This window comes from Rhodopseudomonas sp. BR0M22 (assembly GCF_010907035.1).
GTDB lineage: Bacteria > Pseudomonadota > Alphaproteobacteria > Rhizobiales > Xanthobacteraceae > Rhodopseudomonas.
The window spans coordinates 1-57671 of record NZ_QUMK01000026.1 but is presented as its reverse complement, the minus strand read 5'-3'; the positions used below and the strand labels follow the sequence as shown (position 1 = coordinate 57671).

The window sequence follows — 57671 nt, the reverse complement described above, 5'->3', positions numbered from 1 at the left end:
CCGACCAGGTGAACGCCTTGTTGATCACGAGATCCCCCTGACCGAGCGCGAACACGTTCTCCTCTGCGACCCGGCAGTCCTTGAAGACGATCGAGTTGTTCTGGCTGAGACGGTGTCCGAGCTTCGAGATCGGCTGCTCGTAGTGCACGCCGGCGGTTCCGCGTGGCACGATGATCGCGCTCAGTCCCTCGGTCCCGCCGGATTTCGGCGCCGTGCGCACGATGCAGACGTTGACGTCAGCGCCCTTCAGGTCCCAGCCGCCTGCGTTGCAGGGCCAGAATTTCCGGCCATTGAGGATGTACTCGCCGTTCTTCTTGTCGTGGGTGGCGGTCAGCGCAATGCCGGCGGGGTAGGGCGCCGCACCGTCGAAGTTCGCGGTGCCGCCCGGGCTGCCGGACGGTTCGCTCACTGTCCAGGCGGCGAGATATTCGGCGCGTGGGTCGCTGGTGGCGGGGATCAGCCATTTGCGCTTCTGCGCTTCGGAGCCGAACCAGACCAGCGGCATCAGCGCCAGCCCGTTCACCAGCAGAATCGTCGCGAAGCCAGGATCGATGGCGGTCAGTTCTTCGACGACGATCTGCAGATCGACATTGCTGATGCCGCCGCCGCCGTACTTTTTCGGGATGAAGCCGGTGGCGAAGCCGAGCTTGTAGCTCTCGACATAGGCGCCCTTGATGGCGTGGAAGCCGCGCTGCGGATCGGGATCCTCATCGGCGGCAGGGACCAGCGGCGCCAGAATGTCGTTCGCGAATTCGCGCGCGACCCGCTGAAGCCGCCGCTGTGCATTGGTCAGGGTGAAGTCGATCGCCATATTCGCCCCGTCTCCATTTAGACAGCTTTATATAGCTAAAGCTCGCCGAGCGGCCGGCGGTAGTGTGGGCAAACGCCGCCCCAAACGCGGCATCGGGGCTAAATCAGCGGCAAACCGGGAGAGCGGAGGGCGGAACTGGGTCGCCGAGACGCTGAAGAATTTCGGGGGAAGGCGTGAGCGTCGGTGGCCTTTATTCTCGACCGAACGTTCCTTCATCCACCGCGTTCAATCCCACCGCCGTCATCCTCTGCGAAAGCGGAGGCCCATTATTCCAGAGTGTAGTTCGCGTTCAGCGGGCGGCACCCGCCATCACCACGGACGCTCTGAGAGACTGGGGCGCCCGCCCGCGCGGGCGATGACGCCCCTCTACGCGGCCGCGCTTCGCCCCTTCCTTGTGCACCCCTTGCTCTTTGTTCGCACTTGATCGCCCCGAGCTCCGGTGTTCTGCTCAAATTCAATGCTGGAGTTGCCCTCGTGTCGATCTACGTCGCCCTTCATCACGTCACCCATTACAAATACGACCGCCCGGTCGACATCGGCCCCCAGACCATCCGGCTGCGTCCGGCGCCGCATACCCGGACGCCGATCCTGTCGTATTCGCTGAAGGTCACGCCGGCGAACCACTTCATCAATTGGCAGCAGGACCCGCAGGGCAATTGGCTGGCGCGGTTCGTGTTTCCGGAGAAGGCGGACGAGCTGAAGATCGAGGTCGATTTCACCGCGGCGATGACGGTGATCAACCCGTTCGACTTCTTCGTCGAGAGCTATGCCGAGAGCTTTCCGTTCGCCTACAGCGCCGACCTGCAGCACGAGCTGGCGCCGTATCTGGCGACGATCGAGCCCGGGCCGTTGTTCAAGGCGTATCTCGATTCGATCCCGCGCGAAGCCGAAAGCACGGTCAACTTCCTGGTCGACCTCAACGCCAAACTGCGCGAGCGCGTCAACTACATCATCCGGATGGAGCCGGGTGTGCAGACGCCGGAGGAAACGCTGGCCAAGAGCGCCGGCTCGTGCCGCGACTCGGCGTGGCTGCTGATCCAGACCCTGCGGCACCTCGGCCTCGCGGCGCGATTCGTGTCCGGTTATTTGATCCAGCTTCGCCCCGACATCGAGTCGCTCGACGGGCCGAAGGGCGCCGCGCACGATTTCACCGATCTGCCCGCCTGGGCCGAAGTGTATCTGCCCGGCGCCGGCTGGGTCGGCTTCGACGTCACCTCTGGCCTGCTCGCCGGGGAGGGGCACATCCCGGTCGCCGCCACGCCGCATTATCGCACGGCGGCGCCGATCTCCGGCGTGGTCGGCTTCGCCAATGTCGATTTCAACTTCGACATGCGGGTCGAGCGCATCCGCGAAGCGCCGCGCATCACCAAGCCGTTCTCTGACGAATCCTGGGCGCGGCTCGATGCGCTCGGCGAAAAGGTCGACGCTGATCTGACCGCGCACGACGTGCGGCTGACGATGGGCGGCGAGCCGACCTTCGTGTCGATCGACGATATGGAATCGCCGGAGTGGAACGTCGCTGCGGTCGGCGGCGCCAAGCGCAAGCTTGCCGACGATCTGATCCGCCGGCTGCGCACCCGCTTCGCGCCCGGCGGCATGCTCCATTTCGGTCAGGGCAAATGGTATCCGGGCGAAAGCCTGCCGCGCTGGGCGTTCGGGCTGTATTGGCGCAAGGACGGCGTGCCGATCTGGAAAAATGCCGATCTGATCGCGCCGGTGGTTGGCCAGCGGCCGGCCAAGGTCGAGGAGGCCGAGCAATTCGCGCTTCACACGGCGAAGAGGCTCGGCATCGACACCGACTACGTGCTGCCGGCATTCGAAGATCCGACCCACTGGCTGCAGAAGGAAGCCACGCTGCCGCCGAACGTCGATCCGCACGACAACAAGCTCGCCGATCCGGAAGAGCGCGCGCGGATGGCGCGGGTGTTCGACACCGGGCTGAATACGCCGCGCGGCTTCGTGCTGCCGATCCAGGCGTGGAATGCGGACGCCGCGCCGGCGCAGAAGAAGCGCTGGCGCAGCGAGCGCTGGAAGCTGCGTCGCGGCAATCTGTTCCTGCTGCCGGGCGACTCGCCGCTCGGCTTCCGGCTGCCGATCTCGTCGCTGCCGCACATCCCCGAAGACGACTATCCCTTCATTGTGCCGCGCGATCCGCTCGAGCCGCGCGGCGCATTGCCGCTGTTTGCGCCGCCGCCGGCCAGCGATGCCGAGCCCGCACGCGAGCAGATGACGGTGGTCGAACAGTCGGCCGGCGAAGCGACGGCCAGCCAGCCGGTCGAGGAGCAGAAGCTGCGCAAAGGCGGGGTGCGCACCGCGATGTCGATCGAGCTGCGCGAGGGCGTGCTGTGCGCCTTCATGCCGCCGACCGAGAGAATCGAGGACTATCTCGAACTGATCGCCGCGGTCGAAGCCACCGCCGAAGAGATGCAGATCCGCGTCCATATTGAAGGCTATCCGCCGCCCTACGATCCGCGCATCGACGTCATCAAGGTGACGCCTGATCCGGGCGTGATCGAAGTCAACATTCAGCCGGCCTCGAACTGGCGCGAGGCGGTGCGCACCACGTTCGGCCTGTATGAGGACGCTGCGCAAGTGCGGCTCGGCGCCAACCGCTTCCTGATCGACGGCCGCCACACTGGCACCGGCGGCGGCAATCACGTCGTTGTCGGCGGTGCCAACCCTGCGGACTCGCCGTTCCTGCGGCGGCCGGATCTGCTCAAGAGTCTGGTGCTGTTCTGGCAGCGGCATCCGTCGCTGTCCTATCTGTTCTCCGGGATGTTCATCGGGCCGACCAGCCAGGCGCCGCGGATCGACGAGGCGCGGCACGATTCGCTGTACGAACTGGAGATTGCGTTGGCGCATGTGCCGCCGCCGGGCGTCAAGGGCCCGCTGTGGCTCGCCGACCGGCTGTTCCGCAACATCCTGGTCGATATCACCGGCAACACCCATCGGGCCGAGATCTGCATCGACAAGATGTATTCGCCGGATAGCCCGACCGGCCGGCTCGGCCTGGTCGAATTCCGCGCGCTGGAGATGCCGCCGGATCCGCGGATGAGCCTTGCGCAGCAGCTTCTGATCCGCGCGCTGATCGCGATGCTCTGGCGCGAGCCTCTGGAGGGCAAGTTCGTCCGCTGGGGCACCGCGCTGCACGACCGCTTCATGCTGCCGCATTGTCTGTGGGAGGATTTCCGCGACGTGCTCGGCGAGCTGGCGGGTGCCGGCTACGCGTTCGAGCCGGAGTGGTTCACCGCGCAGCTCGAGTTTCGTTTTCCGGTGTTCGGCAGCGTGTATCATGGCGGTGTCACATTGGAGGTGCGGCAGGCGCTGGAGCCGTGGCACGTGCTCGGCGAAGAGGGCACTGCGGGCGGCACGGTGCGCTATGTCGACAGTTCGGTGGAGCGGCTGCAGGTCAAGGCCGAGGGCTTCGTCGAGGGCCGCCACGTCATCACCTGCAACGGCCGCCGGCTGCCGATGACGCCGACCGCGCGGGTCGGCGAAGCGGTGGCCGCAGTGCGGTTCAAGGCGTGGCAGCCGGCCGTCGGGCTGCATCCGACGATCCCCGTGCATGCGCCGCTGGTGTTCGACATCGTCGACACCTGGAACGGCCGCTCGCTCGGCGGCTGCGTCTATCACGTCGCCCATCCCGGCGGCCGCGCCTACGAGACCAAGCCGGTGAACTCGTATGAAGCCGAGGCGCGGCGGCTGGCCCGGTTCCAGGATCACGGCCACACCCCGGGACGGATCGATCCGCCGCAGGAAGAACGCACACTTGAATTCCCGCTGACCCTCGACTTGCGGACGCCGCTGCTGCATTGAATCCTTCCACATGGGGGATGAGACGATGGCGCAGCATGTCGGCCCGGCCCGGAAGGTTCGGCCACGCGACCGCAAGGTCGGGCAGTGGACCCGCGACTACACGCGGCTGCCCGGCATCCCCGATGAATTCATCGGCGCCGATGGCCAGCCGCGTCCGGTGTGGAGCCGTTATTTCGAGGCGTTCGCGGCACTCTCCGCCGACGAGATCGAGCGCCGCTTCGCCGCCGCCGACCGGCATCTGCGCGATGCCGGCGTCACCTATCGGGCGCCGGGCGATGCCGCCGACCGCGCCTGGCCGCTCAGCCACGTCCCGCTGCTGATCGGCGAGACCGAATGGCAGCAGATCGCCGCCGGCATCGCCCAGCGCGCGACGCTGCTCGAGAGCGTGCTGCAGGACATCTATGGCGACGGCCGGCTGATTGCCGACGGTGCGCTGCCGGCGGCCGCGATCGCCGGCAGTGCCGACTATCTGCGGCCGATGGTCGGGGTCCGGCCGCCGGGCGGCCGCTATCTGCATTTCTACGCCGCCGACATCGGCCGCGGTCCCGACGGGCAGTGGTGGGTACTCGGCGATCGCACCCAGGCGCCGTCGGGCGCCGGCTATGCGCTGGAAAACCGCCTGGTGCTGTCGCGCGCCTTCAACGACCTCTACAAGTCGATGAATGTCGAGCGCGTCGCCTCGTTCTTCGAGGCGTTCCGCGACAGCCTGCGCGCGATCGCCGATCGCGACGAGCCGAGGATCGGGCTGCTGACGCCGGGCCGGTTCAGCGAAACCTATTTCGAACATGCCACGCTGGCGCGCTATCTCGGCTTCCTGCTGGTCGAAGGCGATGACCTTGCGGTATCCGACGACCGTCTGCACATCCGCACCGTCGCCGGGTTGAAGCGGATCGACGTGCTGCTGAGGCGGATCGACGCCAACTCGCTCGATCCGCTCGAGCTCGACGCGTCGTCGCAGCTCGGTGTCGCCGGACTGATCGATGTGATCCGCAAAGGCGGCGCCGTGGTCGCCAACATGCCGGGCTCAGGCGTGCTCGAAGCGCGCGCGCTGCTCGGCTTCCTGCCGCCGCTGGCTCGCCGGCTGCTCGGCGAGGATCTGAAGATGCCGCACATCGCCACCTGGTGGTGCGGCCAGCCTGCGGCGCGCGAGCAGGTGCTCGACCGGCTCGACGAATTCGTGATCGAAGGCGCGTATGGCCAAAGCGTGCCGGGCTTCTCGCATCACGGCCCGGTGCTGCCCGGCGAACTGCCGCCGGTGGTCCGCGATCACTTGCGCGACGCCATCGCGGCCCGCGGGCTCGATTACGTTGCGCAGGAGCAGGTGCGGCTGTCGACCACGCCGGTGTGGGACAACGGCAAGCTGGCGCCGCGGCCGTTCGTGCTGCGGGTGTTCGCCGCCGCCACTGAGAACGGCTGGGCGGTGATGCCCGGCGGGTTCTGCCGGATCGCCGACCGGCTCGACTCGCGCGCGGTGTCGATGGGCGAGGGCGCGCGTGCCGCCGACGTCTGGGTGGTGGCCGATCATGCGGTGGCGCCGTCGTCGCTGCTGCCCGCGGTCGACAGCGTCCGCATCCGCCGCATCACCGGCGTGCTGCCGAGTCGCGCCGCCGACAATCTGTTCTGGCTCGGCCGCTATCTCGAGCGCGCCGAGGCGACGCTGCGGCTGCTGCGCGCGCTCAGCGCGCCGCAGCGCGATCCCGGCAAGGGACCGCTGCACCATGCGATCGAGAAGATCCAGCGGCTGTTGATCGCCTGGGGCGCGACCGCGCTGGGGCCTGGTTGATCCGCGCCGCCCAGCGCAACGCCTCGTCGCTGCGCGAACGGCTGTCGCCGGACGCCTGGCACGTCATCACCCAGATGGAAGCGCGTCTGGCGTTGCCGGTCGAGGGCGAAGAAGCCGTCGTCCAGGCTGCGGATGTCGCGCTGCAGGAGCTCGCGAGCTTCTCCGGCCTGTCGCACGAGAACATGAACCGGGCCGCCGGCTGGCGCTTCCTGCGGATCGGTCGCCGCGTCGAGCGCGCCGTCAACACCGCGCGGTTCGCCCGGCAGTTCTCCTGCGACGGCGCTACCGCCGAAGACCTCGACGTGTTGCTCACGCTGGTGGACTCGCAGATCACCTACCGGTCGCGCTATCTGCTGGCGCCGCTGCTGGCGCCGGTCCGCGATCTCGCCGTGCTCGATCCCTACAATCCGCGCTCGGTGGCGTTCCAGGTCGAGGAGCTGAATGAGCACATCGCCAGCCTGCCGGCGCTGCACGAGGGCGGCTTGATCGAGCGGCCGCAGCGGCTAGCGGTAGCGGCACTGGCGAAGCTCACCGCGGCCGAGGCCGAGGCGATCGACGCCTCCTGGCTGTTCGCGCTTGAGCAGGATCTGCTCGGACTGGCGGAAGCGGTCGGCGCGCACTACTTCCCGCACGGCGCCAGCGCGATGCGCCCGGAAAAGCTGACGGGGCTGGCGTGATCTACGACATTCGCCACGTCACGACGTACTCCTACGGCAGCCAGGTCAGCTTCGCGCGCTGTTCGCTGCGGCTGAGGCCGATCGCCGATGCCGGCCAGTCGCTGATTTCGCACGCGATCGAGATCAAGCCACGGCCGGCGGTGCGCACCGCGCGTACCGACTTCTTCGGCATCCTGACCGAGAACATCGTGATCGAAACGCCGCATCGCGTGTTGCGGATCGACAGCCGGTCGCGGGTCGAGGTGACTCGGCGGACGCCGGCGCGCGACGAAGGTAGCCAGCCTTGGGAGCCGGTGCGCGACGCCGCGCTCACCAGTCTGAGCCTCGGCGCGTCGTCGCCGGTCGGTTACGTGTTCTCGAGTCCGCTGGTGCCGATCCTGCCGGCGGTCACGCGCTACGCGGCGCAGAGCTTCTCGCAGGGGCGCGGCGTGCTCGCCGGCGCCGCCGAACTGATGCAGCGGATCCGCAACGAATTCCGCTACGACCCCAAGGCGACGGTCATCTCGACGCCGCTGGCCGAAGTGTTCGAGAAGCGACACGGCGTCTGCCAGGACTTCGCCCATGTGATGATCGCCGGCCTGCGCGGGCTCGGGCTACCGGCCGCCTATGTCAGCGGTTACTTGCGGACCTACCCGCCCGAAGGACAGGAGCGGCTGCAGGGCGCCGATGCGACCCACGCCTGGGTTTCGGTGTGGTGCGGCAATGAACTCGGCTGGATCGGATTCGATCCGACCAACGATCTGCTGGTCGGCACCGACCATATCGTCCTGGCGGTTGGCCGGGATTTTTCGGACGTGTCGCCGGTCGATGGTGTGATCGTCGGATCGCGCCGGCAGAAGCTCTCGGTTGCGGTCGACGTCATCCCGGTCGAGTGACCGCCCGGATCGTCTCGAGCGTCCGTTACCGCACCGTCCAGGCGCGAAAATCAACAGAGCTGACAACTAGTTATTAGTTCTGCCGATCAGGCTGACTGGTAACAACCCGAGGCGGTCGCTTAACACTACGTTCGCGTTTGAACCTCAGTGTGACCGGGCCTTGAACCCTCAGCCCTTGTCAGGAGAAGACCTCCCATGAGCAAGAACCTCATCGCCATCGCCACCACGGCCGCGATGGTTCTCGTCGCCATTCCCGCGAGCGCCGGTGCGAGCAAGGACGACGCGATCGCACTGGTGAAGAAGGCCGTTACGGCGATCAAGTCCGACGGCGCCGAGAAAGCCTACCCGGCGATCAGCGACCGCGCGGGCCCGTTCGTCAAGGACGATCTCTACGTCGTGGTCTATCAGCTCGACGGCAAGGTGCTGGCGCATGGCGCCAACGCCAAGTTCGTCGGCAAAGATATGATCGAGGCGCAGGACGTCGACGGCAAGCTGTACGTCAAGGAGCGCGTCGAGATGGCCGCCAAACAGCCTTCGTTTTGGCAGGACTACAAATTCGTCAATCCGGTGAGCAAGAAGGTCGAACCCAAGGAGATGTACTGCGAGCGGCTGGACAACACCGCCGTCTGCGCCGGCGTCTACAAGATGTAACGTCCGCCGCCTTGCGCTCGAACACTGCCGAATGACATCGGAATATCGTTGATGACAAGCTGGATCAAACACATCGGGCTGTCGTGGAAGGTCCAGCTTGCCCCGGCATTTCTCGTCTTGGTGATGATCGCGATCGGCGCGTTCGCGTTGCAGTCGCTGCGCGCCAATCAGCGGAACGTCGACAAGCTGGTCTCCGGCCCGGTGAGATTGTCGGAACTGGCGGCGGACCTCAACAACACCGCCTGGACCGCGCATGCCAAGCTGTACCGGATGGCCGCGACAGCGGCGAACGAGACCGATACGGCCAAGCTCACCCAGGTGATCAAGGAGGCGTCCGCCGGCATCGGCCAGATCCCGACCTCGCTGGGCGGAGTCGAGAAGGCGCTCGGTGCCGACGCCGCCAAACCAGCGTTCCAGAAATTGAAGGCGGCGGTGGCCGCGTATCAGAAGCAGGCCAAAAACGCGATCGAAATGGCCGACGGAGACGCCGGCTCCGCGATGCTGTTCATCAAGAGCGCGGAGAAGAGTTTCGGCGAGATCGACCGGCAGATCAGCGATCTGCTGCTGTCGACCGCCGACACGCGCGACCGCGAGATCGCACAAACCGGGATCGCACTCGATCGCGAGCAGGTGGTGCTCGGCAGTGTCCTCGCCGTGGCGTCGCTGGTCGGTGTGGCGTTCTCGTTTCTGATCGGCCGCGGTATCGCCCGCCCGGTGGTGGCGATGTCCGGGGCGATGCGCGAGTTGGCTTCGGGCAATTTCGACGTGCCATTGCCCGGCCTGGAACGTGGCGACGAGGTCGGCCAGATGGCCCGTGCGGTCGCGGAGTTCAAGGTTCAGGCGGTCGCCAAGGCCGAGCGCGAGCAAGCCGAACGCCAGCGTCAGGACCGGGAAGCCGCAGAAGCGCGGCGTGCCGAACTGCATCAACTGGCCGACAGCTTTGAGGCCGCGGTGGGCCAGATCGTCGAACAGGTCGGAATCGCCTCGCAGGCGCTGGAAGCCTCCGCCGGCGCGCTCTCCAAGGGTAGCGCCGAAACTCAGCAGCTCGCCACGACGGTGGCCGTAGCCTCGTCCGAGACCTCGCATAATGTGCAGTCGGTGGCGTCTGCCACCGAGGAGATGACCGCCTCGGTCGAGGAGATCAGCCGCCAGGTCTGCGAGTCCCGCAAGATCGCCGACGAGGCGGTGCAGCAGGCCGAACAGACCGACGCCCGGATCGCCAAGCTGTCGCAGGCCGCCAACCGTATCGGCGACGTGACTCAGCTGATCACCACGATCGCCGGCCAGACCAATCTGCTGGCGCTCAACGCCACCATCGAGTCCGCCCGCGCCGGCGAGGCCGGCCGCGGCTTTGCGGTGGTGGCGCAGGAGGTCAAGGCGCTGGCGGAGCAGACCGCCAAAGCCACCGACGAAATCAGCGCGCAGATCTCCGAGATGCAGGCCGCGACTCGGGAGTCGGTGGACGCCATCAAGGAGATCGGTGGCACCATCGGCAAGATTGCGCACATCGCGTCGACGATCGCTGCGTCCGTGCACGAGCAGGGCGCAGCTACCCAGGAGATCGCCCGCAGCGTCCAGCAGGCGGCGATCGGCACCAACCAGGTTGCGGCCACTATCGGCGACGTCAACCGCGGCGCCGCCGACACCGGGGCCGCGTCGGACGAAGTGCTGAGCTCGGCGCAGATGCTGTCGGGCGAGAACAACCGGCTGCGCGCCGAGGTGGCTAAATTTCTCGCAACCGTGCGGGTCGCCTGACGCGCACGGCTTTGCTAGCCTCCGGCCAGCGCTGCGATCGCAGCACCCGTGCCGGGGATGCCATGATCTATCGCCACAGCATCGGCAACGTCTCGTTCGTGTTCGAGGATCTGCGCGACTTGCTCGCCAAGGCGAGCCCGCCGCGGTCAGGTGATCGTCTCGCCGGCATCGCCGCCGACAGCGCCGAGCAGATGGTCGCGGCGCGAATGGCGCTGGCCGACCTGCCGCTGCGGCAATTCCTGTCCGAAATGGTGATCCCTTACGAGGCCGACGAAGTGACGCGGCTGATCGCAGATCGTCACGACGCGGCGGCGTTCGCGCCGGTGGCCTCGTTCACCGTCGGCGGCTTTCGCGACTGGCTGCTGTCGGATGCGGCCACGCCGGCGGCGTTGGCCGCGCTGGCGCCGGGCCTGACGCCCGAAATGGTCGCCGCGGTCTCGAAGCTGATGCGCAACCAGGACCTGATCCTGGCGGCGAAGAAGTGCAGCGTCGTCACGCGATTCCGCAACACCGTCGGCTTGCCGGGGCGGATGAGCGTGCGTCTGCAGCCGAACCATCCGTTCGACGATGCCCGCGGCATCACCGCCTCCATTCTCGACGGTCTGCTGCTGGGCGCCGGCGACGCCTGTATCGGCATCAATCCGGCGAGCGACGATCCCGCGGTGCTCGGCCAGTTGGTGCGGCTGCTCGACGATATCATCGGGCGGCTGGGCATCCCGACGCAGGGCTGTGTGCTCACCCACGTCACCACCACGCTGCGTCTGATCGAGCAGGGGGCGCCGGTCGATCTTACGTTCCAGTCGATCGCCGGCACCGAGGCCGCCAATCGCAGCTTCGGCATTGATCTGGCGCTACTGGCGGAGGCGCATCAGGCGACCCTGGCGCAGAAGCGCGGTACGGTCGGCGACAACGTGATGTATTTCGAGACCGGGCAGGGCTCGGCGCTGTCGGCGAATGCGCATCACGGCGTCGATCAACAGACCTGCGAGGCGCGCGCCTATGCGGTGGCCCGTGCCTATTCGCCGCTGCTGGTCAACAGCGTGGTCGGCTTCATCGGCCCGGAATATCTTTACGACGGCAAGCAGATCGTGCGCGCCGGTCTCGAAGATCATTTCTGCGGCAAGCTGCTCGGCCTGCCGCTCGGTGTCGACATCTGCTACACCAACCACGCCGAAGCCGATCAGGACGACATGGATACGCTGCTCACGCTGCTCGCAGCCGCCGGCGTCAATTTCATCATGGGCGTACCCGGCGCCGACGACGTGATGCTGAACTACCAGTCCACCTCGTTTCACGACGCGCTGTACGTCCGTGATCTGTTCGGCCTGAAGCGCGCGCCGGAATTCGACGACTGGCTGGTCCGCGCCGGTTTTGCCGGCCCCGATCACCGCCCGCTGACGGACGGTGCTCTGCTGCCGGAAATCGCCGCGCGATTGATTGCTTGACGCAGCGGCTTGCCCGAAGCTCCGATAAAGAATCTCTGGCCGCTCCAATGCGGCCGTGATTAGATCGCGCATCGCGACCGCAATGGCGGGTTTTTTGCATCGGTGGGGAACCGGTCGCGAGTCGCGCAGTTGTATTGAACTTGCCGTTTTGGGGGCCGGCGGTCGAACCGTGTCGACGATTGCCGCAACCAACTCCGGGCAGCGTGACGTTCGCGGGGAAAGTTCAATGAGAGCCGAATCGGGGCAGACCAGTCGTCGTATCCTGTGTGTCTTCCCGCGTTACACGAAGTCGTTCGGCACGTTTCAGCACGCTTATCCGTTGATGGACGGGGTCGCGGCCTTCATGCCGCCGCAGGGACTGTTGTTGATCGCGGCCTATCTGCCGGAAGATTGGTCGGTCCGGTTCATCGACGAGAACATCCGCGCCGCTACCGAGGAGGATTTCTCCTGGGCGGACGCGGTGTTCGTCAGCGGCATGCATATTCAGCGGCAGCAGATGAACGATATCTGCCGGCGCGCGCACGACTTTGATCTGCCGGTGGCGCTCGGTGGTCCGTCGGTCAGCGCTTGCCCCGACTACTATCCGAACTTCGACTATCTGCATGTCGGCGAACTCGGCGACGCCACCGATCAATTGATCGCCAAATTGGCGCACGACGTGACCCGGCCGAAGCGCCAGATCGTGTTCACCACCGAAGACCGCCTCGACATGACGCTGTTTCCGATTCCGGCCTACGAGCTGGCGGAATGCAGCAAATATCTGCTCGGCAGCATCCAATACTCGTCGGGTTGTCCGTATCAGTGCGAATTCTGCGACATTCCGGGCCTGTACGGCCGCAACCCGCGGCTGAAGACGCCTGAGCAGATCATCACCGAACTCGACCGCATGGTCGAATGCGGCATCCGCGGCTCGGTGTATTTCGTCGACGACAATTTCATCGGCAACCGTAAGGCCGCGCTCGACCTGCTGCCGCATCTGGTCGAATGGCAGAAGCGCACCGGCTTTCAGCTGCAGCTCGCCTGCGAGGCGACGCTGAACATCGCCAAGCGGCCCGAGATTCTCGAACTGATGCGCGAGGCGTATTTCTGCACGATCTTCTGCGGGATCGAAACGCCGGATCCGACCGCATTGAAGGCGATGCACAAGGACCACAACATGATGGTCCCGATCCTCGAGGGCGTGCGGACGATCTCGAGCTACGGCATCGAGGTGGTATCGGGCATCATTCTCGGCCTCGACACCGACACGCCGGAGACCGGCGAATTCCTGATGCAGTTCATCGAGCAGTCGCAGATCCCGCTGCTGACCATCAACCTGCTGCAGGCGCTGCCGAAGACGCCGTTGTGGGATCGGCTGGAGCGGGAAGGCCGGCTGGTCCACGACGACAACCGCGAGTCCAATGTCGACTTCCTGCTGCCGCACGATCAGGTGGTGGCGATGTGGAAGGACTGCATGGCGCGGGCCTATGAGCCCGAAGCGCTGCTGAAGCGCTACGAGTATCAGATCGCGCACGCCTACGCGACGCGGCTGCACCCGTCGACGCCGCAGCGGGCCTCGAAGGCCAACATCAAGCGTGGCATGATCATGCTGCGCAACATCATCTGGCAGATCGGCATTCGCGGCGACTACAAGCTGGCGTTCTGGAAATTCGCGCTGCGACGGCTGATCCGCGGCGATATCGAGAACCTGCTGCTGGTAATGGTGGTGGCGCACCATCTGATCATCTATGCGCGCGAAGCTTCGCGCGGCCATGCCAACGCCTCGAATTACTCGCTGCGCCTGCGCGAAGCGGCGGTGCCGGCCGAATAGGATTGCGATGACCACCCCTGCCACGCCGCCTCGCTCGCTGGGCGAGCTGCGCCGTCTCACTCCGGCCCGGGTCGCGCTCGGTCGCGCCGGCGCCAGTCTGCCGACCGACGCGTTGCTGGATTTCACGCTGGCCCATGCCCGCGCCCGCGATGCCGTGCATGCCGGATTCGACGCCGACGCGATCGCCGGCGGACTGGAGGCGCTCGGTCTGCCGACGCTGCAGGTGGCGAGCCGCGCGGCGGATCGCCGCGACTATCTGGCCCGCCCCGACCTCGGCCGCCAGCTCGATCCGGCCGCGCGCGAGCTCTTAGCCGGAGCCCCAAAGGGGAACGATGTCGTGCTTGTGATCGGCGACGGCCTGTCGCCGGTCGCGGTGGCGGCTCAGGCTCTCGATGTGGCGCGCCATCTGCTGGCGCGGCTCGCCGCGGCCCGGATCGGCATCGGGGCTGCGGTGGTGGCAAGCGGTGCCCGGGTTGCGCTCGGGGACGAAATTGGCGCCGCCCTCGGCGCCCGGATGGTGGTGGTCCTGATCGGCGAACGCCCCGGCCTGTCGGCCCCGGCCAGCCTCGGCGCCTATCTGACCTTCGGGCCGCGGCCCGGCCTGACCGATGCCGACCGCAACTGCGTCTCCAACGTTCACGGAGCCGGCATGTCGGCGGACGAGGCGGCCCACAAGATCGCCTGGCTGGTGCGCGAGGGGCTGGCGCGGCAGGCCACCGGCGTGGCGCTCAAAGACGAAAGCGGTGACCCGGTGCCGGTGCTGCCGCCGCCCTGACGGGTCGCCGGGAAAACTCGCCTCTGCGTCGCGAATCTGGTGGATTCCGGTTCCAAGCCGCGACCGCAAAGCCAAATTGCTGTCGCGAGTTTCTGCGCAGGGTGAACTGCCGATGCTGGGCGGGCAAATCGGCGGTCGGGCGACCATGTCGCATTGGTGCCGGGAAGTCTCGCTAGGACGAGCGATCGATAGGACGGAATTGCGCATGCTCGATAGAAACGTCAACGACACCGAAGTCGCGGAATTGAAGCGGCGGCGGGTCAGCATCGCTTTCGGCTTGGAGCGGCTGGGTCTGATCCCGCTGCGCGCGCCGGTGGTGTCGTGCATCATCCTGCTGGCGCTGATCGTCGGCGCGGTGTTCGGGATCGAGCGGATCAAGATCGACGACTCCCTCAGTCAGTTGTTCCGCTCCGACACCAAGGAGTTCAAGCAGTACGAAGAGGTCACCAAGCGGTTTCCGTCGACCGAGTTCGACGTGTTGATGGTGGTCGAAGGCAAGGAGCTGCTGGCGCGCGACAATCTCGAGAAGCTGCGCGACACCGTTACCGACCTGCAATTGATCGATGGCGTTCGCGGCCTGATCTCGCTGTTCTCGGCGCGGCAGGCGCCGGAGCCCGGCAAGCTGCCGGCAGCGCTGTTTCCGCCGGATCTGCCCGAGGGCCAAGCCTACGACCAGTTCGTCCAAACGGTGAAGAGCAACGAGATCATCCGCGGTAAGCTGTTGTCCGAAGACGGCACGCTGGCCTTGGTGGTGCTGTCGCTCGATCCCAAGGTGGTGGCGGACACCACCCGGCTGCGCGCCACCATCGGCGAAATGCGCAAGACCATGGACCAGGATCTCGAAGGCTCCGGGTTGACCCGCGAGCTCTCGGGCGTCCCGGTGATGCAGCTCGAAATCCGCAACGCGGTCGAGCGCGACGGCCTGATCTACAACGTCGCCGGCATCCTCGCCGGCTGTGTCATCGCCATCCTGTTCTTCCGCAAGATCTCGTTCATGGTGGTGGCGGCATTTCCGCCGCTGCTGGCGATCCTGCTGGCGATCGGCGTGCTCGGCTGGGCCGGCTTCAGCCTCAACATGTTCCTCAACGTGATGACGCCGCTGATTATGGTGATCAGCTTCTCGGATTCGATGCAGCTCACCTTTGCGGCGCGGGACCGATTGATCGCCGGCGAGGACAAATACACCGCGTTCAGGAACGCGGTGCTGGTGGTCGGGCCGGCCTGCGTGCTGACCCATGCGACCGCCGGCATTTCCTTCATCGCGCTGCAGTTCTCCAATTCGGACCTGATCCGGGCTTTCGGCGAGGCCGGCCTGCTGGCCACCGTGCTGGCGCTGATCGCGGTGCTGACGTTGGTGCCTGTGTTCGGCGTGCTGCTGGTCAGGCATGAGGAGGCGTTCGCGGCCAAGTTCCAGAGTGCCGATCTCGGCGTCAACGCGCTCCGCCGGTTCTGCGCCTTCATCGCGGTGCGGATGGTCGGCCGGCCCGGCCTGTTCAGCCTGCTGGCGGTGCTGGTGGTCGGTGGCCTGTCGGTGATCTACGCCAATCTCGAGCCGCGCTATCGCCTCGCCGATCAGGTGCCCGACCGCGAACAGGCGGTGCAGGCCAGCAGCCGCCTCGACGCCAAGCTGACCGGCGCCAATCCGATCGATGTGCTGATCGAATTTCCCAAGGGTGAGTCGCTGTATTCGCCGCAGACCCTGCAGATCATCGCCGAGGTCCACGCCACGGTCGAAAAGCAGGCCGGCGTCGGCAATGTCTGGTCGTTGGAGACGCTGCGCCGCTGGCTCGCCGAAAAGGCACACACCACCAGCGTCGACACTTTGAAGGAATATGTCGACCTGTTGCCGCCGAATCTGGTGCGGCGCTTCATCGCCGAGGATCAGACCGCCGTGGTCGTGTCCGGCCGCGTGCCCGATCTCGATTCCAGCCAGATCCTTCCCGTCGTCGAAAAGCTCGACCACGCGCTCGGCAAGCTGCGCGCCGAGCATCCCGGTTACGAGATCGCGGTCACCGGCCTGTCGGCGATCGCCGCGCGCAACAGCGCCGACATGATCTCCAAGCTGAACCACGGCCTCACCATCGAGTTCGTGCTGGTGGCGGTGTTCATCGGACTGGCGTTCCGGTCGGTGGTGGTGATGCTGGCCTGCATCCTGCCGGGGATCTTCCCGGTGGTGTTGTCCGGCACGATGCTGTGGGCGATGGGGGAGGGGCTGCAATTCGCCAGCGTGGTGGCGCTGACGGTGTCGTTCGGCCTCGGCCTGTCGGCCACCATCCACTTCCTCAACCGCTTGCGGCTGGAAAGCCCGCCGGGCGTCAGCGCCGCGCATGCGGTCGAGCGCGCTACCGTGCTGGTCGGGCCGGCGCTGATCCTCACCACCGTGGTGCTGGCCTGCGGGCTCGGCGTCACCGTGTTCTCGGATCTGCCGTCGCTGCGGCTGTTCGGCTGGCTCAGCGCGTTCGCAATGGTGGCGGCGCTGATCGCCGACCTGTTCATTCTGCGCCCGACCGCGATGTGGCTGATCGCCACTGCGCAGCGCCTGCGCGGCGGCCGCCATCGCGCCGGACCGGTGGTGTAGGACGACCCGTTCAAACCAAAGCCCCCGGATCGCAAGATCCGGGGGCTTCGTGATTCAACGTGTCGATTTGTGTGCCGTCAGCCGCGGGTCATCGAGATGTTGACGCCGCGGATCTCGCCCTTCGAGCTGATCGTCACCGCCTGCTTGTTGCCACGGGTGGTCAGCGAGATGCTGGCCGCGAAGCCGGCGGCTTCGACGAATACTTCGATGTGGCCGCCGCCGGCCTTGCCCTGCAGGCTGCCGTTGACGTTGCGGCTGGCTTCGCTCCAGTTACCGGAGATGCGGTCGCCGCTGCTGACGACGTTGCTGGAGAGGTCGAATTTGTAGCTGTCGCTGGCGCAGCGCAGCGTCTGCGCCAATTCGTTGCCGCCGCCGCCGACCCGATAGGTCGCCTTGCAGCGGATCCGCTCCTTGGTGCCGTCCGACAGCGCCACCGTGCCGGTGCCCGACCACGATCCTTCGAACCCCGCGAAGGGGCCCGAATCTGCGATCGCCGCCGATGCCGACAGCATCATCGCGGCGCCGAGCCCGGCCGCCTTCAGCGCATGGATGGAGGAAGTGGTGGAACGAAGCAGGCTCATTCTGGCCATCCTTGGAGTCGCTTGGTGACGACCTCGCGTCACGTCGCTGGTTAGTGTGTTCGCCTCACGGCAGGTTCAAATCAAATAGTGACGCCGCACCCGCACACCAAGGCGCATTCCTCACGTTGTTCCGTTGCGCCCAGCGCGGAACTATCGCATTTGCATCAAATCGGCAACGCTTCCGCAAAAAGCGACAGGTATTCCGCGGCTTTCGGCGGCCGAGCAGAGATGGCGCGTGCGTTGGCACTAATTTGGCCGTATTTGTCTCCTTGATCGACACATCGTACCGTTGTGCCGCTTGAGTGCACCGCGATCCTTTTCGGCGGAGCCGATGATGTGATCGAGAACGGGTTTCGCTCCCCCCAGTCCATATCGAAGGAAGACAATGCAAAAGACCTTGGCTGCGCTCGCGTTGCTGCTCGTTTCGATGTCCTCCGGCGCCTACGCCCAACAACAGCAGCGCAGCGGCACCGAAGCCGAGCAGAAGGCCTGCTCGCGCGACGTGTCGCGTTTCTGCCGCTCCGTGATGGAGCAGAGCGATCTGGTGATCCTGTCCTGCCTGCAGCAGAATCGCGCCAAGATCAGCAAAGCCTGCAACCAGGTGTTGGTCAGCCACGGCCAGTGAGGCGGTGAGACGGCGTCCGCCGGGCCGGTTTCGGCCCGGTTTGGAGGTTGCGGCGGCGATCCGGGCGAAACTGCGGCCCGGACATCATCCGTCAAGATCGTTGGTTTAGCCGGCGATTTCCCTTATATGGCGTCGCGAACGGTGCGCCCGGCCCGGCCGGGTGCAGCCGTTCGCTTTTTTTCGTCACCAAACCAAGTGTTTAGCCAGTGCCGATGACCACCGCGAGCGAGCTTCGATCGGGCAAGACCCACCGGGACGAGAATTTCCCGGTCGCGTCGTGGATCATCCATCCGCGGCACCGCGACCTGATTCTGGCGTTCTACAATTTCGTCCGGACCGCGGACGACATCGCCGATCATGAGATGCTCGATGCCGAGACCAAGCTCGAATATCTCGATCTGCTCGAAGCCGAGCTGCTCGGCCGCGGCGAGACCCAGCCCGAGGCGGTGCATCTGCGCCGCGCGCTGGCCGAACGCGGTATGCCGCCGCGCCACGCGCTCGATCTGCTGACCGCATTCCGGATGGACGTCACCAAGCTGCGCTACGAGGATTGGGACGAGGTCATCCACTATTGCCGCTACTCGGCGATGCCGGTCGGCCGCTTCATGCTCGACGTCCACGGCGAAAGCACCTCGACCTGGCAGGCCTCCGACGCGCTGTGCGCGGGGCTGCAGATCAACAATCACCTGCAGGACTGCGGCAAGGACTATCGCACGCTCAATCGCGTGTATCTGCCGCGCGACGTGCTCGATGCTGCCGGTGCCAAGGTCGAAGACCTCGGCCTGCAGAAGTCGTCGCCGGCGCTGCTGAAGTGCCTGCAGGGTCTCGCGGTCCGCACCGCGTCGCTGCTCGGCGACGGCCGGCCGCTGGCCGCCGAGATCAAGGATTATCGCCTCGGCCTCGAAGTCTCTGTGATCCAGGCCTATGCCGACCGCATCGTGCGGATGCTCCAGACCCGTGATCCGCTCAGCGAGCGCGTGCATCTGAAGCCGATCGAGTTCGCCACCGCCAGCTTCGGTGCGATGGGGTCGGAGATTCTCCGCCGCAGCTTCGGAAAGGGACCGGTGTCGCATCCGGCGCCGCGCGCATGACCGTTCACGCCACCCCAGAGCCGGCCGCGCATCAAGGCGTTGCGCTCGGCAGTTCGTTCTACGCCGCGATGCGCATCCTGCCGCGTCCGCAGCGCGAGGCGATGTTCCAGGTCTACAGCTTCTGCCGCTTCGTCGACGACATCGCCGACTCCGATCGGCCGCGCGAGCAGCGGGTCGCCGAGCTGCAGCAATGGCGCGACGACATCGCGGCGCTGTATCGCGGCGCGCCGCCGCCGCGGCTCGCCGACTATCAGGAGTCGCTGCGCACCTTCGGGCTGAAGCGCGAGGATTTCGAGGCGATCATCGACGGCATGGAAATGGATGTCGACGCCGACATCCGCGCGCCCGATGAAGCGACGCTCGATCTGTATTGCGATCGCGTCGCCAGCGCGGTGGGGCGGCTGTCGGTGCGAATCTTCGGCCTGCCGGAGGGCGACGGCATCGAGCTGTCGCATCATCTCGGCCGTGCGCTGCAGCTCACCAACATCCTGCGCGATATCGACGAGGATGCCGGCATCGGTCGGCTGTATCTGCCGAGCGAGCTGCTGCACAAGGCCGGTATCACCGCCACCGATCCGCGCGTGGTCGCGGCGCATCCGGCGCTGCCGGGCGTCTGCGCGCCGCTGGTGGAGCGGGCGCTGGCGCATTTCGCCGCCGCCGACAAGGTGATGAACCGCAATCCGCGCCGGGTGGTGAAGGCTCCCCGCATCATGGGCAAGTACTACTACTCGATCTTGCAGCTTCTGATCGCGCGCGGTTTCGCAGCGCCGCGCGCCCCGGTGAAGCTCGGCAAGGCTTCGAAGATCGCCATCCTGCTGCAATACGCGATCGTGTGATGTCGAAAACAGTTCACGTCATTGGTGCGGGAATCTCCGGCCTTGCGGCCGCGATCCGGCTTGCCCGCGCCGGCCTCACCGTCCAGGTTCACGAAGCAATGCAGCAGGCCGGTGGCCGCTGCCGCTCGTATTTTGATGCCCAGACCGGGCTCGTCATCGACAACGGCAATCACCTGTTGCTGTCGGGCAATCACGCCGCCTGCGAGTACGCGCGGGCGATCGGCACCGAGGCCGGTCTGGTCGGCCCCGAGCGCGCCGAATTCGACTTCATCGATCTGCCGGCCGATGCGCGCTGGCGGCTGAAACTCGGCGGCGGCAAGCTGCCGCTGTGGTTGTTCGATGCGGGGAGCCGCGTGCCGGACACCTCGATCGGTGATTACCTCGGCCTGATGCCGCTATTGTGGGCGCCGACCACCAAGCTGATCGGCGACACCATCAAATGCTCCGGCCCGCTGTACGACCGGCTGGTGGCACCGTTGCTGCTCGCCGCGCTCAATGTCGATCCGCCGGAAGGCTCGGCCGGGCTCGCCGGCGCGGTGGTGCGCGAGACGCTGCTGGCCGGCGGCAAAGCCTGCCGGCCGCTGATTGCGCGCGACGGTCTGTCCGCCGTGCTGGTCGAGCCGGCAGTGGCGCAACTCGCTGCGAGTGGTCCTGGCGTGCGGTTCGGCCACGAGCTGCGGGCGCTGACCCCGGCCGGCGACCGCGTCGGTGCGCTGCAGTTCGGCGGCGAAGACGTCGTCACCCTCGGCCCGGATGATGCGGTGGTGCTGGCGGTGCCGCCGCGTCCGGCCGCGTCGCTACTGCCCGGGCTGAAGACGCCGCAGGAATACCGCGCCATCGTCAATGCGCATTTCAAGTATGCGCCACCGCCCGGCATGCCGGCCCTGACCGGTGTGATCGGCGGAGCGGTGGAATGGCTGTTCGCGTTCCCGAACCGGCTGTCGGTGACCATCAGCAACGGCGACCGGCTGGTCGAGGCGCCGCGCGAGCAGCTTGCGGCCGAAATCTGGGGCGAGATCTGCAAGATCGCCGGGATCTCGGCCAATCTGCCGCCGTGGCAAATTGTCCGCGAGCGCCGCGCCACATTCGCCGCTACACCGGCGCAGAACGCCCTGCGCCCCGGACCGGTCACCCAGTGGAGAAACCTATATCTCGCAGGCGATTGGACTGATACGGGGTTACCGGCGACGATCGAAGGATCGGTCCGGTCCGGCAACCGCGCAGCGGACCTCGTGCTGGCCGCTGGCCGCCCCTGATCTTGCCCCCACAACGGAGACACAGCAGATAAAATGGATTCCGGCAGCTACACGACTGGTGTGGAGCGCGACGCGCTCGAAGCTTCGATCGATGCGGCGCGCAGCGCGCTGCTGAACTATCGTCGCGATGACGGCCATTGGGTGTTCGAACTCGAGGCCGATTGCACCATTCCTGCCGAATACGTGCTGCTGCGGCACTACCTCGGCGAGCCGGTCGATGCCGCGCTCGAAGCCAAGATCGCGGTGTATCTGCGCCGCATCCAGGGCGCCCATGGTGGCTGGCCGCTGGTGCACGATGGCGATTTCGACATGAGCGCCAGCGTGAAGGGCTACTTCGCGCTGAAGATGATCGGCGACAGCATCGATGCCCCGCACATGGTGCGAGCCCGCGAGGCGATCCGCTCGCGGGGCGGCGCGATCCATTCCAACGTCTTCACCCGGTTCCTGCTGACGCTGTACGGCGTGACGACCTGGCGCGCGGTGCCCGTGCTGCCTGTCGAGATCATGCTGCTGCCGAACTGGTCGCCGTTCACGCTGAACAAGGTGTCGTACTGGGCGCGTACCACGATGGTGCCGCTGCTCGTGCTGTGCGCGCTGAAGCCGCGCGCCAAGAATCCCAAGGGCGTCGGCATCGACGAGTTGTTCTTGCAGGACCCCAAGACGATCGGGATGCCGGCCAAGGCGCCGCATCAGAACTGGGCGCTGTTCAAGCTGTTCGGGTCGATCGACGCGGTGCTGCGCGTGATCGAGCCGGTGATGCCGAAGCGGTTGCGCCAGCACGCCATCGACAAGGCGCTCGCCTTCATCGAGGAGCGGCTCAACGGTGAAGACGGCCTGGGCGCGATCTTCCCGCCGATGGCCAACACCGTGATGATGTACGAGGCGCTCGGCTATCCCGAAGATTATCCGCCGCGCGCCATCCAGCGCCGCGGCATCGATCTGCTGCTGGTCGATCGCGGTGACGAAGCCTACTGCCAGCCTTGCGTTTCGCCGGTGTGGGACACCGCGCTCGCCAGCCATGCGGTGCTCGAAACCGACGGCCACGAGGGCGCCAAGTCGGTGCAGTCGGCGCTCGACTGGCTGCTTCCGCGCCAGGTACTCGACGTCAAGGGCGACTGGGCCTTCAGGGCCCCGAACGTCCGCCCCGGCGGCTGGGCGTTCCAGTACAACAACGCCCACTATCCGGATCTCGACGATACCGCTGTGGTGGTGATGGCGCTCGACCGCGCCCGCAAGGACCAGCCCAATCCCGCCTACGACGCCGCAATCGCCCGCGCCCGCGAATGGATCGAGGGGATGCAGAGCGAAGATGGCGGCTGGGGTGCCTTCGACATCAACAACACTGCGTATTATCTGAACAACATCCCGTTCTCTGATCATGGCGCGATGCTAGATCCGCCGACCGAGGACGTCACCGCGCGTTGCGTTTCGATGCTGGCGCAGCTCGGCGAGACCGTGAGCAGCAGCCCGGCGATGGCCCGAGCGGTCGGCTATCTGCGCGACACCCAGCTCGCCGAAGGCTCGTGGTACGGCCGCTGGGGCATGAATTACATCTATGGCACCTGGTCGGTGCTGTGCGCGCTCAACGCCGCCGGCGTTTCCCATTCGGATCCGATGATCCGCAAGGCGGTCGCCTGGCTGGAGTCGGTGCAGAACCGCGACGGCGGGTGGGGCGAGGACGCCGTCAGCTACCGGCTGGATTACCGTGGCTACGAAAGTGCACCCTCGACTTCCTCACAAACGGCATGGGCTTTGCTTGCCCTGATGGCTGCGGGTGAGGTCGATCATCCCGCCGTGACACGGGGCATCGAGTACCTGAAAAGCACACAGACCGAAAAAGGACTGTGGGACGAGCAGCGTTACACGGCGACGGGCTTCCCGCGGGTGTTTTATCTGCGGTATCATGGCTATTCGAAGTTCTTCCCGCTCTGGGCGTTGGCGCGGTACCGGAACTTGCAGGCCACGAACAGCAAGGTGGTAGGGGTCGGAATGTGATTCTGGGGGCAGTGGACGACCAGGCCGCGGCGAATCGCCAAGATCCGCGGCCGGTATTGATTGTGACGGGCCTGATTCAGGAAGCACGTATCGCGGCGGGGCCGGGCCTCACCGTTATCTGCAGCAGCAGTGACCCCAAGCAATTGCGCGCGATTATGGCCGATTTCGACCCTTCGTCGATTCGCGGCGTGATCAGCTTCGGCGTCGCCGGGGGGCTCGATCCGTCTCTGGAGGCGGGTGACATTGTCATCGCCACCGAGGTCGTGGCGGGTGAACGCCGCTGGGCCTCGGAAGTTGCGCTCACCGACGAATTATTGCGAAGCGCCGGGCTCGGCCGCCACCGCGTGGTCCGCGGCGGACTGGTCGGGGCCGAACAGGTGGTCGCGGCACGTACCGCCAAGGCGGCGCTGCGCTCCGAGACCGGTGCGGCTGCGGTCGACATGGAAAGCCACATCGCCGCCGATTTCGCTGCCGCCGCCAAGCTGCCGTTCGCGGCGCTGCGGGTGATCAGCGATCCGGCGGGTCGCAGCCTGCCGCAGATCGTTTCGACCGCGATCAAGCCGAATGGCGACGTCGATCTGCGCAAGGTGCTGCGCGGCATCGCCCGCCACCCGACCTCGATCCGCTCGCTCGTCTCGACCGGCATCGACTTCAACCGCGCGCTGCGCAGTCTGCGCGGCTGTCGGAATTTCGTGCAGGACGCCGTTCTGGGCGGCAGCGGCATCGTCGCCGAGATCTGAGAGTCGGCGACCTGAGCGCCCCAGCTTGGCGCTCCTTATCCTTGGAGACGCCCGGCTTCGCCGTGCGCGTCAGGATGGGCTGAGGGCAGACGTCCTGATCTCCTCCTTCAGCCAATCCAGGAACCGGCCGAGATAGCGCGGGTCTGCGCGCGACGTCGGGTGCGCGGCGTATTTCTCACCCTTCACGACCAGATCGGGAAACGGGCAGGCGAGCCGCCATTCGGGCTTCCCGGGAAAGAACTCCTTCGGTGCGACGATCGCGCCGAATCCCTCGCGCACCGCATGCATCGCGACGAACATGTGGTCGAAGCGATGACCGCCTTCGAAAACATGGTCGCGCAGTCCTGCCTTTTTCAGCCATCCCTCCCAGTGCCCCGGCCGCGTGGCTGAGGTGATGAGCGGGAAGGCGAGCAGGTCCTCCGGTGTCGTGACGGTTCTCTCCTTAAGCAGGTTCAGGCTGCAGACCGGCGTCAGATTCTCTTCGAACAGTGCCGTCGATGCCCTCGAATGCCCTGAGATCTTCTCGCCGCTCCCCCGCGTGATCAGCAGGTCGTGTGAGGCGAGGTCCGGCGTCTGTCCCGTCATGCGGGTCGAAATCCACACCGCCAGATCGGGATTGGCGGCTTCGAACCGCTTCAGTCGCGGCATCAGAAAATACATGGCGAATGTCGACGGCGCCTCGACTGCCAGCACCGCCTTGCTGCGCCGGCGCCGGACATACTGGCAGGCGGCTTCGATGCCGCGGAACGACTGGCTCAGTTGCTCCGCCAGAACTCTGCCGTAAGGCGTCAGCGCGACGCTACGCCCCTCGCGGGTGAAGACCTGCTGCCCCAGCCAGTCCTCCAGCAAGCGCACCTGTTTGCTGACCGCGCCGTGGGTAACGCCCAGCTCTTCGGCGGCTGAACTCAGGCTGTGGCTGCGCGCCGCCACGGCAAACGCCCGCAGAGCGACCAGTGGCAGTTCTCGTTCTTTCAACATGACCTCCGTGTGACGACAGCGACCGGAAAGCCTCGCTGATATGCGACTTCTATTCACATATATGTCGATCTTATTCGATCGATTCTCACATTTGAACCGCCTACCACCCGGCACATCGGCCGCCGCAGCGAGCGGCTCTTTGCACCGGGATCACTGTATGACGCTCCATTCCCAAACAGCCCGACCTCTCGCGATGGTCGAGGTCAACGCTCGCAGCTACGCTATGCCGCGACGACCCATCGTCGTGATCTGTCTTGACGGTTTCGACCCTGAATATCTGGAGCGCGGCATCGCGGACGGCGTGTTGCCGACGCTCGGCGCGCTGAGGTCGAGCGGCTATGTCGGCACCGCGCTGGCCACGGTGCCGACGACCACCAACACCAACAACACCTCGATCGTCACCGGCGTGCCGCCTGCCGTCCACGGCATCAACGGCAATTACTATCTCGATGCCGACACCGGCGAAGAGATCATGGTGACGGATGCGAGGCGGCTGCGCTGCGGCACCATTCTCGGCGCGATGAGCCAAGCGGGCGTGCGGACCGCGGTGGTCACCGCCAAGGACAAACTTCTGAAGGTGCTCGCCTATCAGATGGAGGGCATCGCGTTTTCGTCCGAACAGCCGAATGCTGCCGACCTGACGGCGCTCGGTTTCAATGGCGGCGAGGGGCTCGTCGGTCGCGGCCGGCCGGACCAATACTCCGCCGACCTGTCACTGTTCGCGCTGGACGCCGGCATCCGCCTGATGGAGACCGCCAAGCCCGAGCTGATGTATCTGTCGACGTCGGATTATGTGCAGCACAAGTACCAGCCGGGCGATGCGGAATCGAATGACTTTCACGGGGCGGTGGACCGGCGGATCGCGCGCCTGATCGAACTCGGCGCGACCGTCGCGCTGACCGCCGATCATGGCATGGCCGACAAGTCCGATGCGGAAGGCCGGCCGAACGTGGTCTATCTCGAGGATGCGCTGAACGAAAAATTCGGTGCCGGCATTGCGCGAGTGATCTGTCCGATCGCCGATCCGTTCGTCCGCCATCACGGTGCCCTCGGCGGCTTCGTGCGGGTCCATCTGCTCGAGCCCTGTGACATCGCCGCGATGATGGCCTACGTGCGGTCGCTGCCCGGCGTCGAGCTGGTGCTCGATCGTGCCACGGTGTGCGAACGCTACCAATTGCCGCCAGATCGCGAGGGCGACTTCGCCGTGTTCGCCGATCGCAGCACGGTGGTGGGCGCGCGGCGGGAAGATCACGACCTCTCGGCGCTCGGCAATCACCGCTTGCGCTCGCATGGCGGGCTGGGCGAGCAGCGCGTGCCGTTCGTGCTGTCGCGGCCGCTCAGGCGCGATTACCGCGAGCGCGCCGAAACCGGCGTGTTGCGCAACTACGACATTTTCGATTTTGCGCTGAACGGCGTCGAATAATCCCGCACGACTGCAGCCATAAAGGAATCCACATGCGTGCAATTGGCTTCGCATTGATGGCGCTCGCCATCACCGCGGCCGCCGTCATAGACGCTCGTGCCGAGACGCCGGTGATGGGGACAGGTTCGGCCTTCGCCGCGCCGGTCTACATCAAATGGGCGGAACAGATCAAAGCCGCCCAGGGGGCTGCGATCAACTATCAGCCTTCGGGATCTTCGGTCGGGCAGCTCCAGGTGCTGAAAGGCCTGACTGACTTCGGTGGTTCGGACGTGCCGATGGAGGACAGCAAGCTGAAGGAAGGATATATCCGGCAGTTTCCCACCGTCGTCGGCGGCTATGCGGTGGTGGTCAATATTCCGGGCGTCTCGGCCGGCAAACTCCGGCTTACCGCGCCGGTGCTGGCCGACATCTTCATGGGCGGCATCCGGTCGTGGGACGATGCGCGGATCGTGCAGCTCAATCCCGATCTCGCGTTGCCCAATCTGCCGATCTCGCTGCTGTATCATGCCGGCGGCTCGGGCGGCACCTACGCGATCTCTCGCTATCTGTCCAAGACCAGCGTGGCTTGGCGCGACAGGATGGGGATCGGCATGACTTTGAGTTGGCCGGTCGGCGCCGGAGTCAAAGGCAGCTATGGCTCGGCCTCGACGGTGCCGATGACGCCCGGCGGGATCGGCTATGCCGAGCTCTCCTACGTCACGGCCAACAACCTGGCGACCGTCCAGTTGCAGAACAAGGCAGGGCGGTTCGTGCTGCCGAACGGACGTAGTTTTGCTGCCGCCGCCGAGCATGGCGACTGGTCCGTGCCGAACTACGCGGTCGATCTCACCGACATGCCGGGAGAGCACGCCTGGCCGATCGTGACGGCGACCTTCGCGCTGGTGCCGAAAAGCCCGGACAAGCGCACCACGTCGGCCGCCGTCTTGGAGTTCTTCAAATGGGCGTTCGCCCATGGCGACGCCACGGCGCGGTCGATGCAGTTCGTTCCTCTGCCGGGAAAAGTCAAAGCCGACATCGTGAAGAACTTCATCGACTGAATGGCCGGTAGTGACCAATCACCGACACGCCAAACAAAAAAGCGCGGCCCGCCGGCCGCGCTTCGCTTTTGATCTGTGACCCAGTGGCGCGGATCAGGCCGCTGTTGAGGCCTTCTGGCGCTTCTCGGCCTCGGAGGCTTCGTCCTGGCGGATCTGCGTCAGGGTCTTCTGGACCTGCTCGGAGAACACGTACTGGGCCGGGCGCTGCTTCGACAGGTCGATCTCCGGCGCCATCGGGCCCGAGGTCTTGATTCCGCGCAGCGCCACCCAGGCGGCCTTCAGCGGATTGTTCAGCGAGGCCATCGCCGCGGTCGGCTCGTAGCCGCAGTGCGCCATGCAGTCGGCGCACTTCTCGTACTTGCCGGTGCCGTAGGAGTCCCAGTCGGTGGTCTCCATCAGCTCCTTGAAGGTCTTGGCGTAGCCTTCGCCGAGCAGGTAGCACGGCTTCTGCCAGCCGAAGATGTTGCGCGCCGGCATGCCCCAGGGGGTGCATTCGAACGACTGGTTACCGGCCAGGAAGTCGAGGAACAGGCTGGAGTGCATCAGGTTCCACTTTTTGCCCTTGCCGCGCGCGAACACCTGCCGGAACAGTTCCTTGGTGTTGGTGCGGTTGAGGAAGTGGGCCTGATCGGGCGCGCGCTCATAGGCGTAGCCCGGCGAGATCGACACGCCGACGCCGAGCTCCTCGGTGAAGTCGAGGAAGTCGGCCAGCTCCTCGGCCGGATAGTTGTCGAAGATCGTCGCGTTGACGTTGACGGTGAAGCCGCGCGCCTTCGCGGCCTTGATGGCCGACACGGCGCGGTCGAACACGCCCTTCTGTGACACCGCACGGTCGTGGTGTTCCTTCAGGCCGTCGAGATGCACCGAGAAGAACAGATAGGGCGACGGCTCGAACAGATCGAGCTTCTTCTCGAGCAGCAGCGCGTTGGTGCACAGCGACACAAACTTCTTGCGCGCCACCAGGCCGCGCACGATCTCGCCGATTTCCTTGTGGATCAGCGGCTCACCGCCCGGGATCGCGACCATCGGCGCGCCGCATTCCTCGGCGGCGTCCCAGCATTCCTGCGCGGTCATCCGGCGGTTGAGGATGGCGTCGGGGTAGTCGATCTTGCCGCAGCCGGCGCAGGCCAGATTGCAGCGGAACAGCGGCTCCAGCATCAGCACCAGCGGATAACGCTTCCGTCCGAGCAGCTTCTGCTTCAGCAGGTAGCCGCCGATCACCAGTTCCTTGTGAAACGGTATAGCCATTACGAAATCTTCTCTTTCACGGCACGTCGGTTGGTGCGGATCAGGTTGTGGCCAGCTCCGCAGGCAGAACGAATTCGATGTTTTCCTCTCGGCCCGGCAGTACCGAGACGGAGACCGGAACGATCCGGCGCAGCGCCTCGATCACGTCGTCGACCAGCACTTCCGGCGCCGACGCGCCGGCAGTGATTCCGACCGCGCGCTTGCCGTCGAGCCATTCCGGGTTCAGCTCGCTGCCGTCGGCGATCAGGTAGCTCGCGATACCGGCCTCGGTGCCGATTTCCCGCAGCCGGTTGGAATTCGAGCTGTTGTTGGCACCCACCACCAGGATCAGGTCGACCAGCTTGCTCATCTGCCGCACCGCCGATTGCCGGTTTTGCGTGGCATAGCAGATGTCGCGGGTATCCGGACCTTCGATATCGTGGAATTTCTCCGAAAGTGCGGCGATGATGTCCTTGGTGTCGTCGACGCTCAGCGTGGTCTGGGTGATGTAGGCCACCGGGGTTTCCGGCGGCAGCGTCAGCGCCGCGACATCGTCGAGGTTCTGCACCAGCAGCACCGGGCCGGGAACCTGGCCCATCGTACCTTCGACTTCCGGATGGCCGGCGTGGCCGATCAGGATCAGGGTGCGGCCCTTCGAGGTATAGCGCTTGCCTTGGTTGTGGACCTTGGTGACCAGCGGGCAGGTGGCGTTGAGCACCGGCAGACCACGAGCGGCGGCCTCTTCCTCGATGCTGCGGGCGACGCCATGGGCGCTGAACACGGTGACCGCGTCGGATGGAACTTCCGACAGTTCTTCGACGAAAATCGCGCCCTTCGCCTTCAGGCTCTCGACCACGTATTTATTGTGCACGATCTCGTGGCGCACATAGACCGGCGGGCCGTACTTCTCCAGCGCGCGCTCGACGATCTCGATCGCACGCACCACTCCGGCACAAAAGCCTCGGGGTTGGGCAAGGAATACTTCGAGGGGGCGGACTTCAGACAAGGGGCACCACGCTCATGATCTTTCGGTCTCCTGGCAGCACGTCGCATTCCCCTAGCATGATCTAGCTGGTATGAGGACACCCGCAACCCCAAGGAGCGCAAGGGACTTATTGGCGTATTGCAACACGCGTTGCAAAACGCCCTTGGCAATCCAGCCTGGTGAGATTACTTCCGCGAACACATCTCCGCCGGCTTGTTTTCGGCCATTTTGTCCAGTCCTTGGTCGCAGAACCATCAGAAACAGTTCGATCGACTCGGAACCCGGCGGAACGGCCATATTTTATGCCAGCCGGCAGCAATAGAAAGTCTAAATGTGCTGAAGCGTGCCATCGTCTCCATTGTCAAGGCCAGCACCAGGTTTGCGGCCTTTACTGTGCTGATCGGCGTATTTCTCGCGATCGCGGCCGGTTTCTATACTTACCAACATTTCGGGATCAACACCGACATCAACCATTTGATCTCGTCTGATCTCGACTGGCGCAAACGTGATATCGCGTTCGAGAAGGCGTTCGATCAGGAGCGGCTGATCCTGGCGGTGGTGGAGGCGCCGACGCCGGAATTCGCCAATGCCGCGGCGGCTCGGCTCACTGCAGAATTATCGAAGAATAACAAGAACTTCGAGTCGGTTAAGCGGCTCGGCGGCGGCCCGTTTTTCGATCGCAACGGGCTGTTGTTCCTGCCCAAGGATGAGGTCGCCAAGGCGACCGGTCAGTTCCAGCAGGCGGTTCCCCTGATCGAGATCATGGCCGGCGATCCCTCGATCCGCGGCCTGACCGCTGCGCTGGAGACCGGACTGGTCGGCCTCAAGCGGGGCGAATTGATCCTGGACGCCACCGCCAAAACCTTCAACGCCGTTGCTGGGACCGTGGAGGAAGTGCTCGGCAAGCAGCCGGCGTTCTTCTCGTGGCGTGCGCTGGTCAACCCGGAACCGCTGACCGACAGCGACAAGCGCGCCTTCATCGAGGTCAAGCCGATCCTCGACTTCAAGGCCTTGGAACCGGGCAAGGACGCCACCGACGCAATCCGCAAGGCGGCGGTCGACCTGAAGATCGAGCAGGAATTCGGGGCCCGAGTCCGGCTGACCGGGCCGGTTCCGATCGCCAACGAAGAGTTCGCCACCGTCAAGGACGGCGCCGTGGTCAACGGCATCGGCACCGTCGTGGTGGTGCTGCTGATCCTGTGGATGGCGCTGCACTCCTCCAAGATCATCTTCGCGGTGGCGGCCAATCTGGTGATCGGCCTGTCGATCACCACCGCGGTCGGTCTGATGCTGGTGGATTCGCTCAACCTGCTGTCGATCGCGTTTGCGGTGCTGTTCGTCGGACTCGGCGTCGATTTCGGCATCCAGTTCAGCGTCCGTTATCGCTCGGAACGTCACAAAACCGGGGATCTGAACAAGGCGCTGATCCAGGCCGCGGAGTACTCCGCGGTGCCGCTGTCGCTGGCGGCGATGTCGACCACCGCCGGCTTCCTGTCGTTCCTGCCGACCTCCTACAAGGGCATTTCCGAACTCGGCGAGATCGCCGGCGCCGGCATGGCGATCGCTTTCTTCACCAGCATCACCGTGCTGCCGGCGCTGATCAAGCTGCTGAACCCGGCCGGCGAAAAGGAGCCGCTCGGCTACGCCTTCCTGGCGCCGGTCGACCATTTCCTCGAGAAGCACCGCGTCGGCGTCATCGCCTGGACGCTCGGCGTCGCGGTGGCCGGACTGCCGCTGCTGTACTTCATGCATTTCGACTTCAACCCGATCAATCTGCGCAACCCGAAGGTTGAGTCGATCGCCACCTTCCTGGACCTGCGTAAGGACCCGAATACCGGAGCTAGCGCCGTCAACGTGCTGGCCCCGACGGAACAGGCGGCGCGTGCGATCGAAGCCAAGCTAGGCAAGCTGCCGGAGGTGTCGCGCACGATCTCGCTCGACACCTTCGTGCCGCCGGACCAGCCGGAGAAGCTGAAGCTGATCCAGGCCGGTGCCAAGGTGCTGGATCCGGCGCTCAATCCTGAGCAGGTCGATCCGCCGCCGTCCGATCAGGACAACATCGCTTCGCTCAAGAGCTCGGCTCAGGCGCTGATCCGAGCCGCCGGCGAAGGCGGCGGTCCCGGTGCAGACGCCTCCCGCCGGCTCGCCACCGCGCTGACGAAGCTCGCCGAGGCCGAGCCGACGATTCGCGAACAGGCGCAGGACGTGTTCGTCCGGCCGCTGCTGATCGACTTCGAACTGCTGCGCAACATGCTCAAGGCGCAGCCGGTCACCCTGGATAATCTGCCGCCCGACATCGTGTCGTCGTGGAAGACCAAGGATGGCCAGATCCGGGTCGAAGTGCTGCCGAGCGGCGATCCCAACGACAACGCGACCCTGCGCAAGTTCGCCGCGGCGGTGCTGCAGGCAGAGCCGCTGGCGACCGGCGGCCCGGTGTCGATCCTGAAATCGGGCGACACCATCGTCGGCTCGTTCGTCCAGGCCGGATTGTGGGCGCTGCTGTCGATCTCGATCCTGCTGTGGATCACCCTGCGGCGGATTACCGACGTGGCACTGACCTTGATTCCGCTGCTGGTGGCGGGCGCGGTGACGCTCGAGATCTGCGTGCTGATCGATCTGCCGCTGAACTTCGCCAACATCGTCGCGCTGCCGCTGCTGCTCGGCGTCGGCGTCGCGTTCAAGATCTATTACGTAACCGCCTGGCGCGCCGGCCGCACCAATCTGCTGCAGTCGGCGTTGACCCGGGCGATCTTCTTCAGCGCCCTGACTACCGCCACGGCGTTCGGCAGCCTGTGGCTGTCCAGCCATCCGGGAACCGCCAGCATGGGCAAGCTGCTGGCGCTGTCGCTGCTCACCACGCTGGGCGCCGTTTTGTTGTTCCAGCCGGCGCTGATGGGCAAGCCGCGCCACATCGACGAGAGCGGCGATACCGATCTGTGAGTCGGGCTTTCCGCGGGGGAGGCGTTCGTCCTCCCGGAAGGCGGTTTCGGAGCACGACATCGCGCCGAGACCCGAGAGCATGGCCGGATTGCCGCAGGCGAGGTCACAGGGCTGGCGCCGGATGGGGCGTTGGGACTATACCGGCCTCGGGGCAGGGGGCTTGCTCCATGGGGGCGGCCGCGAAACCGGCCTGTCTCCCGCGCATCACAACTCTGGAAAGAAAACTCGAGTGCGACGAGCCGCCGCCCTTTAGGTGTTGACGGCGGGTCCAACAAGCGACGTATGTAGCCCATGCACCAGCCGAATTTAGACCTCGCCGAGATGTTCGCGGCGCGCGAAGCGCAGCGCAGCTCGATGCACACGCGGCACCTCAACGAGCAGCTCGTCCGCGTGCTCAAGACGATCGGCTACGACGTCGGCTTTCAGAAGGGCACCGGCCAGTATCTCTACGACCGGGACGGCGCCCGCTATCTCGATCTGCTCAGCGGGTTCGGCGTGTTCGCGCTCGGTCGCAACCACCCGGTGGTGCGCAAGGCGCTGCAGAGCGTGCTCGACGCCGATCTGCCCAATCTGGTGCAGCTCGACGTCTCGACGCTGGCCGGCATCCTGGCCGAACGCCTGCTCGAGCAGATGCCGTATCTCGACAAGGTGTTCTTCGCCAATTCCGGCGCCGAGAGCGTCGAGGCCGCGATCAAGTTCGCGCGCGGTGCGACCGGGCGTCACGGCATCGTCAATTGCGACCACAGCTATCACGGCCTGACCTACGGCGCGCTGTCGCTCACCGACGATCAGAATTTCCAGGGCGGTTTCGGCCCGCTGCTGCCCGGCGTCACCACCATCCCGTTCAACGATCTCGAAGCGCTGGAGAAGGTGCTGTCGACCCGCGAGATCGCCGCCTTCATCGTCGAGCCGATCCAGGGCAAGGGCGTCAACATGCCCACCGACGAGTTCCTCCCCGCAGCGGCGGCGCTGTGCAAACGCTACGGCACGCTGTTCGTCGCCGACGAGATCCAGACCGGCATGGGCCGCACCGGCCGCTTCCTGGCGGTCGAGCATTGGAACGTCGAGCCTGACATGGTGCTGCTGTCGAAGGCGCTGTCCGGCGGCCACGTGCCGGTCGGCGCGGTGCTGACGCGCAAGTCGATCTTCGACAAGATCTTCAACCGCATGGACCGCGCCGTGGTGCACGGCTCGACCTTCGCCAAGAACGATCTGGCGATGGCGGCCGGCATTGCGACGCTCGAAGTCCTCAAGGCCGAGAAACTGGTCGAGGCCGCCGCCAAGCGCGGCGCCGAACTGCGGCTGGCGCTGACGCGGATGGTTCCGGGCTATGAGCTGCTCAAGGAAGTCCGCGGCAAGGGTCTGATGATCGGCGTCGAATTCGGTCCGCCGAAGTCGCTGCGGCTGAAGGCGTCGTGGACGATGCTCGAGACCGCCAACAAGGGGCTGTTCGTCCAGCTCATCACCGTGCCGTTGTTCAAGGATCACAAGATCCTGACCCAGGTGGCCGGTCACGGCCTGCACACCATCAAGCTGCTGCCGCCGCTGACCATCACCGAAGACGACTGCGCCTGGATCGAACGCTCGTTCGATCAGGTGATCGCCGACAGCCACAAGGTGCCCGGCGCGATCTGGTCGCTCGGAAAGACCCTGGTCGACAACGCGGTGCGCAAATCGGCGTAGTTCGATCGCACGCGGCGATCGGCCGGCTGCGCTGACCAACTGAGCGGCGCTGTGTGCGCGTCGCTCGGAGCAACTGATCAATCCGAGTGTACGGCTGCGTTCGGACTGAATGCGGATCGCTTGGCGTGTGCGTTGACGTGACGCAACACCGCATCCCCTCGCCGACCTATCTTCGCTAGTCGTGCCGGCAGTCATCGGCCTCGATCAGCGGTGAGCGTATGGCCCTCAAGACAATCGTCGTCTTCGTCGATCAAACGGAAGCCAGTGACGCGCGCGTGCGCTACGCCGCCGGGCTGGCGATGCGTCACCAGGCGCATCTGATCGGCCTCTTCATCGTGCCGAATGCGTGGCAGCACGATCGCTCCGACAGCAACATTCATGGCGGCGCCGCGATCCGCGACATGCTGGAGCGGCACAATCTCATCGAAAGCAACGCGCTGCAGGCCGCGGGCCGCAGTTTCGAAGTGATGGCGGCGCGCGACGACGCTTCGTTCGAATACCGCGCTGTTCGCGGCAGCGACGTCGGCGAGCTCGTGCGGCTGCATTGCCTCCACGCCGACCTTGTCGTTGTCGGTCATCCTTCGGCGGGACTGCCGGCAGGATGGTCGCCGGAGCAGATGCTGCTCTCGACCGGCGTGCCGGTGCTGATCGTTCCGGCGAGCCGGCCCGGGGGGACGATCGCACGCAACGTTCTGTTCGCCTGGAACGCAAGCCGCGAAGCGCGGCGGGCGATTACCGACTCTCTTCCGGTGCTGCGCGCTGCGGAAAAGGTGTCGGTGGTCGTGGTCGATCCGACCAACAATCCCGCGCATGGACAAGAGCCCGGCGCCGACATCGCACACTATCTCAGTCGTCACGGTGTCGTGGCGCGCGTCGAACAACTGCGGTCCAGGGGCGGGCCGATCGCCGAGGTGATCCGTCGTTACGCCGCCGATGACCAGTCCGACCTGATCGTGCTCGGCGCCTACAGCCACTCGCCGAAGCGCGAATTGCTGTTGGGCGGCGTGACCCGCACCCTGCTGAGCAAGGTGACGGTCCCGACGCTGATCTCGCATTGAGGTCTGCGAAAGCGGAACGGCCTGACGAGCACGGCCCTGCGGTTCAGGAGGTCGGCGTAGCGTCGCCGCGGGCGCTGTTGCTTTGACGATGCCTTAGTTTGATGGTATCTATCAATGGTAGATATCAATTTGGAGGCTTGGTCATGCCCAATCGTGCCGGGAGGTCCGGGGCGGCGCCGCCACCTGCGCCCGACGCACCGGCGACGGCCAAGCTGTTCATGCACGGCCGCAGCCAGGCGGTGCGCCTGCCCAAGGCGTTCCGCTTCGAAGGCTCCGAAGTGCGCGTCTCGCGGCAGGGCGATAAGGTCATCCTGGAGCCGCTGAAGCGGAAGCCGTTCGACGCCGAGGCGTTCTGGGCCAAGCTCGACGCGCTCGGCGCGCGTGATTTTCTGGTCGATGGCCTGCCAGACGATCCGCCGAGCACGCCTGATCCGCGAAAATTCGTCGACGAATGATCTGTCTCGACACCAACGTCGTGATCGCCGCCATCAATCGGCGCACGCCGGTGATCTCCAGGCGGCTGGGCGAGGCGCTGACGCAGCGTGTCGAGATTACTCTGCCGGTGATCGCGTTGTGCGAGCTTCGCTACGGCTATGCCCGTAGCGACAGGCGAGCAAAGATGGATGCACTGCTGGAGGAGTTCCTGTCGGTCGGCATTGCGGTTCTTCCGTTCGAAGCGAATGATGCCGATCACGCCGGTGATATCCGGGCCGGTCTCGAGCGGCTTGGCCAGCCGATCGGGTGGTACGACTACCTCATCGCCGCGCAGGCGCGGGCTCGCGGCGCGATCTTGGTCACTGCCAATCGGCGCGAGTTCGAGCGTGTGCCTGGGTTGATGGTGACCGATTGGACCGCCTGACGGTCAGTCGATCAAGAGCGCGGCACGCGCCGCTTACTTCCCATCCTCCAGGATCATCGTCGCGCCCTTCTCGGCGATCATCGCGGTGGGGGTGTTGGTGTTGCCGGAGGTGATCGTCGGCATGATCGAGGCGTCGACGACGCGCAAGCCGTCGAGACCGTGGAAGCGCAGGCGTTCGTCGACCACCGCGAGCGGATCGTCGGCGCGGCCCATCTTGGCGGTGCCGACCGGGTGGAAGATCGTGGTGCCGATGTCGCCGGCGGCTTTGGCGAGCGAGGCGTCGTCGTCGCCGACCGCGGGGCCGGGCAGATACTCTTCGGGGTGATACTTCGCCAATGCCTGCTGTTTCATCAGCCGCCGCGTGACGCGGATCGCGTCCGCGGCGACCTGACGGTCCTCGTCGGTCTGCAGATAATGCGGTGCGATCGACGGTGCGGCGTCGAGCGCGGCGGATTTCAGTTTGATCTCGCCGCGCGAGGTCGGCCGCAAATTGCAAGCGCTGACGGTGATCGCCGGAAAGCGATGCAGCGGATCGCCGAACTTGTCGAGCGACAGCGGTTGAACGTGAAACTGGATGTTGGCGCGTTCCTGATGCGGATCGGAGCGGGTGAAGATGCCGAGCTGCGACGGCGCCATGGTGAGCGGCCCGCGCCGACGCAGCGCGTAGTCGATCCCCATCCAGGCGCGGCGCGGCAGCGAGTGATAGGTCTCGTTCAGGGTGCGGCCGCCGCTGACCTTGTAGATCGCGCGCTGCTGCAGATGATCCTGCAGGTTGCGTCCGACGCCCGACCGGTCGAGCACCGGTTCGATGCCGAGCGGTGTCAGCCATTCGGCAGGACCGATGCCGGAGCGATGCAGCACCTGCACCGAGCCGATCGCGCCGGCGCACAGCACCACCTCGCGGCGGGCGCGGGCTTCGATCGGCACGCCGTTCTGCAGGAAGCGGACGCCGACCGCGCGGCCGTTCTCGACCAGCACGCGGTCGACCACCACATTGGTTTCGAGCCGCAGATTTGGCCGGTTCAGCGCCGGCTTGAGGAAGCCGCGCGCCGACGACCAGCGCCGGCCGCGCTTCTGATTGACGTGGAAATAGCCGACGCCTTCGTTGTCGCCGGTGTTGAAATCGGCGCTGCGCGGGATTCCCATCTCGCAGGCCGCGCTCGCGACAGCGTCCAGGATCTGCCACGACAGCCGTGCCGCCTCGATCCGCCAGCCGCCGCCTTTGCCGTGATGTTCGCTGTCGCCGAGGAAGTGGTCTTCGAGCCGTCGGAACGCCGGGCGAACGTCGTCCCAGCCCCAGCCGGCGAGGCCGAGCTGGCGCCAATGGTCGTAATCGGCTGCCTGGCCGCGCATTGAAATCATCGCGTTGATGGCTGAGGAGCCGCCGATCACCTTGCCGCGCGGATAGGCCAGCGACCGGCCATTGAGGCCGGGTTCCGGTTCGGTCTTGAACATCCAGTCGGAGCGCGGATTGCCGATCGCGAACAGATAGCCGACCGGAATGTGAAACCAGATCCAGTTGTCGCGACCACCGGCTTCGAGCAGCAGCACCCGCCGGCTCGGATCTGCCGACAGCCTGTTGGCGACGATGCAACCTGCGGTGCCTGCACCCACCACGATGGTGTCGAATTCGCCTTCGATCCGTGCCGTCATCGATCCTGCCCGTGCGTTTTCTGATTGGCCAGAGGCTTAGCGCCGCGGGCCGGCGCTGTACAGTTGCCGGAGCGGAACGGGGCGGCTAGCCTGCAGGCTTCGACAACTGGAGCCGCACTGCCTCATGCCCGTGATCAACCGTGTCGCCGATCTGCAGCCCGACATCGCCGCTTGGCGCCGCACGCTGCATCAGCAGCCGGAGCTGATGTACGACGTCGACGGCACCGCGGCGTTCGTCGCCGAGCGGTTGCGCGAATTCGGCTGCGACGAGGTCGTCACCGGGCTCGGCCGCACCGGCGTGGTCGGCGTGATCCGCGGCGCCAAGCCGGCGAACGGCGGCGAGATTCGCAGCATCGGCTTGCGCGCCGACATGGACGCGCTGCCGATCGAAGAGGCCACCGGGCTGCCTTACGCCTCCAAGGTGCCGGGCAAGATGCACGCCTGCGGCCACGACGGTCACACCGCGATGCTGCTCGGCGCGGCGCGCTATCTCGCCGAAACCAGGAACTTCGCCGGCGACGCGGTGGTGATCTTTCAGCCGGCCGAGGAGGGCGGTGCCGGCGCTGCGGCGATGATCGACGACGGGCTGATGGAGCGTTTCGGCATCGACCAGGTCTACGGCATGCACAACGGTCCCGGCATTCCGGTCGGTGCGTTCGCGATCAGCCCGGGCCCGGTGATGGCTGCGACCGATGCGATCGATATCCGCATCGAAGGTCATGGCGGTCACGCCGCGCGGCCGCATCTGTGCGTCGATCCGGTGCTGGCGGGCGCGCAGCTGATCACCGCGCTGCAGGGCATCGTGTCGCGCAGCGTCGATCCGTTCGATGCCGCGGTGCTGTCGATGTGCGAGTTCCACGCCGGCAATGCCCGCAACGTGATCCCGCAATTCGCCGAGCTGAAGGGCACGGTGCGGACCATGAAGGCGGATGTGCGGGATCTCGTCGAGCAGCGGGTGCGCGACGTCGTCGTCGGCGTCGCGCAGTCGACCGGCACCAGGATCGATCTCACTTACGAGCGCGGCTACCCGGTGCTGGTCAATCATTTGGCCGAAACCGACGTGGCGATGCGGGTGGCGCGCGACGTTGCGGGCGAGACCAATGTGGTGCCGCTGCCGCCGCTGATGGGCGCCGAGGATTTCGCCTACATGCTGGAAAAGCGGCCGGGCGCGTTCGTGTTCATCGGCAACGGCGACAGCGCCGGACTACATCACCCGGCCTACGACTTCAACGACGAAGCGATCGTCTACGGCACCTCGTATTGGGTGCGGCTGGTGGAGACCCAACTCGCGGCATGACGCTAAGCGTTGCCTCGCCTTTCTCTATCGTCATTGCGAGGAGCGTAGCGACGAAGCAATCCATGAGCTCCATGCATTGGGCTTCTGGATTGCTTCGCCTTCGGCTCGCAATGACGCGGAGAGAACGTTCGTGGATCTCGTGCATAGCCTCCGTCATGCCCGGCCTTGTGCCGGGCATCCACGTCTTTGCGAGACATGACCGCATGAAAGACGTGGATGGCCGGGACGAGCCCGGCCATGACGGAATCTCATGCCTGTAGCTAGAACTGCGTGCGCAGCCGCGTCGCGATCAGGTGGACCGGGCCACGGTCGCGGTTGAAGGCCGGGTTGGCGATGAACTGATAGTCCGCGGTCAGCCGCCAGGAATACAGCGGCAGGCTGTAATAGGCTTCGATCACCTTCTCGTCGCCCGGATTGGGCAGCCGGCCGTCGCCGATAATCGCGGTCAGGCCGCCGGCGTCGAGATAGGCGATCCGCGACGCAGAGATGTGGTTGAGCAGGCCGCCGATGCCGATGGTGTCGTCGGCGCGGCCCCACATCCGTCCCGACAGCGACAGGCCAGCCGACACCGTGCGATCGGAATCGGTGAAGGCGTTGGTTTCGAGATTCGGGTTGTTGAAGCCGGCGCGGGCGAACATCCCGATATCGGCGGTGAGCTGCTGCTCGAGGCTTGCGGACAGGCCGGTCTTCGAGGTGTAGCGGCGCACGTCGGCGATGTTCGGCGTCGCGCCGGTCAGTTGCGCTGCACGCACCGCATCGGTGAAGTTGCCGAGCCGGGCGCGGTTGAGGAAGCCGGTGACCAACAGTTTGCCGGGAAGCCCCCACAATTCGTGGCGGTGTTCGATCTCGCCGACGAGCTGGAACTGGCCGAAGGCCGGGTCGAGGTCGGTGTTGTTGGGCGTCACCGGCAGATCGAACACGCCGGCGCGCACCGTCCAAGCCCCGGTGTACCACTCCGCGGCGGCGCCGTAGGTGAAGGCCCAGGCATCGGCTGCGTAGTCGAAGGTCAGCGCGTCGGCGAGGCCCCAGTTGAGGAAGTCGACGCGCGGGTCGTGGGCATATTTGTTGACGTCGAAGATGTCGGCGACCGAGAACTTACCGGCGGTGATCACGATCCGGTCGGCGCTCTGCTTGCCGGCGAACTGGTTGGGCCCGCCCTGCACGGTTTCGACCGCGCCGCCGAGGTCCAGCGTCTGCCGGACGAAGTAGCGCGGCACCCGCGCATACGGATAGTCGGCGCCGACCTTGTACGACTCCGCACTCGGGAACGCCGCGATGCCGAAGGTGCCGCTGAGGCCGAAGCCCTGGTTGATTTCCGGGTTGATCCAGAATTCGGCGCCGTCCCACAGCCTGGCGCCGACATAGAGCGTGGCATCGAAGGTCTGCCGCGCCTGGTTGGGCTTCAGGCTGTTGGCGCCGAGATAAGGCGAGCGGAAACCCGGGGCGTATTGCCAGGTGAAAGTGCTCTGGCCGTGTACCGCGAACCGTTCCAGCTCCAGCGCGTCGATCCCCTTGGTGAACACGTCGGACTTGGCGAGGTCGTCGCCGAGCCGGTAGTTGAGGCCGAGCCGAAACGCATGGGTCAGCACGTCGGAGGTGACGCGCTCGCCGGCGATCGGGAAGCTGACGGTGCCGTTGCCGAAGCCGGTCGCCAGATATTCGGCGCGGGCACTCCAGGCCGGCGACAGCGGCACGTCGACGCCGGCACCGGCGGCCCAGCCCAGTCGCCACAGCAGCGCAGTCTGCTGCTGCGCCAAAGCAGGATCAGTCGGCCAGCGCAGCCGGTCGTAGCTCCAGGCGAAGCCGGCGGTGACGTAAGGCAGCCAGCCGTCGAGCGCGTAGCCGAGCCGGCCGCGCACCGTGCCGCCGAGCAGCGCCTGATGGTCGTGGCCGCCGACCGTGCCCGACGGCAGCGTGTTGCCGGTGTTGCCGCCGATGGTGTTCGGTGAATTGAGGTCGGCCTCGATGCCGATCAACCAGCGCGACGGCAGCATCCAGTTGTAACCGGCCTGCAGCCCGATCACGTAGCTGCCGGTGCCTTTGAATAGCTGAAACGCATCGAACAGGTCGATCGACCCACTGCCGCCGGCCGGCGCCGCGCTCCAGTCCGAACGGCCGGCGACCGCGCTGACATGCGCGCCGATATAGAAGCCGCTCCAGTCGAACACCGCGCGCGGGGCGTCCGGCACCTTGCGCGGCAGATCGGCCGCGGCGGCAGGGACGGTGCAGACCGAGGCGGCCGCGAGGACCGGAACGAGCAGAGAGTGTCGCACGCGTTGGATGATCCTGATCTTCAATGCCGCGTCCCGTATCACACCGATCGGAGCGCCGGCGTCATGGATTGGGCACGCCGGCTGATTTCGCGGCGGCGTAGCCATCGAGCCACAGCCATGCCCCGGGCAGGCCGGCGGAGCGCCGCAAGGCGCGGCGGGGAGTGGGAGAGGAGATACACCGGAACTACCTGATCAGGCCGAAGCGCTTCATCACCACATAGGCGATGAACGACGACAGCAGCATGATCAGGATCGCCCAGGCGAAGCCGCCGCCGTCTTCGGAGAACGGCAGGCCGTGCAGGTTCATCCCGAACATGCCGGTGACGAGGGTGGGCGGCAACAGCAGCGCGGTGAGCACCGACAACACCCGCAGGCTGTTGTTGCCCTGCTCTTCGATCTGCAGGTGCAGTTCTTCCTGCAGCAGCCGGCTGCGTTCGCGCATTTCGGTCACGGTGCGGTCGAGCCCATCGAGCCGCTGCGCCAGCTTGCCGGCGTGGGGCCGCAGCGACGGCGGCAGGTCGTCGCCGCGGTCGCGATCGAACCGGTGCAGCACGACGCGCAGGCCGGACAGATGCCGATGCAGTCGCACGCAAGTGCGGCGCAGCCGGCCGAGCCCCTGGCGCAGATCGTCGGTGTCCTCGGACAGGAGCTTGTCTTCGATCCGATCCAGCGTTTCGGCGACATTGTCGGTGATGCTCTCCATCGCGTCGGCGACGTTGTGAACGATCACCTCGAACAATGCCGCGCAATGATCGACGCGGAGGCCGCGTTCCAACGCCCGCCGCGCGGTGTCCACCGCGCACAGCGCCTGGTAGCGGCCGGTGATCAGCAGCCGTTCGGTCATCACGAAGCGCAGGAACCCGGTGTCCTCGGTGGCGTCAGCGATGTCGCGCATCAGGTCGGCGATCACGCCGTAGACGCAGCCGTCGACGCTGTGGAGCTGCTGATACGTGTCTTTCGATTGCAGCAGCGCCCGCGCCGGCGGCGGCAACACGAGTTCCGACAGCCAGAGCTGGGCGCGCGAGTCGGCCAGATTGAAATGCAGCCAATACCAGCCGTCGTGCTCGAAGCTGAACGGAGCCTCGTGCGGCAACGGCTGCGCCACGCCAGCGGCATCGATCCGGAACGCCCAGACCAGACCGGGCACCGGCATTCGTGATCCTGATGCGCCGTCGGCCAGCGATTGGGGCGTGTCGCCGAAGCGGTCGGTGATCGCTCGGTTGCGGGGCAGGGGAACGGACATCGCGCTAGCCCGGAGGCTCTGCAAGCTGTGTCCGGCCGCGGCCGTTGCGGTCGTTGGACCGGACGTTTCGGAAATCATGCGCACCTCGCAGCAGGACGACGACTGTGCCGCAGCGATTTGACAGTTGGATGACAGCGGTGCCGCAGGAACGATCGACCGAAGCTCGCGTTGGGCGGGAGAGGAAGCCTCCTCACTCGCGATGGCATGGAGAGTACGGATATGGCTGGGACCAAGGACAAGGACCTCAACGACCTGTTCCTCGATACTTTGAAGGACGTCTATTTCGCCGAGAAGCAGATCCTCAAGGCGCTGCCGAAGATGGCGAAGGCGGCCACCTCGGACAAACTGCGCGCGGCGTTCGAGAAGCATCGCGACGAGACCGAAGGTCAGATCGAGCGGCTGGAGCAGGTGTTCGAACTGCTGGAGAAGCCGGCCCGCGGCAAGACCTGCGACGCGATCCTCGGCATCATCGACGAGGGCAAGGAGATCATGGAGGAATACAAGGGCACCGAGGCGCTCGATGCCGGTCTGCTCGCCGCCGCCCAGGCGGTCGAGCACTACGAGATCTCCCGTTACGGCACGCTGAAGCAATGGGCGATCCAGCTCGGCATGAAGGATGCGGCCAAGCTGATCGACCAGACCCTGCAGCAGGAAAAGACCACCGACCAGAGTCTGACCAAGCTGGCCGAAAGCGCCGTCAATCTGGCCGCCGCGGCGTGATCGCTGGCGCCGGCCATCGATCGATCATCGGAGGATAAGACGACGAAGCCCCGGGCGATCACGCCCGGGGCTTCAGCGTGAAGCTCAGTGTACGACGGCTCAGCCGCCGACGTCGGCGCTGATCACGTCGCCGAACAGCTCCCACTTCTCGCCCTTGAAGCGCTGCAACTGCAACTGGCTGATCGGTGCAAAGTCGGTCGGCGAGGTGTTGATCTTGACGCCCGGCAGCAGAACTTCGGTACGGAAGTCCTTCAGGCTGGCGGCCTGCTGCATCACATTGGCGCGGGTGAGATTGTCGCCGCACTTCTTCAGCACTTCCACCAGCGTCTGGGCGACGCCGTAGCCGACCACGGTGCCGCCATCGAGCTTGTTGCCCTCCGGGAACTCCTTGTCCATGAAGGCGATGAACTCCTTCATGCCGGGGTCGTTCTTCCATTGATCGTCGGAGACGTCCTTCAGATAGGCGGCAGAGATGATGCCTTGCGCGTTGTCGTAGCCGGCCGGCCTGATCACGCTGCCGACCGAAGCCGACACGTTATTGAGGAAGTGCGTCGGTTTCCAGCCGATCTCCGCCAGCTTCTTGATCGCCTGGGCGGCGAATTTCGGCGTGGTGATGTTGATGAAGACGTCGGCACCGGTCGACTTCAACTTGACGATGTGGTTGTCGATCGTCGGCTCGGCGACCTCGTAGCTCTCCTTCATCACGATCATCGAGGCGTGCTTGGGACCGAGGCCGTCCTCGAAGCCCTTCAGATAGTCCTTGCCGTAATCGTCGTTCTGATACAGCACGGCGATCTTGGCGTTCGGCATATTCTGGATGATGTACTTGGCGTAAATTTGAGTCTCGCTCTGGTAGTTCGGCTGCCACCCCATCGTCCAGGGGTAGTTTTTGGGGTCGTTCCACTTGCTGGCGCCGGTGGCGACGAACAGTTGCGGCACCTTCTTGCTGTTCATGTATTTGTGGATCGCCGAGTTCGGCGGGGTGCCGAGCGAGTTGAAGATCAGCAGGACGTCGTCGCTCTCGACCAGCTTGCGCGCCTGCTCCACCGTCTTCGGGGGTGAATAGGCGTCGTCGTAGCTGATGAAATTGATCTTGCGGCCGTTGATGCCGCCCTTGTCGTTGATCATCTTGAAGTAGGCGGCTTCGGTGCGGCCGATCACGCCGTAGGCGGAAGCGGGTCCGCTGTAGGGCATGATGTTGCCGATTTTGATTTCGGTATCACTGACGCCGGGATCGTACTTCTTCTGCGCGAGTGCGCCGCTCGAGGCTGCGAAGCTGACGAGAAGTGCCGCGGAAAGCGCAGCCGCGTGCGAACGGAGTGAAAGCATCTTTGACTCCCTTTTCTTGGATTTGTGATTGTTGTGTCGAATGTGGGCTCTTGTCGGCCCATTGCCGATATTGAACACCTTCCGGGCGCTGCCATCAAGCAGCGTTCGGTGATTGCGTTAGCTCAATCGTGTTGTTGCAATGCGAAGTAACCAGTTGCGAACTAATCATCCTGGTAGAACTACTTGAAGTGCTGTCGTGATTAGTCTTGGTGCGTTGCACCCGCTCGTCGCGGTTGTGCTTGATGTTGTGGTCGGTGCGGTATCGGCCCCTCGAGGTCCGTCGTATTCGGCTGGCGGGGGGGCGGTGGCGCGATTCGCGTGCGGCGACAAAGCAAAGCCCCCGGCAATTGCTTGCCGGGGGCTCGGTCGAACGGGAAGATGGCGGTTGCGGCCGGCGGTCAGTCTGCCGCGGTGGTGTCGGCCGAGATGATGTCGCCGAACAGGTCCCAGCGTTCCCCCTTGAACCGCATCATCTGCAGCTGGCTGATCGGGGCGAAGTCGGTCGGCGAGGTATTGATCTTGATGCCCGGCAGCAGCGTATCGGGCTCGAAGTCCTTCAGGCTCGCAGCTTGCTTCATCACATTGGCGCGGGTCAGATCGTCACCGCAACGTTTCAGCACTTCGACCAGCGTGGCGGCAGCGCCGTAGCCGTAGACGAGGTTGCTGTCGGACTTGCTGGCGCCCGGCATGTACTTGTCGACGAATGCGTGCCAGTTCTTGAACTTCGGATCGTTGTCCCACTGCGGGTCGGTCGGGTCTTTGGCGTAGGCGGCCGACAGCACGCCTTGCGAGTTGTCGAAGCCGGCAGGCTTCATCACGCTGCCGACCGAGGCGGAGACGTTGGTCAGGATCTGCATCGGCTTCCAGCCGAGCTCGGCGGTCTTGCGGATGGTCTGCGCGCCGAATTTCGGCGTGGTGTAGATCAGCAGAACGTCGGGATCGAGCGCCTTCAGCTTGACGATGTGGCCGTCGATCGACGGCTCGGAGATCTCGTAAGCCTCCTCGGCGATCACCATCGACTTGGCCTTGTCGCCGAAACCGTCGAGCGTGCCCTTGAGGTAGTCCTTCCCGAAGTCGTCGTTCTGATACAGGATCGCCACCTTGGCGTTCGGCTTCTCCTTCAGGATGTACTTGACGTAGATCTGAGCTTCGCTCTGGTACGACGGCTGCCAGCCGATCGTCCACGGGAAGTGCTTCGGATCGTTCCACTTGCTGGCGCCGGTGGCGACGAACAGTTGCGGCACCTTCTTGGCGTTGAGATACTTCTGGATCGCGGTGTTGGACGGCGTTCCGAGCGGATTGAAAACCGCCAGCACTTCGTCGCTCTCGACCAGCTTGCGCGCCTGTTCGACGGCCTTCGGCGGCGAGTAGGCGTCGTCGTAGCTGATGAAGTTGATCTTGCGGCCGTTGATCCCGCCCTGATCGTTGATCATCCGGAAATAGGCTTCCTCGGTCTTGCCGATGGCGCCGTAGGCGGAGGCGGGACCCGAGTACGGCATGATGTTGCCGATCTTGATCTCGGTGTCGGAGGCGCCGGTGTCGTATTTCTTTTGGGCGAAGGCGGTGCCGGTGAACGCGGCGAAACTGACGGCGACTGCAGCCGAAGCGGCGAGTGCGCCCGAACGGAAGGTGGGCATCAATAGGCTCCTTGGGGATTTTCATTTTTCTTGTGCGGACGTCGAGGTCCGAGGCCGATTGAACACGTTTCTCGCGGGTGCAGCAACTAAAAGCCGTGGCGAGGAAAATCGCCACGGCGCCGGCGTCTGTATCCCGTAAAATGGAATTGGCCGGCGGCCTCGATGATGCGGAGCTAGTCGCGCAGCTTGCCGTCGATGACCGGGCCGAAAAGCTCCCAATGGTCGCCGGAGAAACGCATCATGCGAAGCTGTTCGATCGGATGGAAGTCGTCCGCTGCGGTGTTCACGGTGATGCCGGGAAGCAGCGTATCGGGTGCGTAGCCTTGGAGGCTCGCGGCCTGCTTCATGATGTTGGCGCGGCTGAGATCGTCGCCGGCGCGGCGCAGCACTTCGACCAGGCATTGCGCGGCGCCGTAGCCGTAGGCCACCGAATTGTCGCCGCGGTCGACGTCGGGCGCGTAGCCGTCGAGGAAAGCGTGGAACCGCTGCATGCCTGCATCGTCGCGCCACTGCGGATCGGACGCGTCCTTGTTGTAGGCGGCCGAGACCAGCCCCTGCGAAGCGTCGAGTCCCGCGGGCCGCAGCACCGCGGCGATCGAGGCCGCAACCAGCGCCTGTACGTAGAGCGGGTGCCAGTCCAGCGCGGCGGCCGCCTTGATGCTCTGGGCGGCGAATTTCGGCGTCGTGATCGAGACGAACACGTCGGCTCCGGACGCCTTCAGGCGTGCGATGTGGTTGTCGGCGGAAGGCTCGGCGACTTCGTAGCTCTCTTCGAGGGCGATCATCGCGGCTTTGTCGCCGAGCCCGTCCTTGAGGCCCTTCAGCAGATCGCGGCCGAGATCGTCGTTCTGATACAGCACCGCGATTCGGCCCTGCGGCCGGGTGGCGAGGATAAATTTGGCGTAGACCCGGCCCTCGCTCTGGTAGGGCGGCTGCCAGCCCATCGTCCAGGGGAACGCCTGCGGATCGCCGAACCGGGTGGCGCCGCTGGCGGCGAACAATTGCGGCACCTGCTTGAGATTGAGATATTTCTGGATCGCGGCGTTGGTCGGCGTGCCCATTGCGCTGAACACCAGCAGCACCTGGTCGCGCTCGACCAGCTTGCGCACCTGCTCGACGGCCTTAGCCGGATTGTAGGCGTCGTCATAGGAGATGAATTCGACCCGGCGGCCGTTGATGCCGCCCTGGTCGTTGATCATCTTGAAATAGGCCTGCTCGATCCGGCCGACGATCGAATAGGCCGAGGCCGGCCCGGAATACGGCATCAGATTGCCGATCCGGATGACGCGGTCGGCGCGCTCCGAAACGACGCCCTCTGCGAGCGCCGGCGAGGCGAGGGTGAGGGCCGCGGCGGACAGGGTCAGCAACGCATCTCGGCGCGATCGGCGAAACACAATGGAGGGCATGGTTCTATCGGGTTGTGGGGGCGCGCGCTGACGCTCGCCTGATTGGTCTTCTGCATACGCCCGCGCGGCTGGGCGCGACACCCTCCGATCGGGCAATCGCCCCACCGGCAGGGCGGAGGTGGGGCGACACGGAACGCAGCGGCGGCCAAAGAAAAAGCCCCTCGCGAGCGGGTCGCGAGGGGCCGGAGTGGAGCGGTGCGGGCGGGTTATCCCCGCCGGCCGAGTTTGTGCACCCAGTTCTGCACCGTATAGGCGATCTGCCGCGAGCCGTGCGGCAGCAGGAAGATGATCAGCACCAGGATCACGCCGAACACTGCGCCGGAGAGGCCCTTGGAGAACTCCTCGGCGATGTTCGGCACGAACACGATGAACGCCGCACCGACGATCGAGCCCGGCAGCCAGCCGACGCCGCCGACCACCATGCCGAGGAACAGCGCGATCGCGAGCTGGATCGTGTAGCTGTCCGGCGCGACGAACTGCACCGCGATGGCGCCGAGACCGCCGGCGACGCCGGTGATGCCGGCGCTGACGCCGAACGCCAGCGTCTTGTAGCGAGCCACGTCGACGCCCATCGCCGAAGCGGCGATTTCGTTGTCGCGGATCGCCATCATCGCCCGGCCCGAGCGCGACTTCAGCAGGTTGACCGAGGCGACGTAGATCACCATCGAGACCACCAGCACGAAGTAGTACAGCCACATGTCCTGCGACATCGGAAGGCCGAACGGCGCGTCGGGCTTGGTGATGACCAACCCCTGAACGCCGCCGGTCCAGTGCTCGAAGTAGTGCAGCTTGAGCAGCTGCGGCATCGCGGTGGCGAGCGCGAAGGTCGCGAGCGCCAGATAGATGCCGCTCAATCGCAGCGCCGGCAGGCCGAACAGATAGCCGCAGAGGAAGCAGATCGCGCCGGAGATCGGCAGCGTCAACGCGTAGTTGACGCCGAAGTTCTCCATCAGGATCGCCGAGCTGTAGGCGCCGACGGCGTAGAACGCGCTCTGGCCGAGCGAGAACTGTCCGGAGCCGCCGGTCAGAATGTTCAACGCCAGCACGGCGATGGCGTAGATCAGAACCATCGTCATCTGGAAAATGACGAAGTTCTTGGCGATCAACGGGGCAAGACAGAGCAGCAGCACCACCACGACCGAGGCCGTGGTGCCGAGCGCCATGTACTTCTTCGGCGTGGTCTCGACCGGTTGGGTGTCGTTGACGACTTCCTGGAGTGCACTCATGTTCAGACTCGCTTGACGATGGTGCGGCCGAACAGGCCAGTGGGTTTCACGACGAGAACGGTGACGATCAGCGCCAGCGCGATCGGCAGTTTGAGCTCGTTACCGACACCCGGGATGTAGGTGCCGGCGAGATTCTCGAACACGCCGACCAGGAAGCCGCCGACAACCGCACCGAACGGGCTGGACAGACCGCCGAGCACCGCCGCGGCGAAGCCGTAGATCAGCACGCCGCCCATCATGTTGGGCTCGAGGAACACTACCGGCGCGATCAGCATGCCGGCGATCGAGCCGATCGCGGCCGCCATGCCCCAGCCGAGTGCGATCATCCACGAGGTGTTGATGCCGACCAGCCGGGCCGATTCAGGCTGAGACGCCGCAGCCCGCATGGCCAAACCGATCCTGGTGTACTGGAAGAACAGGAACAGCAGGATCAGCAGCACGATGGTGACGCCGATCATCCCGGCCTGATGGGTCGAGATCAGTTGGCTGCCGAGGAATGGCGAGGAGCCGAACGGCGACGGGAACTGCTTGATGGTGAAGTCCCAGGTCAGGCCCGCGACGGAGTTGATGATCGCGAACAGGGCGATGAAGCCCGCGACGTGGGTCAGCACCGGCGCATTGCCGAGCGGCTTGAACAGCACGCGTTCGATGATGACACCGCCGGCGAACGAAAACGCCAGCGTCAGCACGAAGGCGCCCCAATAGGGCACGCCCCATTGCATCAATTGCCAGGCGACGAAGGTCGAAAACATCGCCATTTCGCCCTGGGCGAAGTTCAGGTGGTCGATCGCCTGGTAGATCATCACCACGGCGAGCGCCATGCAGGCATAGATCGCTCCGGTGGCGATGCCAGCCAGGATTTGGTTCAGAAACAGATCCACGGCCGGTCTCCTCAGTAACCCAGATACGATTTGCGGACGTCTTCGTTGTTGGCGATTTCCGTCGCGTTCCCCGACATCACGATCCGCCCGGTCTCGATCACATACGCCTTGTCGGCGAGTTCGAGCGCGAGCTGGGCGTTCTGTTCGACCACCAGAATGGTGACCTTGTCCTCGCGGTTGATCTTGCCGAGGATCTTGAACAGATCCCGCACGATCAGCGGAGCGAGGCCGAACGAGGGTTCGTCGAGCAGCATCAGCCGCGGCCGAAGCATCAGGGCGCGGGCGACCGCGAGCATCTGCTGTTCGCCGCCGGACAGCGTGCCGGCCTGCTGGGTGTGGCGCTGCTTGAGCACCGGGAAGTGCGCGTACATCCGCTCGATGTCCGAGGCGATCGCCTTGGTGTCCTTGCGGGTCATCGCGCCGAGCTGCAGGTTCTCCTCCACGGTCATCGTGGTGAAGGTGCCGCGGCCCTGCGGAACGTGGGCGATGCCGAGCTTGACGATGGATTCCGTCGAGCTCTTGTTGATGGTCTTGCCCTCGAACTGGATGGAGCCGGTCGAGCGCACCATGTTGCAGATCGCCCGCAGCGTGGTGGTCTTGCCGGCACCGTTGGCGCCGAGCAGGGTGGTGAGGCTGCCTTCGTGCAGTTCGAATTCGAGCCCGTGCAGCGCTTGGACCTGGCCGTAATAGGCGCGCAGGTCGCGAACGTTGAGCATCGCGGTCATTGTTCGTCCTTGCTCCCCAGATAGGCCTTGATCACATCCGGGTCGTTCTGCACCTGGGTCGGCGTTCCCTCTGCGAGCTTGCGTCCGAAATTGAGCGCGACCACGTAGTCGGCGGTCGACATCACCATGCCCATGTGGTGTTCGACCAGCAGCACGGTGATGCCGCGATCGTCGCGGATGCGGCGCACGAGGTCGCCGAGGATGTAGACTTCCTCGTGGTTGAGACCGCCGGCGGGCTCGTCCAGCAGCAGGATCTTCGGCTCGGCGGCGAGCGCACGCGCCAGCTCGACGCGCTTCTGCGTGCCGAACGGCAGGCCCGACACCGTGGTGTGGGCGACGTTGCGCAGCTCGAGATAGCCGAGAATGTCGTCGACTTTCTTGTTGAGCGCCTTTTCGCTGCTGCGGATCCACGGCATCCGCAGCGAATCCGAGACGATGTCGCTGTTGGTGCGGCAATGCGCGCCGACGCGCACGTTGTCGACCACCGACATGTTGGGAAACAGCGCGACGTTCTGGAACGTGCGGCCGATGCCGATCTCGGCGATGCGATGCGGCGGCCGGGTGAGAATGCTCTCGCCTTCGAGCAGAATGTCACCCTTGCTCGGCTGATACAGCCGCGACAGGCAGTTGAACAGCGTGGTCTTGCCGGCACCGTTCGGGCCGATCAAGCCGAGGATCTGTCCCTTCTGCATGTTGAAAGAAATGCCGTTCAGGGCGACGATGCCACCGAACACGACGCTGACGTCGCGCACCGCAAGAAGCGGCGACGCGGAAGACGAAACCTGAGCCTGCGTCATTTGCAGCAGCCCGGTCGAGGCAGCGACTTGCTACCTGATCCCCTCGACGACACGCGCAACTTTCCCTCCTTTTGTTCTTTTGTTATCGGATTTTCTTGGTTGCGGCGCAGCTACTCCCCCGAGCGCCGCTTCGATTTTCCTTACCATCGCCACGAGGCGAGGTCCAATGTCGTTGATCAGCCGGTCTTCCGTAAAGCGGAAAGCCGGCGCGCCGCAGTTGAATGCGTAGGTGCCGGTGCCGTCGTTCAGAGTCATTGCGACGCCGGCCGCATGCACGTCGTCCTGCCACTCGCCGACCGAGATCGCGAAGCCGCGCTTGTCCACCATTTCTTCGGAGCGCTCGATGCCGTCTTTGATGCGCGGCCAGCGACTGCCGTAATACTCGCGCATTTCACGCATTAAAATCGCGCGTTCTTCATTCGGCAGTGCACACAAATACGCGCGGCCCATCGCGGTGGTGGCGATCGGAATCCGAGAGCCGACGTCGAGTTGCACGCCGACGGTGAGGCTCGATCGCGCTTGTCCGACATAGATCATGCTGAGACGATCGCGCGCGCCGACCGCGACCGCGCCGCCGGTCTGCTGCATCAATTCGTCGCGGAAGGGCTGTGACAAATGCCGCAACCCGAGGTTGGCCACCGCGGCGTAGCCGAGCGACATCGCCGCCGGAGCGAGTTGATACTTCTCGAACCGTGGGACCTGCGTCAGATAGCCGAGCTTGGTGAGGGTGTAGGTCAGCCGCGAGATCGTCGGCTTGGGAAGCTTGGTGCGTGCCGCCAGCTCCTGATTGCCGAGCAATCCGTCGTTGGGGCCGAACGCACGCAACACCTCCAGTCCGCGCGCCAGGGCGACGACAAAACTACGGTCGGTGGCGGTTTTCTTGGGCGGACGCTTCATCCCTACACGCGTTTCGTTTTATGGACGTCGTTGACAATCGACGCTCTTCAAAATAACCCTCGATGTCAAGATGTGGAATTAATTTTCGCAGTGCGAAACGAACCAAGAAACGGAAACCCAAGGAGAACGGCATGAGCGAAGTAGTCACACGCGCAACGCAGGATCAGGTCGCGATCGTCACTGTGGACAGTCCGCCGGTCAATGCGCTGAGTGCGGCTGTTCGCCGCGGCATCCTGGAGAACGTCAACGCTGCCGTCGCCGATCCGGACGTGCAGGCGATCGTGCTGGTGTGCGCGGGGCGCACCTTCATCGCGGGCGCTGACATCACCGAGTTCGGTAAGCCGCCGCAGCCGCCGGCACTCACCGAAGTGATCGCCGCGCTGGAAGATTCACCGAAGCCGACCATCGCAGCTATTCACGGCACCGCGCTCGGCGGCGGTCTCGAAGTCGCGCTCGGCTGTCATTTCCGGGTCGCGGTGAAGGAAGCTAAGCTGGGTCTCCCCGAGGTCAAGCTCGGACTGTTGCCGGGTGCCGGCGGAACGCAGCGGCTGCCGCGCGCGGTCGGTCCGGAGCTTGCGGTGCAGATGATCGTCGGCGGCAATCCGATCGGTGCGGCCGAAGCGCTGAAGGATGGTCTGGTCGAAGAGGTCGTCACTGACCTGGTCGCGGGGGCGGTGGCGTTCGCCAAGAAGGTGCTGGCCGAGAAGCGCCCGCTGCGCCGGCTGCGCGACGACGACTCCAAGCTCGCCGCTGCCAAGGCCGATCGTTCGATCTTCACCAACGCTGTCGCGGCGATCACCAAGAAGGCGCGCGGCCTCGAGGCGCCGTTCGCCTGTGCCGACGCGATTGGTGCGGCGATCGATCTGCCGTTCGACGAAGGCATGAAGAAGGAGCGCGAGGGCTTCATGAAGCTGCTCGTCTCCGACCAGTCGAAGGCACAGCGCTACGCGTTCTTCGCCGAGCGTGAGGCCGCCAAGGTCGACGGCGTGCCGGCCGGCACCAAGCCGCGCGCTGTGGCGCGCGTCGCGATCATCGGCGCCGGCACCATGGGCGGTGGCATCGCGATGTCGTTCGCCAATGCCGGCATTCCGGTGACGCTGATCGAGACCGGCGAGGAGCAGCTCAAGCGCGGCCTCGGCATCATGCAGAAGAACTGGGAAGCCACCGCAGCGCGCGGCGGCATTCCGGCGGATGCGCCGGCCAAGCGGATGGCGCTGATCACCGGCGTGGTCGGTCTCGAAAACGTCAAGGACGCCGATCTGGTGATCGAGGCGGTGTTCGAGACGATGGCGGTGAAGAAGGAAGTGTTCACCGCGATCGACGCCCACGCCAAGCCTGGCGCGGTGCTCGCCTCCAACACCTCCTATCTCAACATCGACGACATCGCCGCCGTCACCAAGCGTCCGCAGGACGTGCTCGGCATGCATTTCTTCTCGCCGGCCAACGTCATGAAGCTGTGCGAGATCGTGCGTGGCGCCAAGACCGCGCCGGACGCGCTGCTCACCGCGGTGTCGATCTCCAAGAAGATCGCGAAGGTGCCGGTCGTGGTTGGCGTCTGCGACGGCTTCGTCGGCAACCGCATGCTCGCGGCCCGCTCCAAGCAGTCCGAGAAGCTGCTGTTCGAAGGCGCGCTGCCGCAGCAGGTCGACGCCGTCGTCACCAAGTTCGGCATGCCGATGGGCCCGTTCGCGATGGGCGATCTCGCCGGCCTCGATATCGGCTGGCGCTCGCGTAAGGACCGCGGCATCAAGTCGGAGATCGCGGATGCGCTGTGCGAAGCCGGCCGCTTCGGCCAGAAGACCGGCAAGGGCTACTACAAGTACGAGCAGGGTTCGCGTTCGCCGCTGCCCGATCCGGAAGTCGAGACGCTGATCAACGACACGCTCGCCAAGCTCGGCCTGAAGCGCCGCGACATCACCGACGAGGAGATCCTCGAGCGGATGGTGTACCCGATGATCAACGAGGGTGCCCGCATCCTGGAGGAGAAGATCGCGGCGCGTCCGAGCGACATCGACGTGGTCTGGCTCTACGGCTACGGCTGGCCGATCTACCGCGGCGGTCCGATGCACTACGCAGACAGCGTCGGCCTCAAGCACATCGCCGACCGGCTCAGCGCGTATGCCAAGGCCACCAATGATCCGTCGCTGGAGCCGGCGCCGCTGCTGAAGAAGCTCGCCGACGAAGGCAAAACCTTCGCGTCGATCGGCCAGCCCAGCAAGGCGGCTGCGTGATCACAGGCCTCTCCACCTGTCGTTCCGGGATGCGCCCCTTTGGGGCGCAGACCCGGAATCCATACCCTGGCTTTTCGGTTGAGCAATGCGTGGCGGCGCTCTTTTTCTCGCGGCGAAGCCAGGGGATATGGATTCCGGGCTCGCGCTGCCCGCGCCCCGGAATGACGAACTCATAGTTCACCCCCAATCGCGAAGTGGCCCGCATGTCCAAACCCGGCGAACAGTTCTATCCCCCTGGAATCCGCTGGGACGTGCCGATCCCGCGCGGCACGCTGGTCGATCTGCTCGCGCAGGCGGCGAAGGACTACGGCGCGCGCCCCGCGCTCGAATTCCGCGACCGGCAGATCACCTACACCAAGCTCGAAGCGATGGCCGAGACCGCGGCCGCGGCGCTGCTGGCGGCGGGATACGGGCGCGACTGCTCGGTCGCGCTATTCCTCGGCAACACGCCCGACCATCCGATCAACTTCTTCGGCGCGCTGAAGGCCGGCGCCCGCGTGGTGCATCTGTCGCCGCTCGACGGCGAGCGGGCGCTGTCGCACAAGCTGACCGATTCCGGCGCGCGGGTGCTGATCACCACCAATTCCGCGGCGCTGCTGCCGATGGCCACCAAGTTTCTGGAGAAGGGGCTTCTCGACCGGCTGATCGTCTGCGCCGACGACGATTGGGGGGCGGCCGGCACGCCGCAAGCGCCGCTGCCCGACGATCCGCGGGTGATTACTTACGCCGAATTCGTCAAGGACGCCCTGAAGCCGATGGCGTGGCCGACCGTCACGCCAGACGACATCGCGCTGCTGCAATACACCGGCGGCACCACGGGCATGCCCAAGGGCGCGATGCTGACCCACGGCAATCTCACCGCTGCCGAAGCTATCTTCAGCATCTGGTGGGCGCCGAACCGGCGTGAAGGCGTGATCGAGCGCGTGATCTGCGTGCTACCGCTGTTCCACATCTACGCGCTCACCGTGATCCTGTTTCGCACGCTGCGCCAGGGCGACCTGATCTCGCTGCATCAGCGCTTCGATGTCGCTTCGATCTTCCGCGACATCGAGGAGAAGCGTGCGACCTCGTTCCCGGGCGTGCCGACGATGTGGATCGCGCTCGCCAACGATCCGTCGCTGGAGAAACGCGATTTGTCGTCGCTGGTCACAGCCGGCTCCGGCGGCGCGCCGCTGCCGGTGGAAGTCGCGCGGTTGTTCGAGCGCAAGACCGGGCTGTCGCTCAAGAGCGGCTGGGGCATGACCGAGACTTGCTCGCCCGGCACCGGCCATCCGCCGGAAGGGCCGGACAAGCCGGGCTCGATCGGCCTGATGCTGCCGGGGATCGAACTCGATGTCGTGGCGCTCGACGATACTTCGAAGGTGCTGAAGCCCGGCGAGGTCGGTGAGATCCGGGTTCGCGGCCCGAACGTCACCAAGGGGTACTGGAACCGGCCGGAAGAGGCTGCTCACAGTTTCGTCGGCGACCGTTTTCTCACCGGCGACATCGGCTATATGGACCAGGACGGCTACTTCTTCCTGGTCGATCGCAAGAAGGATATGATCATCTCCGGCGGCTTCAACGTCTATCCGCAGATGATCGAGCAGGCGATCTACGAACACCCGGCGGTGCAGGAAGTGATCGTGATCGGTATTCCGGACGATTACCGCGGCGAGGCCGCGAAAGCCTTCGTCAAGCTGCGTGACGGCGCCAAGCCGTTCAGCATCGACGAACTGCGCACCTTCCTCACCGGCAAGCTCGGCAAGCACGAATTGCCGACCGCGGTCGAATTCCGCGACGAACTTCCGCGCACCACGGTGGGCAAACTGTCCCGCCACGAACTACGCAATCAGCAGACCGCAACCAAGACCTAATCGTAATCGACACTAGCAACCGCAGGAGCCTGCCCATGACCGATGCCGTCATCGTTTCCACCGCGCGCACGCCGATCGGCAAGGCGTATCGCGGCGCCCTCAATGCCACCGAGGGCGCCACGCTGCTCGGCCACGCCATCGAGCACGCGGTGAAGCGTGCCGGCATCGACCCGAAGGAGGTCGAAGACGTGGTGATGGGCGCGGCGATGCAGCAGGGCGCCACCGGCGGCAACATCGCGCGCAAGGCGCTGCTGCGCGCCGGCCTGCCGGTGACCACCGCCGGCACCACCATCGACCGGCAGTGCGCCTCCGGCTTGCAGGCGATCGCGCTGGCCGCCCGCTCGGTGCTGTTCGACGGCGTCGAAATCGCGGTCGGCGGCGGCGGCGAGTCGATCTCGCTGGTTCAGAACGACAAGATGAACAGCTTCCATGCCGTCGATCCGGCGCTGCAGGCGATCAAGGGCGACGTCTACATGGCAATGCTCGACACCGCCGAGACCGTGGCGAAGCGCTACGGCATCTCGCGGGAGCGCCAGGACGAGTACTCGCTGGAAAGCCAGCGCCGCACCGCGGCTGCGCAGCAGGGCGGCAAGTTCAACGACGAGATCGCACCGATTTCGACCAAGATGGGCGTCGTCGACAAGGCGACCGGCGAGGTGTCGTTCAAGGACATCACGCTGTCGCAGGACGAAGGTCCGCGGCCGGAAACCACCGCTGAAGGTCTGGCGGGATTGAAGGCGGTGCGCGGCGAGGGCTTCACCATCACCGCCGGCAATGCCAGCCAGCTCTCCGACGGCGCCTCCGCCACGGTGATCATGAGCGACAAGACCGCGGCGGCGAAGGGCCTCAAGCCGCTCGGCATCTTCCGCGGCATGGTTTCGCACGGCTGCGAGCCGGACGAGATGGGCATCGGCCCGGTGTTCGCGGTGCCGCGCCTGCTCAAGCGCCACGGCCTCACCGTCGACGACATCGGCGTCTGGGAGCTGAACGAGGCTTTCGCCGTGCAGGTGCTGTACTGCCGCGACAAGCTCGGCATCGATCCGGAGAAGCTCAACGTCAACGGTGGCGCGATCTCGGTCGGCCATCCCTACGGCATGTCGGGCGCGCGCCTCGCCGGCCACGCGCTGATCGAAGGCCGCCGCCGCAAGGCGAAGTACGCGGTGGTGACGATGTGCGTCGGCGGCGGCATGGGCTCCGCCGGCCCGTTCGAGAT

The 57671-nt window shown here is 65.5% G+C and carries 42 protein-coding genes and 1 pseudogene (1 of these 43 running past the window's edge); 27 read left to right on the top strand and 16 right to left on the bottom strand.

Translation table 11 applies throughout. The features are described 5' to 3' along the window. Nucleotides 1-811, bottom strand: partial view of an acyl-CoA dehydrogenase family protein gene (locus DY468_RS10750; RefSeq protein WP_164604806.1) — the 5' portion only. It extends 485 nt beyond the left edge of the window; 811 of the gene's 1296 nt are visible here — the first part of the coding sequence; the start codon lies at nt 809-811; its stop codon lies beyond the left edge, outside the window. 474 nt (nt 812-1285) lie between these two features. Between DY468_RS10750 and DY468_RS10745 the strand changes: the two genes are divergently transcribed. The 9 genes and pseudogenes from DY468_RS10745 to DY468_RS10705 all read left to right on the top strand — a co-directional run bounded on the left by DY468_RS10745 (nt 1286) and on the right by DY468_RS10705 (nt 16976). Continuing rightward, nucleotides 1286-4627, top strand: coding sequence for a transglutaminase family protein (locus tag DY468_RS10745; protein WP_164604805.1), 3342 nt, complete (start codon nt 1286-1288; stop codon nt 4625-4627). A gap of 25 nt (nt 4628-4652) precedes the next feature. After that, nucleotides 4653-7087, top strand: a pseudogene (locus DY468_RS10740) (circularly permuted type 2 ATP-grasp protein). Next, the gene (locus DY468_RS10735; RefSeq protein WP_164604804.1) at nt 7084-7962 is read left to right on the top strand and encodes a transglutaminase family protein; all 879 of its coding nucleotides are present in this window, start codon (nt 7084-7086) and stop codon (nt 7960-7962) included. Before DY468_RS10740 ends, DY468_RS10735 begins: the two are co-directional and overlap by 4 nt. 195 nt (nt 7963-8157) lie before the next feature. Then, nucleotides 8158-8613 (top strand): cache domain-containing protein, encoded by a 456-nt coding sequence (locus tag DY468_RS10730; RefSeq protein WP_164604803.1) that lies wholly within the window; start codon nt 8158-8160, stop codon nt 8611-8613. 51 nt (nt 8614-8664) lie between these two features. Next, entirely contained in the window at nt 8665-10368 is a 1704-nt protein-coding gene (locus DY468_RS10725; protein ID WP_164604802.1) for a methyl-accepting chemotaxis protein, read from the top strand. Nucleotides 10369-10430: 62 nt separating this feature from the next. Continuing rightward, nucleotides 10431-11813: an ethanolamine ammonia-lyase subunit EutB gene (locus DY468_RS10720; RefSeq protein ID WP_164604801.1), complete on the top strand. Its 1383-nt coding sequence runs from the start codon at nt 10431-10433 to the stop codon at nt 11811-11813. Nucleotides 11814-12039: 226 nt separating this feature from the next. After that, nucleotides 12040-13623, top strand: coding sequence for a hopanoid C-2 methylase (hpnP, locus tag DY468_RS10715; protein ID WP_164604800.1), 1584 nt, complete (start codon nt 12040-12042; stop codon nt 13621-13623). A gap of 7 nt (nt 13624-13630) precedes the next feature. After that, nucleotides 13631-14398, top strand: a complete 768-nt coding sequence (eutC, locus tag DY468_RS10710) for an ethanolamine ammonia-lyase subunit EutC (RefSeq protein ID WP_164604799.1) — start codon at nt 13631-13633, stop codon at nt 14396-14398. Nucleotides 14399-14603: 205 nt separating this feature from the next. After that, a complete protein-coding gene (locus DY468_RS10705; protein ID WP_164604798.1) occupies nt 14604-16976 on the top strand; it encodes an efflux RND transporter permease subunit in 2373 nt (790 codons plus the stop codon). 77 nt (nt 16977-17053) lie between these two features. On the opposite strand, the gene DY468_RS10700 is transcribed toward DY468_RS10705, so the two are convergent. After that, nucleotides 17054-17557 (bottom strand): hypothetical protein, encoded by a 504-nt coding sequence (locus DY468_RS10700; RefSeq protein ID WP_164604797.1) that lies wholly within the window; start codon nt 17555-17557, stop codon nt 17054-17056. A 385-nt stretch (nt 17558-17942) separates the two neighbouring features. Here DY468_RS10700 and DY468_RS10695 point away from each other — a divergent pair, with 385 nt between their 5' ends. The 6 genes from DY468_RS10695 to DY468_RS10670 all read left to right on the top strand — a co-directional run bounded on the left by DY468_RS10695 (nt 17943) and on the right by DY468_RS10670 (nt 24100). Next, on the top strand, nt 17943-18182 hold the full coding sequence (locus DY468_RS10695) for a hypothetical protein (RefSeq protein ID WP_164604796.1): 240 nt from the start codon (nt 17943-17945) through the stop codon (nt 18180-18182). 212 nt (nt 18183-18394) lie between these two features. Next, nucleotides 18395-19273, top strand: a complete 879-nt coding sequence (hpnC, locus tag DY468_RS10690) for a squalene synthase HpnC (protein ID WP_164604795.1) — start codon at nt 18395-18397, stop codon at nt 19271-19273. After that, complete coding sequence (gene hpnD, locus DY468_RS10685; RefSeq protein ID WP_164604794.1) at nt 19270-20109, top strand: presqualene diphosphate synthase HpnD; 840 nt, start codon at nt 19270-19272, stop codon at nt 20107-20109. The genes hpnC and hpnD overlap by 4 nt, the downstream gene beginning before the upstream one ends. Next, the gene (gene hpnE / locus DY468_RS10680) at nt 20109-21365 is read left to right on the top strand and encodes a hydroxysqualene dehydroxylase HpnE (RefSeq protein WP_164604793.1); all 1257 of its coding nucleotides are present in this window, start codon (nt 20109-20111) and stop codon (nt 21363-21365) included. Before hpnD ends, hpnE begins: the two co-directional genes overlap by 1 nt. Nucleotides 21366-21398: 33 nt before the next feature. Next, nucleotides 21399-23360 carry a squalene--hopene cyclase gene (gene shc / locus DY468_RS10675; protein WP_164604792.1) on the top strand — a complete coding sequence of 654 codons (1962 nt, stop codon included), beginning with the start codon at nt 21399-21401 and terminating at the stop codon, nt 23358-23360. Next, complete coding sequence (locus tag DY468_RS10670) at nt 23357-24100, top strand: phosphorylase (RefSeq protein WP_164604791.1); 744 nt, start codon at nt 23357-23359, stop codon at nt 24098-24100. Before shc ends, DY468_RS10670 begins: the two co-directional genes overlap by 4 nt. A 69-nt stretch (nt 24101-24169) precedes the next feature. Here DY468_RS10670 and DY468_RS10665 read toward each other — a convergent pair whose 3' ends face one another. Continuing rightward, the gene (locus DY468_RS10665; protein WP_164604790.1) at nt 24170-25078 is read right to left on the bottom strand and encodes a LysR substrate-binding domain-containing protein; all 909 of its coding nucleotides are present in this window, start codon (nt 25076-25078) and stop codon (nt 24170-24172) included. A gap of 193 nt (nt 25079-25271) precedes the next feature. Between DY468_RS10665 and phnA the strand changes: the two genes are divergently transcribed. Together phnA and pstS are read left to right on the top strand one after the other, a co-directional pair. Beyond that, on the top strand, nt 25272-26501 hold the full coding sequence (gene phnA, locus DY468_RS10660; protein ID WP_502706222.1) for a phosphonoacetate hydrolase: 1230 nt from the start codon (nt 25272-25274) through the stop codon (nt 26499-26501). A 32-nt stretch (nt 26502-26533) separates the two neighbouring features. Continuing rightward, nucleotides 26534-27538, top strand: a complete 1005-nt coding sequence (gene pstS, locus DY468_RS10655; RefSeq protein ID WP_164604788.1) for a phosphate ABC transporter substrate-binding protein PstS — start codon at nt 26534-26536, stop codon at nt 27536-27538. Between the two features lie 93 nt (nt 27539-27631). On the opposite strand, the gene hpnH is transcribed toward pstS, so the two are convergent. Both hpnH and ispH read right to left on the bottom strand, forming a co-directional pair. Continuing rightward, nucleotides 27632-28786: an adenosyl-hopene transferase HpnH gene (gene hpnH / locus DY468_RS10650; RefSeq protein ID WP_164604787.1), complete on the bottom strand. Its 1155-nt coding sequence runs from the start codon at nt 28784-28786 to the stop codon at nt 27632-27634. 40 nt (nt 28787-28826) lie between these two features. Continuing rightward, nucleotides 28827-29771 (bottom strand): 4-hydroxy-3-methylbut-2-enyl diphosphate reductase, encoded by a 945-nt coding sequence (gene ispH / locus DY468_RS10645; protein ID WP_164604786.1) that lies wholly within the window; start codon nt 29769-29771, stop codon nt 28827-28829. A gap of 312 nt (nt 29772-30083) precedes the next feature. Here ispH and hpnN point away from each other — a divergent pair, with 312 nt between their 5' ends. The 5 genes from hpnN to DY468_RS10620 all read left to right on the top strand — a co-directional run bounded on the left by hpnN (nt 30084) and on the right by DY468_RS10620 (nt 36290). Continuing rightward, entirely contained in the window at nt 30084-32690 is a 2607-nt protein-coding gene (hpnN, locus tag DY468_RS10640; RefSeq protein ID WP_164604785.1) for a hopanoid transporter HpnN, read from the top strand. 291 nt (nt 32691-32981) lie between these two features. Next, complete coding sequence (hpnO, locus tag DY468_RS10635; protein WP_164604784.1) at nt 32982-34373, top strand: aminobacteriohopanetriol synthase HpnO; 1392 nt, start codon at nt 32982-32984, stop codon at nt 34371-34373. Nucleotides 34374-34591: 218 nt separating this feature from the next. Next, the gene (locus DY468_RS10630) at nt 34592-35431 is read left to right on the top strand and encodes a universal stress protein (RefSeq protein ID WP_164604783.1); all 840 of its coding nucleotides are present in this window, start codon (nt 34592-34594) and stop codon (nt 35429-35431) included. A gap of 143 nt (nt 35432-35574) precedes the next feature. Next, nucleotides 35575-35886 (top strand): antitoxin, encoded by a 312-nt coding sequence (locus DY468_RS10625; RefSeq protein ID WP_164604782.1) that lies wholly within the window; start codon nt 35575-35577, stop codon nt 35884-35886. After that, a complete protein-coding gene (locus DY468_RS10620; RefSeq protein ID WP_164604781.1) occupies nt 35883-36290 on the top strand; it encodes a type II toxin-antitoxin system VapC family toxin in 408 nt (135 codons plus the stop codon). The genes DY468_RS10625 and DY468_RS10620 overlap by 4 nt, the downstream gene beginning before the upstream one ends. A gap of 33 nt (nt 36291-36323) precedes the next feature. On the opposite strand, the gene DY468_RS10615 is transcribed toward DY468_RS10620, so the two are convergent. Next, nucleotides 36324-37943 (bottom strand): GMC family oxidoreductase, encoded by a 1620-nt coding sequence (locus DY468_RS10615; RefSeq protein ID WP_164604780.1) that lies wholly within the window; start codon nt 37941-37943, stop codon nt 36324-36326. 124 nt (nt 37944-38067) lie between these two features. On the opposite strand from DY468_RS10615, the gene DY468_RS10610 reads away from it, so the two are divergent. After that, a complete protein-coding gene (locus DY468_RS10610; protein ID WP_164604779.1) occupies nt 38068-39240 on the top strand; it encodes a M20 aminoacylase family protein in 1173 nt (390 codons plus the stop codon). Between the two features lie 260 nt (nt 39241-39500). Here DY468_RS10610 and DY468_RS10605 read toward each other — a convergent pair whose 3' ends face one another. Then, nucleotides 39501-41618 carry a carbohydrate porin gene (locus DY468_RS10605; protein ID WP_246700943.1) on the bottom strand — a complete coding sequence of 706 codons (2118 nt, stop codon included), beginning with the start codon at nt 41616-41618 and terminating at the stop codon, nt 39501-39503. Nucleotides 41619-41697: 79 nt separating this feature from the next. Further along, nucleotides 41698-42666, bottom strand: a complete 969-nt coding sequence (locus DY468_RS10600; RefSeq protein ID WP_246700945.1) for a transporter — start codon at nt 42664-42666, stop codon at nt 41698-41700. Between the two features lie 309 nt (nt 42667-42975). Between DY468_RS10600 and DY468_RS10595 the strand changes: the two genes are divergently transcribed. Then, nucleotides 42976-43476 carry a YciE/YciF ferroxidase family protein gene (locus DY468_RS10595; protein WP_164604776.1) on the top strand — a complete coding sequence of 167 codons (501 nt, stop codon included), beginning with the start codon at nt 42976-42978 and terminating at the stop codon, nt 43474-43476. A gap of 99 nt (nt 43477-43575) precedes the next feature. Here the strand turns inward: DY468_RS10595 and DY468_RS10590 are convergent, their stop codons facing one another. The 8 genes from DY468_RS10590 to DY468_RS10555 form a co-directional block, all read right to left on the bottom strand. Continuing rightward, complete coding sequence (locus tag DY468_RS10590) at nt 43576-44805, bottom strand: ABC transporter substrate-binding protein (protein ID WP_164604775.1); 1230 nt, start codon at nt 44803-44805, stop codon at nt 43576-43578. 398 nt (nt 44806-45203) lie between these two features. Then, entirely contained in the window at nt 45204-46442 is a 1239-nt protein-coding gene (locus tag DY468_RS10585) for an ABC transporter substrate-binding protein (protein ID WP_164604774.1), read from the bottom strand. 173 nt (nt 46443-46615) lie between these two features. Continuing rightward, nucleotides 46616-47848: an ABC transporter substrate-binding protein gene (locus DY468_RS10580; protein WP_164604773.1), complete on the bottom strand. Its 1233-nt coding sequence runs from the start codon at nt 47846-47848 to the stop codon at nt 46616-46618. A 206-nt stretch (nt 47849-48054) separates the two neighbouring features. Continuing rightward, entirely contained in the window at nt 48055-49074 is a 1020-nt protein-coding gene (locus DY468_RS10575) for a branched-chain amino acid ABC transporter permease (protein WP_164604772.1), read from the bottom strand. A gap of 2 nt (nt 49075-49076) precedes the next feature. Further along, nucleotides 49077-49955: a branched-chain amino acid ABC transporter permease gene (locus DY468_RS10570; RefSeq protein ID WP_164604771.1), complete on the bottom strand. Its 879-nt coding sequence runs from the start codon at nt 49953-49955 to the stop codon at nt 49077-49079. 11 nt (nt 49956-49966) lie between these two features. Beyond that, nucleotides 49967-50680, bottom strand: coding sequence for an ABC transporter ATP-binding protein (locus DY468_RS10565; protein WP_164604770.1), 714 nt, complete (start codon nt 50678-50680; stop codon nt 49967-49969). After that, complete coding sequence (locus DY468_RS10560) at nt 50677-51477, bottom strand: ABC transporter ATP-binding protein (protein ID WP_164604769.1); 801 nt, start codon at nt 51475-51477, stop codon at nt 50677-50679. The genes DY468_RS10565 and DY468_RS10560 overlap by 4 nt, the downstream gene beginning before the upstream one ends. 30 nt (nt 51478-51507) lie before the next feature. Beyond that, nucleotides 51508-52374, bottom strand: a complete 867-nt coding sequence (locus tag DY468_RS10555) for an IclR family transcriptional regulator (protein WP_164604768.1) — start codon at nt 52372-52374, stop codon at nt 51508-51510. Between the two features lie 131 nt (nt 52375-52505). On the opposite strand from DY468_RS10555, the gene DY468_RS10550 reads away from it, so the two are divergent. The 3 genes from DY468_RS10550 to DY468_RS10540 form a co-directional block, all read left to right on the top strand. Then, the gene (locus DY468_RS10550) at nt 52506-54605 is read left to right on the top strand and encodes a 3-hydroxyacyl-CoA dehydrogenase NAD-binding domain-containing protein (RefSeq protein WP_164604767.1); all 2100 of its coding nucleotides are present in this window, start codon (nt 52506-52508) and stop codon (nt 54603-54605) included. Nucleotides 54606-54808: 203 nt separating this feature from the next. Continuing rightward, a complete protein-coding gene (gene pimA, locus DY468_RS10545; protein ID WP_164604766.1) occupies nt 54809-56458 on the top strand; it encodes a dicarboxylate--CoA ligase PimA in 1650 nt (549 codons plus the stop codon). A 35-nt stretch (nt 56459-56493) separates the two neighbouring features. Then, nucleotides 56494-57671 (top strand): acetyl-CoA C-acyltransferase (locus DY468_RS10540; protein ID WP_164604765.1); only part of this gene is annotated, 1178 nt, incomplete at its 3' end.

Coding starts and splice junctions, on each gene's coding strand:
- pstS (WP_164604788.1), top strand. CDS start 26,534: ATGCGTGCAATTGGCTTCGCATTGATGGCGCTCGCCATCACCGCGGCC.
- DY468_RS10560 (WP_164604769.1), bottom strand. CDS start 51,477: ATGACGCAGGCTCAGGTTTCGTCTTCCGCGTCGCCGCTTCTTGCGGTG.
- DY468_RS10605 (WP_246700943.1), bottom strand. CDS start 41,618: ATGGCTACGCCGCCGCGAAATCAGCCGGCGTGCCCAATCCATGACGCC.
- DY468_RS10705 (WP_164604798.1), top strand. CDS start 14,604: ATGCTCGATAGAAACGTCAACGACACCGAAGTCGCGGAATTGAAGCGG.
- DY468_RS10610 (WP_164604779.1), top strand. CDS start 38,068: ATGCCCGTGATCAACCGTGTCGCCGATCTGCAGCCCGACATCGCCGCT.
- DY468_RS10585 (WP_164604774.1), bottom strand. CDS start 46,442: ATGCCCACCTTCCGTTCGGGCGCACTCGCCGCTTCGGCTGCAGTCGCC.
- DY468_RS10620 (WP_164604781.1), top strand. CDS start 35,883: ATGATCTGTCTCGACACCAACGTCGTGATCGCCGCCATCAATCGGCGC.
- DY468_RS10695 (WP_164604796.1), top strand. CDS start 17,943: ATGCAAAAGACCTTGGCTGCGCTCGCGTTGCTGCTCGTTTCGATGTCC.
- DY468_RS10580 (WP_164604773.1), bottom strand. CDS start 47,848: ATGCCCTCCATTGTGTTTCGCCGATCGCGCCGAGATGCGTTGCTGACC.
- DY468_RS10720 (WP_164604801.1), top strand. CDS start 10,431: ATGATCTATCGCCACAGCATCGGCAACGTCTCGTTCGTGTTCGAGGAT.
- hpnO (WP_164604784.1), top strand. CDS start 32,982: ATGCACCAGCCGAATTTAGACCTCGCCGAGATGTTCGCGGCGCGCGAA.
- DY468_RS10725 (WP_164604802.1), top strand. CDS start 8,665: ATGACAAGCTGGATCAAACACATCGGGCTGTCGTGGAAGGTCCAGCTT.
- DY468_RS10550 (WP_164604767.1), top strand. CDS start 52,506: ATGAGCGAAGTAGTCACACGCGCAACGCAGGATCAGGTCGCGATCGTC.
- hpnD (WP_164604794.1), top strand. CDS start 19,270: ATGACCGTTCACGCCACCCCAGAGCCGGCCGCGCATCAAGGCGTTGCG.
- DY468_RS10595 (WP_164604776.1), top strand. CDS start 42,976: ATGGCTGGGACCAAGGACAAGGACCTCAACGACCTGTTCCTCGATACT.
- pimA (WP_164604766.1), top strand. CDS start 54,809: ATGTCCAAACCCGGCGAACAGTTCTATCCCCCTGGAATCCGCTGGGAC.
- DY468_RS10630 (WP_164604783.1), top strand. CDS start 34,592: ATGGCCCTCAAGACAATCGTCGTCTTCGTCGATCAAACGGAAGCCAGT.
- phnA (WP_502706222.1), top strand. CDS start 25,272: ATGGTCGAGGTCAACGCTCGCAGCTACGCTATGCCGCGACGACCCATC.
- DY468_RS10730 (WP_164604803.1), top strand. CDS start 8,158: ATGAGCAAGAACCTCATCGCCATCGCCACCACGGCCGCGATGGTTCTC.
- hpnP (WP_164604800.1), top strand. CDS start 12,040: ATGAGAGCCGAATCGGGGCAGACCAGTCGTCGTATCCTGTGTGTCTTC.
- DY468_RS10665 (WP_164604790.1), bottom strand. CDS start 25,078: ATGTTGAAAGAACGAGAACTGCCACTGGTCGCTCTGCGGGCGTTTGCC.
- hpnH (WP_164604787.1), bottom strand. CDS start 28,786: ATGGCTATACCGTTTCACAAGGAACTGGTGATCGGCGGCTACCTGCTG.
- eutC (WP_164604799.1), top strand. CDS start 13,631: ATGACCACCCCTGCCACGCCGCCTCGCTCGCTGGGCGAGCTGCGCCGT.
- DY468_RS10590 (WP_164604775.1), bottom strand. CDS start 44,805: ATGCTTTCACTCCGTTCGCACGCGGCTGCGCTTTCCGCGGCACTTCTC.
- DY468_RS10615 (WP_164604780.1), bottom strand. CDS start 37,943: ATGACGGCACGGATCGAAGGCGAATTCGACACCATCGTGGTGGGTGCA.
- DY468_RS10555 (WP_164604768.1), bottom strand. CDS start 52,374: ATGAAGCGTCCGCCCAAGAAAACCGCCACCGACCGTAGTTTTGTCGTC.
- DY468_RS10575 (WP_164604772.1), bottom strand. CDS start 49,074: ATGAGTGCACTCCAGGAAGTCGTCAACGACACCCAACCGGTCGAGACC.
- DY468_RS10565 (WP_164604770.1), bottom strand. CDS start 50,680: ATGACCGCGATGCTCAACGTTCGCGACCTGCGCGCCTATTACGGCCAG.
- hpnC (WP_164604795.1), top strand. CDS start 18,395: ATGACCACCGCGAGCGAGCTTCGATCGGGCAAGACCCACCGGGACGAG.
- hpnE (WP_164604793.1), top strand. CDS start 20,109: ATGTCGAAAACAGTTCACGTCATTGGTGCGGGAATCTCCGGCCTTGCG.
- shc (WP_164604792.1), top strand. CDS start 21,399: ATGGATTCCGGCAGCTACACGACTGGTGTGGAGCGCGACGCGCTCGAA.
- DY468_RS10625 (WP_164604782.1), top strand. CDS start 35,575: ATGCCCAATCGTGCCGGGAGGTCCGGGGCGGCGCCGCCACCTGCGCCC.
- DY468_RS10600 (WP_246700945.1), bottom strand. CDS start 42,666: ATGCCGGTGCCCGGTCTGGTCTGGGCGTTCCGGATCGATGCCGCTGGC.
- DY468_RS10700 (WP_164604797.1), bottom strand. CDS start 17,557: ATGAGCCTGCTTCGTTCCACCACTTCCTCCATCCATGCGCTGAAGGCG.